The organism is Aeromonas enteropelogenes (assembly GCF_000819845.1).
In the GTDB taxonomy this organism is placed as follows: domain Bacteria; phylum Pseudomonadota; class Gammaproteobacteria; order Enterobacterales; family Aeromonadaceae; genus Aeromonas; species Aeromonas enteropelogenes.
The window spans coordinates 115,344-173,014 of sequence record NZ_CDCG01000011.1; the positions used below are offsets into that span (position 1 = coordinate 115,344).

General features: G+C 61.3%; 46 protein-coding genes and 1 tRNA gene (2 of these 47 cut by a window edge). 21 read left to right on the forward strand and 26 right to left on the reverse strand.

Translation table 11 applies throughout. The features are described from left to right. On the forward strand, positions 1 to 8 hold the final stretch of the coding sequence (locus BN1123_RS03980) for an MFS transporter (RefSeq protein WP_042025479.1). 1,141 nt of this gene lie to the left of the window's left edge; only the last 8 of its 1,149 coding nucleotides appear in the window; the start codon falls outside the window, past its left edge; its stop codon occupies positions 6 to 8. A gap of 130 nt (positions 9 to 138) precedes the next feature. On the opposite strand, the gene BN1123_RS03985 is transcribed toward BN1123_RS03980, so the two are convergent. The 3 genes from BN1123_RS03985 to dinG form a co-directional block, all read right to left on the reverse strand. Continuing rightward, on the reverse strand, positions 139 to 1,035 hold the full coding sequence (locus tag BN1123_RS03985) for a histone deacetylase family protein (protein WP_042025480.1): 897 nt from the start codon (positions 1,033 to 1,035) through the stop codon (positions 139 to 141). A 99-nt stretch (positions 1,036 to 1,134) separates the two neighbouring features. After that, positions 1,135 to 1,794, reverse strand: coding sequence for a YccT family protein (locus BN1123_RS03990; protein ID WP_042025481.1), 660 nt, complete (start codon positions 1,792 to 1,794; stop codon positions 1,135 to 1,137). A 154-nt stretch (positions 1,795 to 1,948) separates the two neighbouring features. Next, positions 1,949 to 4,021: an ATP-dependent DNA helicase DinG gene (gene dinG, locus BN1123_RS03995; RefSeq protein ID WP_042025482.1), complete on the reverse strand. Its 2,073-nt coding sequence runs from the start codon at positions 4,019 to 4,021 to the stop codon at positions 1,949 to 1,951. Between the two features lie 396 nt (positions 4,022 to 4,417). Between dinG and BN1123_RS04000 the strand changes: the two genes are divergently transcribed. Continuing rightward, positions 4,418 to 5,542: a porin gene (locus BN1123_RS04000; RefSeq protein ID WP_042025483.1), complete on the forward strand. Its 1,125-nt coding sequence runs from the start codon at positions 4,418 to 4,420 to the stop codon at positions 5,540 to 5,542. A 496-nt stretch (positions 5,543 to 6,038) separates the two neighbouring features. Here BN1123_RS04000 and tyrA read toward each other — a convergent pair whose 3' ends face one another. From tyrA to hinT, 12 genes are all read right to left on the reverse strand, one after another. Beyond that, complete coding sequence (tyrA, locus tag BN1123_RS04005; RefSeq protein WP_042025484.1) at positions 6,039 to 7,178, reverse strand: bifunctional chorismate mutase/prephenate dehydrogenase; 1,140 nt, start codon at positions 7,176 to 7,178, stop codon at positions 6,039 to 6,041. 70 nt (positions 7,179 to 7,248) lie between these two features. Next, entirely contained in the window at positions 7,249 to 8,322 is a 1,074-nt protein-coding gene (locus tag BN1123_RS04010; RefSeq protein WP_042025485.1) for a 3-deoxy-7-phosphoheptulonate synthase, read from the reverse strand. 370 nt (positions 8,323 to 8,692) lie between these two features. Next, positions 8,693 to 10,012, reverse strand: a complete 1,320-nt coding sequence (gene glgC, locus BN1123_RS04015) for a glucose-1-phosphate adenylyltransferase (protein ID WP_042025486.1) — start codon at positions 10,010 to 10,012, stop codon at positions 8,693 to 8,695. Between the two features lie 222 nt (positions 10,013 to 10,234). Next, complete coding sequence (gene secF / locus BN1123_RS04020; RefSeq protein WP_197064443.1) at positions 10,235 to 11,149, reverse strand: protein translocase subunit SecF; 915 nt, start codon at positions 11,147 to 11,149, stop codon at positions 10,235 to 10,237. Positions 11,150 to 11,268: 119 nt separating this feature from the next. Further along, entirely contained in the window at positions 11,269 to 13,038 is a 1,770-nt protein-coding gene (gene secD, locus BN1123_RS04025; RefSeq protein ID WP_412149484.1) for a protein translocase subunit SecD, read from the reverse strand. Between the two features lie 189 nt (positions 13,039 to 13,227). Next, positions 13,228 to 13,647, reverse strand: a complete 420-nt coding sequence (locus BN1123_RS04030; protein WP_042025489.1) for a hypothetical protein — start codon at positions 13,645 to 13,647, stop codon at positions 13,228 to 13,230. A gap of 94 nt (positions 13,648 to 13,741) precedes the next feature. Continuing rightward, on the reverse strand, positions 13,742 to 14,599 hold the full coding sequence (locus BN1123_RS04035; protein WP_042025490.1) for a DUF6279 family lipoprotein: 858 nt from the start codon (positions 14,597 to 14,599) through the stop codon (positions 13,742 to 13,744). 3 nt (positions 14,600 to 14,602) lie between these two features. Next, positions 14,603 to 15,433 carry a phosphotransferase gene (locus tag BN1123_RS04040; protein WP_042025491.1) on the reverse strand — a complete coding sequence of 277 codons (831 nt, stop codon included), beginning with the start codon at positions 15,431 to 15,433 and terminating at the stop codon, positions 14,603 to 14,605. Continuing rightward, complete coding sequence (gene lpoB / locus BN1123_RS04045; RefSeq protein ID WP_026456430.1) at positions 15,423 to 16,019, reverse strand: penicillin-binding protein activator LpoB; 597 nt, start codon at positions 16,017 to 16,019, stop codon at positions 15,423 to 15,425. Before lpoB ends, BN1123_RS04040 begins: the two co-directional genes overlap by 11 nt. After that, positions 16,019 to 16,417 carry a YcfL family putative periplasmic lipoprotein gene (locus BN1123_RS04050; protein ID WP_042025492.1) on the reverse strand — a complete coding sequence of 133 codons (399 nt, stop codon included), beginning with the start codon at positions 16,415 to 16,417 and terminating at the stop codon, positions 16,019 to 16,021. The genes lpoB and BN1123_RS04050 overlap by 1 nt, the downstream gene beginning before the upstream one ends. A gap of 68 nt (positions 16,418 to 16,485) precedes the next feature. Beyond that, positions 16,486 to 17,928 (reverse strand): COG3014 family protein, encoded by a 1,443-nt coding sequence (locus BN1123_RS04055; RefSeq protein ID WP_197064449.1) that lies wholly within the window; start codon positions 17,926 to 17,928, stop codon positions 16,486 to 16,488. Continuing rightward, a complete protein-coding gene (gene hinT / locus BN1123_RS04060) occupies positions 17,928 to 18,278 on the reverse strand; it encodes a purine nucleoside phosphoramidase (protein WP_026456433.1) in 351 nt (116 codons plus the stop codon). Before hinT ends, BN1123_RS04055 begins: the two co-directional genes overlap by 1 nt. A 248-nt stretch (positions 18,279 to 18,526) precedes the next feature. On the opposite strand from hinT, the gene BN1123_RS04065 reads away from it, so the two are divergent. Next, positions 18,527 to 20,539, forward strand: a complete 2,013-nt coding sequence (locus tag BN1123_RS04065; protein WP_042025494.1) for a methyl-accepting chemotaxis protein — start codon at positions 18,527 to 18,529, stop codon at positions 20,537 to 20,539. Positions 20,540 to 20,686: 147 nt separating this feature from the next. Further along, positions 20,687 to 21,319 (forward strand): LysE family translocator, encoded by a 633-nt coding sequence (locus BN1123_RS04070; protein WP_042025496.1) that lies wholly within the window; start codon positions 20,687 to 20,689, stop codon positions 21,317 to 21,319. Between the two features lie 67 nt (positions 21,320 to 21,386). Here BN1123_RS04070 and BN1123_RS04075 read toward each other — a convergent pair whose 3' ends face one another. Next, positions 21,387 to 22,262 carry a 6-carboxytetrahydropterin synthase gene (locus BN1123_RS04075; RefSeq protein WP_042025497.1) on the reverse strand — a complete coding sequence of 292 codons (876 nt, stop codon included), beginning with the start codon at positions 22,260 to 22,262 and terminating at the stop codon, positions 21,387 to 21,389. Positions 22,263 to 22,341: 79 nt separating this feature from the next. On the opposite strand from BN1123_RS04075, the gene BN1123_RS04080 reads away from it, so the two are divergent. The 4 genes from BN1123_RS04080 (at position 22,342) to BN1123_RS04095 (ending at position 26,055) form a co-directional block, all read left to right on the forward strand. Continuing rightward, positions 22,342 to 23,685, forward strand: coding sequence for a dihydroorotase (locus BN1123_RS04080; RefSeq protein ID WP_042025498.1), 1,344 nt, complete (start codon positions 22,342 to 22,344; stop codon positions 23,683 to 23,685). A 206-nt stretch (positions 23,686 to 23,891) separates the two neighbouring features. Next, a tRNA-Pro gene (locus BN1123_RS04085) sits at positions 23,892 to 23,968 on the forward strand. A gap of 151 nt (positions 23,969 to 24,119) precedes the next feature. Beyond that, positions 24,120 to 24,590, forward strand: a complete 471-nt coding sequence (locus BN1123_RS04090) for a CC0125/CC1285 family lipoprotein (protein WP_042025499.1) — start codon at positions 24,120 to 24,122, stop codon at positions 24,588 to 24,590. A 205-nt stretch (positions 24,591 to 24,795) separates the two neighbouring features. Beyond that, a complete protein-coding gene (locus tag BN1123_RS04095; RefSeq protein ID WP_042025500.1) occupies positions 24,796 to 26,055 on the forward strand; it encodes a dicarboxylate/amino acid:cation symporter in 1,260 nt (419 codons plus the stop codon). Positions 26,056 to 26,146: 91 nt separating this feature from the next. Here the strand turns inward: BN1123_RS04095 and BN1123_RS04100 are convergent, their stop codons facing one another. Then, entirely contained in the window at positions 26,147 to 26,602 is a 456-nt protein-coding gene (locus BN1123_RS04100) for a winged helix-turn-helix transcriptional regulator (protein WP_082037457.1), read from the reverse strand. 143 nt (positions 26,603 to 26,745) lie between these two features. Between BN1123_RS04100 and BN1123_RS04105 the strand changes: the two genes are divergently transcribed. Continuing rightward, on the forward strand, positions 26,746 to 27,300 hold the full coding sequence (locus tag BN1123_RS04105) for a flavodoxin family protein (protein WP_042025501.1): 555 nt from the start codon (positions 26,746 to 26,748) through the stop codon (positions 27,298 to 27,300). 56 nt (positions 27,301 to 27,356) lie between these two features. On the opposite strand, the gene BN1123_RS04110 is transcribed toward BN1123_RS04105, so the two are convergent. Next, on the reverse strand, positions 27,357 to 27,959 hold the full coding sequence (locus tag BN1123_RS04110) for a DUF924 family protein (RefSeq protein ID WP_042025502.1): 603 nt from the start codon (positions 27,957 to 27,959) through the stop codon (positions 27,357 to 27,359). Between the two features lie 112 nt (positions 27,960 to 28,071). Between BN1123_RS04110 and BN1123_RS04115 the strand changes: the two genes are divergently transcribed. Then, positions 28,072 to 28,986 carry a DUF808 domain-containing protein gene (locus BN1123_RS04115; RefSeq protein WP_042025503.1) on the forward strand — a complete coding sequence of 305 codons (915 nt, stop codon included), beginning with the start codon at positions 28,072 to 28,074 and terminating at the stop codon, positions 28,984 to 28,986. Between the two features lie 96 nt (positions 28,987 to 29,082). Beyond that, complete coding sequence (locus BN1123_RS04120; protein ID WP_042025504.1) at positions 29,083 to 30,891, forward strand: M3 family oligoendopeptidase; 1,809 nt, start codon at positions 29,083 to 29,085, stop codon at positions 30,889 to 30,891. 57 nt (positions 30,892 to 30,948) lie between these two features. Here the strand turns inward: BN1123_RS04120 and BN1123_RS04125 are convergent, their stop codons facing one another. Next, a complete protein-coding gene (locus BN1123_RS04125; protein ID WP_042025505.1) occupies positions 30,949 to 32,355 on the reverse strand; it encodes a nucleobase:cation symporter-2 family protein in 1,407 nt (468 codons plus the stop codon). Positions 32,356 to 32,839: 484 nt separating this feature from the next. Here BN1123_RS04125 and ycfP point away from each other — a divergent pair, with 484 nt between their 5' ends. From ycfP to BN1123_RS04140, 3 genes are all read left to right on the forward strand, one after another. Next, a complete protein-coding gene (gene ycfP, locus BN1123_RS04130) occupies positions 32,840 to 33,379 on the forward strand; it encodes an alpha/beta hydrolase YcfP (protein ID WP_026457291.1) in 540 nt (179 codons plus the stop codon). A 74-nt stretch (positions 33,380 to 33,453) separates the two neighbouring features. After that, a complete protein-coding gene (locus BN1123_RS04135) occupies positions 33,454 to 34,746 on the forward strand; it encodes an NAD(P)/FAD-dependent oxidoreductase (protein ID WP_042025506.1) in 1,293 nt (430 codons plus the stop codon). Positions 34,747 to 34,810: 64 nt separating this feature from the next. Then, positions 34,811 to 35,458: a hypothetical protein gene (locus tag BN1123_RS04140; protein ID WP_052449240.1), complete on the forward strand. Its 648-nt coding sequence runs from the start codon at positions 34,811 to 34,813 to the stop codon at positions 35,456 to 35,458. A gap of 248 nt (positions 35,459 to 35,706) precedes the next feature. Here BN1123_RS04140 and BN1123_RS04145 read toward each other — a convergent pair whose 3' ends face one another. The 4 genes from BN1123_RS04145 to BN1123_RS04160 form a co-directional block, all read right to left on the reverse strand. Next, positions 35,707 to 36,897, reverse strand: coding sequence for an OmpP1/FadL family transporter (locus BN1123_RS04145; protein ID WP_042025507.1), 1,191 nt, complete (start codon positions 36,895 to 36,897; stop codon positions 35,707 to 35,709). Positions 36,898 to 37,013: 116 nt separating this feature from the next. Beyond that, the gene (locus tag BN1123_RS04150) at positions 37,014 to 37,655 is read right to left on the reverse strand and encodes an energy-coupling factor ABC transporter permease (RefSeq protein WP_042025555.1); all 642 of its coding nucleotides are present in this window, start codon (positions 37,653 to 37,655) and stop codon (positions 37,014 to 37,016) included. Between the two features lie 91 nt (positions 37,656 to 37,746). Further along, entirely contained in the window at positions 37,747 to 38,544 is a 798-nt protein-coding gene (gene pflA / locus BN1123_RS04155; protein ID WP_026458147.1) for a pyruvate formate lyase 1-activating protein, read from the reverse strand. Between the two features lie 65 nt (positions 38,545 to 38,609). Further along, entirely contained in the window at positions 38,610 to 41,546 is a 2,937-nt protein-coding gene (locus BN1123_RS04160; RefSeq protein ID WP_042025509.1) for a sensor domain-containing phosphodiesterase, read from the reverse strand. Between the two features lie 135 nt (positions 41,547 to 41,681). On the opposite strand from BN1123_RS04160, the gene BN1123_RS04165 reads away from it, so the two are divergent. The 4 genes from BN1123_RS04165 (at position 41,682) to pbpC (ending at position 51,678) form a co-directional block, all read left to right on the forward strand. Then, positions 41,682 to 43,370, forward strand: a complete 1,689-nt coding sequence (locus BN1123_RS04165; protein WP_042025556.1) for an FAD-dependent oxidoreductase — start codon at positions 41,682 to 41,684, stop codon at positions 43,368 to 43,370. A 204-nt stretch (positions 43,371 to 43,574) separates the two neighbouring features. Continuing rightward, positions 43,575 to 44,234 (forward strand): DedA family protein, encoded by a 660-nt coding sequence (locus BN1123_RS04170; RefSeq protein ID WP_042025510.1) that lies wholly within the window; start codon positions 43,575 to 43,577, stop codon positions 44,232 to 44,234. Between the two features lie 213 nt (positions 44,235 to 44,447). Further along, positions 44,448 to 49,268 (forward strand): alpha-2-macroglobulin family protein, encoded by a 4,821-nt coding sequence (locus BN1123_RS04175; protein ID WP_412149485.1) that lies wholly within the window; start codon positions 44,448 to 44,450, stop codon positions 49,266 to 49,268. Positions 49,269 to 49,278: 10 nt separating this feature from the next. Then, positions 49,279 to 51,678, forward strand: a complete 2,400-nt coding sequence (gene pbpC / locus BN1123_RS04180; protein ID WP_042025558.1) for a penicillin-binding protein 1C — start codon at positions 49,279 to 49,281, stop codon at positions 51,676 to 51,678. A gap of 16 nt (positions 51,679 to 51,694) precedes the next feature. On the opposite strand, the gene BN1123_RS04185 is transcribed toward pbpC, so the two are convergent. Beyond that, positions 51,695 to 52,654, reverse strand: coding sequence for a hypothetical protein (locus tag BN1123_RS04185; RefSeq protein WP_042025512.1), 960 nt, complete (start codon positions 52,652 to 52,654; stop codon positions 51,695 to 51,697). Positions 52,655 to 52,831: 177 nt separating this feature from the next. Between BN1123_RS04185 and thiI the strand changes: the two genes are divergently transcribed. Continuing rightward, complete coding sequence (gene thiI / locus BN1123_RS04190; protein WP_042025513.1) at positions 52,832 to 54,280, forward strand: tRNA uracil 4-sulfurtransferase ThiI; 1,449 nt, start codon at positions 52,832 to 52,834, stop codon at positions 54,278 to 54,280. 74 nt (positions 54,281 to 54,354) lie between these two features. Here the strand turns inward: thiI and BN1123_RS04195 are convergent, their stop codons facing one another. Both BN1123_RS04195 and BN1123_RS04200 read right to left on the reverse strand, forming a co-directional pair. Then, positions 54,355 to 54,747 (reverse strand): hypothetical protein, encoded by a 393-nt coding sequence (locus BN1123_RS04195; RefSeq protein WP_042025514.1) that lies wholly within the window; start codon positions 54,745 to 54,747, stop codon positions 54,355 to 54,357. 93 nt (positions 54,748 to 54,840) lie between these two features. Further along, a complete protein-coding gene (locus BN1123_RS04200) occupies positions 54,841 to 55,476 on the reverse strand; it encodes a trimeric intracellular cation channel family protein (RefSeq protein ID WP_042025559.1) in 636 nt (211 codons plus the stop codon). A 411-nt stretch (positions 55,477 to 55,887) separates the two neighbouring features. Between BN1123_RS04200 and BN1123_RS04205 the strand changes: the two genes are divergently transcribed. Together BN1123_RS04205 and BN1123_RS04215 are read left to right on the forward strand one after the other, a co-directional pair. Continuing rightward, entirely contained in the window at positions 55,888 to 56,751 is an 864-nt protein-coding gene (locus BN1123_RS04205; RefSeq protein WP_042025515.1) for a flagellin N-terminal helical domain-containing protein, read from the forward strand. A 765-nt stretch (positions 56,752 to 57,516) separates the two neighbouring features. Continuing rightward, positions 57,517 to 57,671: the 5' portion of a flagellin N-terminal helical domain-containing protein gene (locus BN1123_RS04215; RefSeq protein ID WP_042025518.1), read on the forward strand. Its footprint extends 703 nt past the window's final position; the window shows 155 of its 858 coding nt (coding positions 1-155); it begins with the start codon at positions 57,517 to 57,519; its stop codon lies off the right edge, out of view.

Consider the following 57,671-nt stretch of genomic DNA (forward strand, 5'->3'; position numbering starts at 1 on the left):
ACGCCTGAACTGTGGTCGGCGGCAGAGGGCTCCATCCTCGCTTCCCGATAGGGGGCTGGATGGCACGCATATAGAGCAGAGGCGGCCAAGGGGCCGCCTTGTTGTTGTCTGCAACGGTGGCCAGGCAGAGCTCAACGGCTAGCCGTAGCGTTTGTTCGCCTCTTCAAACAAGGACATATGCAGCGGGATTAGCTGTTGCCAGTCACGGCGGTAGCCGCCGCCCGGTACGGCGGCAATGGGCAGCCCGTGCCGTTGTGCGCAGTCAAAGACCATGGCATCGCGCTGGCGCACCCCCTCATCACTTAATGCGAGATAGCCGAGTTCGTCGGCATGATGCACGTCTACGCCGGCCTGATAGAGGATGAGATCGGGGGCATAAAGCCGCAACGCCAGATTGAGCGCCTCTGCCAGCGTGGTGAGGTAGGCATCGTCCTCCATGCCGCTTGGCAGGGGGAAATCCATGTGGGAGGCGGGTTTGTGGCGGGGAAAGTTGTGCTCCCCGTGCAGGGAGAGGGTGATGATGTCGCGCCGACCCGTACAGAGTGCCGCGCTGCCATCCCCCTGATGCACGTCAAGATCGATGATCAGCACCTGTTCACAGCGCCCCTCGTCCAGGCAGGATTGTGCGGCGATCACCAGATCGTTGAACAGGCAAAAGCCGCTGCCATGGTCATGGTGGGCGTGATGATAGCCACCGGAGATCTGCAGCCCGCAGCCTTGTGCCAGCGCATGGTGACTGGCGGCTATGGTGGCGCCGACCGAATGCCGGGTGCGTTCAATCAGCATGGGTGACCAGGGGAAACCGAGCTGGCGGATGGCGCGAGCATCCAGTTGGCCGGCCAGGGCGGCCGCCACATAATCCTTGTCATGGATGCGACAGATCTGCGCGGTGCTTGCCGCAGGTGCCCGGACAAGAGGATAACCCTCCGAGGTGAGTCGCTCGAACAGACCCTGGTATTTGGCCAGGGGGAAGCGGTGTCGCTCGGGCAGCGCCAGGGCGGAGTAGAAAGGGTGGTAGAAGATCTGCAGTGACATAAGGTCGATGGGGTGGATGCAGTTATCTGAAATTGTGCCATGAAAAAGGGGAGCCAGGCTCCCCTTGTCGCTGCTCCATCATAGAGATCGACAGATTGATTATTGCTGCTGGATAACCCAGATCTGGAAGGCTTTGCGGGTCTCCGCATCGGCCTTGTTGTACCAGTTTTGCAGCTGGGTCAGGGCTTCCGGGTTGCTCATGGCCTTGCTCGGTGCCACCTGTAGCGGTGCGCTGTTGGCGGCCATCACGGCGGCAGTGGAGACAGCTACCGTTTTGGGTTGGTTGAATGCCTTGCCCATGTTGATCAGCTCTTGCTGATAGTCGCGGGTCAGCTGGAAGCCTTCCACTTTCGGCATCACAAACTGCTCGCTGGCAACGACTTGACCACTGGCCTTGTCTTTCAGCACCACCTTCTGATCCTTGGTGAACTGCTTGGCTTCGGTTTCGTTGCGGGGCTTCTTGTAATCCAGCACCAGCTGCTGGTTGTCGGCGGCGGTAAAGTTGATCACCAGCGGCTCGGCGGTGACCAGTTTGATATCACTACGGCTGGAGTAGTTGCCTTCAAAGGCGATCACCAGTTGGTGCTTGCCAGCAGAGAGCGGGAAGCTGTTGGTCTTGTCGAGCAGCTTGGGATTGATGGACTGGCCATCGATCAGTTGAACCACGTAGGGGTTGGTGACTTCCAATTGGGCATCGGCCAGGGCACTACCTGCCCATAACAGACCAGCCAGCGCTGGCACCAGAACAGTCAGTTTCATCTCATCTCCTTGAACAGTCAGGCGTTTGCCCACTGAAAACAGGGGCTCATTCTTGCAGGTTTGACCCATGGCGGCAATTGCTCTTTCAACTGCACGTTATAGTGAGGGGCATTCGTCCCGTTACCCGCTTTTTTGTCAACAATCGAGGCTTGGTCTACTCGATGCGTCGCTTGAACGGAGGGAGGGCATCCAGCAGCCCCTTGCCATAACGCTTGGTCAGCAGGCGACGATCAAGGATGGTGACCCGCCCCCGATCCGCCTCCTTGCGGATCAGACGACCACAGGCCTGGATCAGTTTGCGAGAGGCTTCAGGCACCGTCAGCTGCAGGAAGGGGTTGCCTCCCCGCTGTTCGACCCACTCGGCCGTGGCCTCTTCCACAGGTGAATTTGGGACCGCGAAGGGGAGCTTGGTGATCACCAGGTTGGTGAGGTAGTGGCCCGGCAGATCCAGCCCTTCCGAGAAGCTGCCGGTGCCAAATAGTATGCTGGCTTGTCCCCCGTCGCACTTTTGCCTGTGCAGGGTGAGCAGGGCGTGGCGGGAGGCTTCTCCTTGTACCAGCAGTGACAGCCCCTTGGCCCGCAGACCCTGCGCCACTTCATTCATTTGTCGGTAGGAAGAGAAGAGCACCAGGCTTGCCTCCTTGCCTGCCAGCAAGCGTGGCAAGGTATCGATCAACTCCTGGGTAAAGGCCGGGGAGTTGGGCTCGTGGGCCATCTTTGGCAAATAGAGCTCGGCTTTCTGGTAATCAAACGGGGAGCGCAGGCGCAGATAGCGGGTACCGTCATGCTCCTTGAGCCCCACCTGATGGCGAAAATAGCTGAAGGAGGAGAGGGCGGTGAGGGTAGCAGAGACCAGCACGGCTCCCAGGCATTTGGACCAGAGCCACTCCTCCAGCAGGTAGCCTACCTCGATGGGGGAGGCATGCAGCCAGATATCGCCATCCTCGCTCCTGGCCATCCAGCGGGCGAGGGGAGTCTTGCCTGTTGGCGTATGGCGGCTAAGCATCTCCCACAGGGCGCAAAAGTTTTCCAGCCGCTGCAGGTGAAAACCACTCTCGGCCAACAGAGGTTCGGCCTCCTTGCGGCGGATCTCGCCATCCTTCAGAGCCTCGCCAATGGCGCCCTGCAGCCGATCCAGTGCCCGCAGCGCCTTCTTGCTCGACTCCTTCAGATTCTCCGCCAGCATGGGCAGAGGATCCGGCAAGATGCCGTCACTGAAGCGGTAATGGGGCTCGCTGCCAAATAACCGATCGTTGGCAGCCAGCCACTGCTCGACGGCTTTCAAGTCGGGCTGGATGGAGGCGAGGGCATCCTGCAACTTCAGTTGCGGGTCGAGCAGACTCTCCTTGTTCAGGGTTCGCCCCAGCTTGCCGGCGCTTTGCACCAGTTTTTCCAGCCAGCGGCGTGAACCCTTCACGCTGGCACTGGCGGCGCCGTGATCCCGGGCGATGGTGGGCAAATGATGGGCCTCATCCAGCACATAGATACACTCGTCTGGGGGCGGCAATATGATGCCGCCCCCCATGGTGAGGTCGGAAAGCAGCAAGGCGTGGTTGACCACCAGCACGTCAGCCGCATCCATGTCGTTGCGGGCACGATGAAAGGGGCAGTGTTGATGGTGACTGAGCGCCTTGTTGCAGGTATGGCGGTCGGCGGCAATGCGATCCCAGCAGGGATCCGGGATAGGATCGGGCCAGTTGTCCCTGTCTCCGTCCCATTTGCCATGGGTATAGGCCTGCCACAGGGCCTGGTAGCGATCCTTGTCTGCATCCGACGGTTTGTGCTTGCTGAGCGCGGTGAAGTCGAATTCGAAGTTGGCCATCTCGCTGCCACTCGCCGCCTGCTCCAGCAGATGTTCGCAGCAGTAGCGCTGGCGTCCCTTGACCAACATGAAACGAAACGGCAGTTCGCTATGTTGATGGTAAAAAGGGAGGTCCTTGTGGATCAACTGTTCCTGCAAGGCCACGGTGGCGGTAGAGATCACCAGTTTTTTCTGGGTCAGACGGGCCACCGGGATAGCACCCTGGGCATAGGAAAGAGATTTGCCGATACCGGTACCCGCCTCGGCCACCAGAATACGGCGTTGCTTGTCATACTCTCCGGTCAGGGTCTTGGCGATTTCCGCCACCAGGAAATTCTGCTCCTTGCGGGGCATGAAACCGGGTAATCCATCGGCAATCTGGCGATAGGTATGGCGAATGGTCGCTTTGAGGCGAGTTGACAACATAAGGAAGAGGCCAGTCAGGAAATCAATCGAAGAGGTAGGATACCTGTAACGCACTGTCGGGGTCGAGATAGAGGCCATGATCACGGCTTTTTCGTGCAGATCAGACCACGTTGGTGGTTTATCAGGCAGTTAAACGACATAGCCTGTGAAACAAGCTATTCGAGGCCAAAAATACAGCAAAATGGGTTGCAAACGTTTTCTTTTCGTAGGCGGGCAATATGGGACTTGGCTCACATTTTTCCCTCGGTGACCATGATTTCCATAAAAAGTTCCAAGTTTTTTCATTGCGGTTCAGAAATCTGGGTGCTAGTCTCGGCGCCATAGTGATGCAAAGTACATCGCTAACACAGGGAATAACAACGACTTAGTGTTTAATTACAGTAGGCATTGGAAACTATGAAAAAGACAATTCTGGCTATTGCCATTCCGGCTCTGTTTGCGTCTGCAGCTAACGCTGCCGTTGTGTATGACAAAGATGGCGTAACTTTTGATGTGTATGGTCGTGTTCAGGCCAACTACTACGGCGATCATAACAAGTCTGTAGCTGCAACTGACGGCTCCTGGGGTTTCAACAAGGACACTGGTGCTGCTGAGTATACCCCTGGTGCTGATGCTCATTATGCAGATGTAGATGGTGAGCTGGTTGGTTCTTCCCGTCTGGGTTGGTCCGGTAAGATTGCTCTGAACGACACCTGGTCTGGTATTGCCAAGACCGAGTGGCAAGTCTCTGCTGAAAACTCTGACAACAAGTTCAACTCCCGCCACATTTATGTCGGCTTCGACGGTACTCAGTACGGTAAGATCATCTTCGGTCAGACCGATACCGCGTTCTACGATGTACTGGAACCGACCGATATCTTCAACGAGTGGGGCGATGCCGGTAACTTCTATGACGGTCGTCAAGAAGGCCAGATCATCTACTCCAACAGCTTCGGTGGCTTCAAAGGCAAGCTGTCTTATCAGACCAACGATGATAAAGCTGTTCAGGTTACCGACGTAGGTCAAGGTATCAAAGAGAAAGCTGTATACGGTGACAACGTTAAGCGTAACTATGGTTATGCTGCTGCTGCCAGCTACGACTTCGACTTCGGCCTGGGCTTCAACGCCGGTTATGCCTACTCCGATCTGGAAAACTCCGTGACCAGCACCACTGGTGACAAGAAAGAGTGGGCTCTGGGTGCACACTACGCCATCAATGGCTTCTACTTCGCTGGTGTTTATACCCAAGGCGACCTGAGCTATGACACCACCACCGGTGGTGACAAAGACAAGGGCCGTGGCTACGAGCTGGCTGCTTCTTACAACGTAGATGCCTGGACCTTCCTGGCTGGTTACAACTTCAAAGAAGGCAAAGCTAACTCCGGCGCTGCTGACTCTCGCTACGAGGATATGGTTGACGAAACCCTGCTGGGTGTTCAGTACGCCTTCACTCCGAAGCTGAAAGCTTACACCGAGTACAAGATCCAGGGTATCAACGACCTGGACGACGAGTGGACTGTTGCTCTGCAGTACAACTTCTAAGTTGTATTTGCATGAAGTCCTAGCTTGAGTCTCTGACTTGACGCTTAAATGGCCAGACTGATCAGTCTGGCCATTTTCATTTCTACTATCCCGATACGGTCCAGAGCCCTTCTGATTCCTGTCCCTGATTACCTCACCACTTATTCCGATATGCCCCTGGATGTTTTCTAAGGTGGCTTCCGTTACTCTGTCAGCTACAGCTTCTGTTTACACCAGCATGGGTAACTCTCACAGCCAATAACGAGACTCTTTAGTGGTCAACTAAATCCTGACAAGCTGAAGGCCTCTTTCGCGTGATGGAACAGGATAAGGAGACAACGGGCTAGGTTACAGATATTGGGGTCAGGCAGCAGGAGGAGAGGCCTGGTAAACAGGATTGGGAATACGGACAAGTTCTTACCAGGAAGAGGGGCTGCTGGGATTACTGGGCGGGAGCAATAAAAGAGGGAAGGCTCTGCCTTCCCTCTTTTTATGTATGCAAGATGACAAACCGGGCTTAGCCGTGGTGACGACGGTCGTTGGCCTGGGCCAGCAGGGTGCGGCTTTCCCTCAGGAACTGCTGCGCATGTTCGCCGAAGAAGCCGGATACCTGGCTGAAGGCATCGATAAAGCCGGCCCTGTCCCCTTGCTCCAGCAACCCCAGCACCTCGCCGAAGTTCTGGTAGTAGCGGCGGATCATCGCGAGGTTCTGCGGTGACGACAAAATGATGTCGGCATAGAGGTGCGGATCCTGGGCAAACAGCCGTCCCACCATGGCCAGCTCCAGCCGGTATATGGGGGAGCTTAAATGCAGCAAACGGTCGATGTTGGCCTGCTCGCGGGAGAGGTGCCAGCCATAGGCGAAGGTGGCAAAGTGGCGCAGCGCCTGGATGAGGGTCATGGCCTCGTCGTGGGCTTTGGCCTCTACCTGCTGCAACCGAGCTCCCCAGATGGTCATCTGATCCAGCAGCCACTGGCTGGCGGCAGCGTCGCGCCCCTGACAGCAGACGATCACCTGCTTGGCGAGGCTCGCCACATCCGGCCCGAACATGGGGTGTAGTCCCAGCACAGGCCCCTTGTGCACCGCCAGCATGTGTTCAAGCGGCTCCTCCTTCACGCTGGTGACATCCACCAGCAGGCAGCGGGCGGGCAGGTTGCCGAGCCGGTCGATGATCTGGCAGGTGATGTCGATGGGCACCGCCACCATCACCAGCCCCGTATCGGCGAGGATTTCGTCAGCCCGTGGCCAGTCTTCCTGCTCGAGGGTCTCGACCCGATAGCCAGAGAGGCTGAACAGATTGCCGAACAGACGGCCAAGCTGGCCTTGACCGCCGATGATGACCACCTTGCCAAGGTCCGGCTTCATGCACTTGAAGTGGTGCTCTTTGTCGCTGGCGGATTCCAGAATATAGGATTCGCGCATCACCCGGCGCAGCACGTCTTCGATGAGATCGCCGGGCACCCCCAGTGCCTCGGCCTCGGCGCGGCGGCGAGCCAGCATGCTCGCCTCCCGATCCGGCGCGTAGATGGGCAGGCCGTGGCGGCTCTTCACCTCACCCACTTCTCCCACCAGGGCGAGACGGGCAGCCAGCAGATCGATCAGCTGTTTGTCCACCGCATCTATCTTGTCCCTGAGGGCATTCAACTCTTCAGCCATATCCGGTCCCTGTCGGCGCCGCTGGCTGCGACGCCCTGTGATTCAAGAGGTTACAACAAGATACCACGACTCAAGAGGCGGTTCTGCCTTTGAGTGGCGCCGCCAGCTGGCTGTGGCAACGGGCCAGCAGATCGGCCGTGGTGTCCCAGTCGATGCAGGCATCGGTGATGGAGACGCCGTAACGCATCTCGCACTTGGGCTGTTCGCTCGACTGGTTGCCTTCGAACAGGTTGGATTCGAGCATGATGCCGATGATGGAGCGGTTGCCCTCCTGGATCTGGTGGATGACGTTGTCGGCCACCTTGGGCTGCAGACGATGATCCTTGCTGGAGTTGCCGTGGCTGCAATCCACCACCAGGCCGGGCAGCAGGCCCGCTTTTTCCAGCGCCTCTTCCGCCAGCGACACATTGACCGAATCGTAGTTGGGGTGCTTGCCGCCGCGCAGGATCACGTGGCCATCCGGGTTGCCCTGGGTCTGCAGCAGCGCGACCTGGCCCTGCTGGTTGATCCCCATGAAGGCGTGGGGGCTGGAGGCCGCCTGCAGGGCATTGATGGCGGTGCCCAGGTTGCCGTCGGTGCCGTTCTTGAAGCCGACCGGCATGGAGAGGCCGGAGGCCATCTCCCTGTGGGTCTGGGATTCTGTGGTGCGGGCACCGATAGCCGACCAGGAGAAGAGCTCCGCCAGGTATTGCGGGCTGATGGGGTCGAGGGCCTCGGTCGCGAGCGGCAGCTCCAGCTCGGCGAGCCAGCAGAGCAGCTCGCGGGCCCGGTGCAGCCCCAGCTCCACGTCGAAGGTGCCGTCCAGATTCGGGTCGTTGATAAAGCCCTTCCAGCCCACCGTAGTGCGCGGCTTCTCAAAGTAGACCCGCATGACAATGTAGAGAGAGTCCTGATAGGCATCATGGAGCGCCTTGAGCCGGGTGGCGTACTCCTTGGCGGCGTCCATGTCGTGGATGGAGCAGGGGCCGCAGATCACCAGCAGACGGTGATCGCGACGGTGGATGATGTCGGCGATGGTGTTGCGGGCACCTTGCACGAAGGCCAGCGCACGCTCGGAGATGGGCAGTTTCTCCTTGAGCTGGGCCGGGGTGATCATCACTTGCTCGGACTGGATATGGATGTTGTTCAGGGGATCTCGATGCATGGCGGCTTCTCTCTACTGGGTGTCGCATATTGATTCTGGATCCGGGTTGCCACTGGGTGATGCGTCATCGCATCGTCAGCAAACCAAGAGAGAGGTGTGAATATTTAATTACACTGTCCACTTCTTGTTACGGATTGCTGCCCACCATAGCAAGGAATGGCAAACAAGCAAGTGAAAAGCGCGCTTTTACGCTACAAAAGTATCTAAGTAAAAATCAGATAGCGTTAAATGGAATGAAAAAGAGAGAGAAAGGGTAGGATGAATATAGTTTTGTAAACTTATGATTACGACTGATGTTCTGACCTGATTGTCAGGCAGAGAAACGGGGGGCAAAGGCCCCCCGTCACAAGCCAGATCTGTTAACCCCTGCTTATACCGTCACGGTCACCTTGGTGGCGCCAGCGACCCGCTGGCTGCGCGCCAGCGCGTCCAGCATCTCCTTGGTCACCAGCACAATCCCTTGCGGCGAGCGATAGAAGCGGCGGGCGTCTTCATCGGCATTCTCACCGATCACCATGCCTTGCGGCAGCTTGCACCCCTTGTCGACCACCACCCGGCGCAGACGGCAACCCGAGCCAATCTCGACGCCTGGGAAGATCACCGTCTGATCCAGGGTGCAGAAGGAGTCGATCCGCACATTGGTGAACAGCACCGAACTCACGATAAAGGAGCCACTGACGATGGTGCCGCCGGCAAACATGGAGTTGATGGCCATGCCGTGCTGGCCGTTTCTGTCCTGCACGAACTTGGCGGGGGGCGTCATGTTTTGGCTGGTCCAGATGGGCCACTCCTGATCGTAGATATCCAGCTCCGGGGTGACGGAGGCGAGATCCATGTTGGCTTCCCAGAAGGAATCCAGGGTGCCCACGTCGCGCCAGTAGGGGCGCTTTTGCGGGCAGCAGCCGACGCAGGACATGCCAAACGGGTGGGCATAGGCGGTGCCCTCCTCAACGACCCGCGGGATCACGTCCATGCCGAAGTCGTGGTGGGAGTGTTCGTTGGCGATGTCCTCTTCCAGCAGTTGGTAGAGATAGTCGGCGTCGAAGATATAGATCCCCATGGACGCCAGCGCCGTGTCGGGCTTGCCCGGCATGGCTGGCGGGTTGAGGGGTTTTTCCACGAAGGCGTTGATCTTGCGATCTTCATCGATGGCCATTACCCCGAAGGCGCTGGCCTCGCTGCGGGGTACCTCGATGCAGGCCACCGTGACCTTGGCGCCCTGATTGACGTGATCGAGCAGCATGGCGGCGTAATCCATCTTGTAGATGTGATCCCCGGCCAGCACCACCACATATTTGGGGGCGTGATCACGGATGATGTCCAGATTCTGGTAGACCGCATCCGCGGTGCCGCGATACCAGTGCACCTCGTCTACCCGTTGCTGGGCGGGCAGCAGATCGATGAATTCATTCATCTGGTAGCGTAAAAAGGACCAGCCGGATTGCAGGTGGCGCAACAGGCTGTGGGACTTGTACTGGGTCACCACGCCAACCCGGCGAATGCCGGAGTTGATGCAGTTGGACAACACGAAATCGATGATGCGGAATTTGCCGCCAAAATGGACTGCCGGTTTTGCCCGGTTATCGGTCAACTGCTTGAGGCGACTGCCCCGCCCTCCTGCGAGCACCAACGCCATGGTCTCGTTCAGCAACTGTCTGGATCTTGCAGTATTGGCAGGTTGTAACAACATCTTCTATCCCTTTGTGGCTAACTTATCCTGATAATGCCTCTTTTGAGGCCCAATGAAAGTGCTTTCAATCACAGAACATTCGTCGTGACGATTATTAAGTGACTTTGTTGTCAGTAATGTGATGTGCCGAGGGGGTAATCAGACTTTCAAGAGTCAGACGGGATGGCAAAGGGAAGGGGGAAAGAAGGATGGCCCCTGCCAGCGGTGGCAGGGGCGCTGGGGTTATGCCTCCTGAGGCAGAGGCTCCGCCTGTTTCTGATACGCCTGGGGTGTCAGTCCCAGCAGCTCCTGCACCGTCGATGCGACCGTGATGGAGGAGATGGTTCCTACTAGGATGCCGATAAACAAGATGAAGGAGAAGCCGTAGAGGGCATCCCCCCCGAACAGCAGCAGGGCGCCCACGGTGAAGAGGGTGGTGCCCGAGGTGATCATGGTGCGGCTGAAGGTGGCCTTGATGGCGACATCGGAACACTCATGAATGTTCATCCTGGTGCGGGAGCTCAGCAGATCCCGCAGCCGATCCGAGATGACGATGCTGTCGTTCAGCGAATAACCGATCACCGCCATCAAGCCCGCGATCACATTGAGATCAAACTCGATGTTGCACAGCGCCAGCAGCCCAAGCGCGACGATGGCATCGTGCACCACCGAGAGCAGGATGCCGATGGCTTGACGCCACTCGAAGCGAAACGCCAGATAGGCCGACATGGCCACCGAGGCTACCAGCACCGCCAGCATCCCTTGCTGGAATAGCTCGGCCCCCACCTGCGGGCCAACGATGGTGGTGCGCAAGAGCTCGACCGGCATGCCGAGTTGTTCCCCCAGCAGGGCGGCGAGCTCGGGGGCGGCCCAGGGCAGCTCGTGGGGCGGCAGCTTGATGAGCCATTCCCCCGGCACGCCCGCTGAGCTCAGTTCCAGCGCGCCGGCCAGCGGGGAGGTCAGCATGGCGTTGAGCTCATGGGCCTCTTTCAGGGTCTGGATGTGAAACTCCAGCAAGATCCCGCCGGTAAAATCGAGCCCGAGGGTGAGGCCGTTCACCAGCAGGATGGCGATGCTGGCCAGGGTCAGCAGGATGGAAGACCACAGACCGATGTAGCGCCAACGGGTCAGGCCCATGGCAACAATCATTCTCAACATGTTGTTTCTCCTGGCCACCGAAGTGGCCTTGCTCGCGCAGGCGGACCTGCGCGAGATAAAAAGGGTGGCCGGCCTTGGTGCCGGCTGGTTGCGAAACTACTTGAGAGGGCGCTGGCCCATCAGACCCTGAGGGTGTGCTCGCGGCTGCGTCCCCACAGGGGATTGATGATGGCGCGGGTGCCCCAGATCCCGGTGATCATGCTGGAGACGAGCCCCAGGATGAGGGTGATGGAGAAGCCCTGCAGCGGTCCGGAGCCGATGGAGTAGAGCACCACGGCGCAGATCAGGGTGGTGATGTTGGCGTCGAAGATGGTGCGAAATGCCGAGCGATAGCCGAAATCGATGGCATTGGCGAGGCTGCCACCTTCACGCAGCCTATCCCTGATCCGCTCGAAGATGAGCACATGGGTATCCACCGCCATGCCCACGGTCAGCACCAGGCCGGCGATCCCCGGCAACGTCAGTACGGCGCCCGGCAGTACCGCCAGCATGCCGACCTGCATCAACAGGTTGCCGATCAGCGCCGTGATGGCCACCCAGCCGAACTTGCGATACCAGGCCATCATGAACAGCATCATGCCCGCCATGCCAAAAGCCAGGGCGGTGAAGCCCGCCTCGATGTTCTGCATGCCGAGGGTCGGGCCTATGCTGCGCTCTTCCAGGATCTTGAGCGGCGCGGTGAGGGCACCGGCGCGCAGCAGCATGGCCAGCTCTTGTGCCTCGGGCATGCTGGCAAGGCCTGTGATGCGGAACTGGTTGCCAAGGGCCGTCTGGATGGTGGCGACGTTGATCACTTCGCTGTGGGCTCTCAGGTGCCCCTGGGCATTGGTCTTGTACTCGGTGAAGACGGTGGCCATCGCCTTGCCCACGTGCTGGCGGCTGAACTGGTTCATCTTGCTGCCCCCCAGGGTGTCGAGCACGATATTGACCTGGGGCTGACCCATCTCTCCCATGCTGGCGCGGGCGTCGACGATATGCTCGCCGGTCAGCACCGGCTTGCGTGCCATGGGGATGGCCTGCCCGTGGCGATCGGACATATAGAAGTGGCTGTCAGCCTTGGTCTCGTAGAAAGCCAGGGAGGCGGTGGCCCCGATCACCTCTTTGGCCTGCTTGGGATTGTGCACCCCGGGCAGCTCGATGCGGATGCCCTCCTGCCCCTGGCGCTGGACCGTGGCCTCGACGATGCCGAGCTCGTTGATCCGTTTTTTCAGGATCGACAGGTTCTGGGTCACGGCGTTGTTGACCAGCAGGGTGCGCTCGGCCTCGCTCAACACCAGGCGCAGCTCGTTGTCGCTGCGGGTGAGTTGCCACTGCCCCTGCAGGGTACCGGCACTCTCCTTGACGATGGTGAGCCAGGGGGCCTGCTCGGCCGCCTCCGGCAGGGTCACGATCACGGTGCCCTGCTCGCTTCGCATCACGTTGGCGCCGCGCAGATGGGCATCACGAAAGCGGCTGCGCAGGGAGTCCACCAGATTGTTGGTCTGGGCGTCGATGACGAAATTGACGTCGACCCCGATCAGCAGCTGGGAGCCACCGCGCAAGTCCAGTCCGAGCTTGATGGGGGTGGCGCCGAGCCGGCTGATCCAGCCGGGAGCGTTGGAGTGAAACTCCAGGGTCAGGGCGGCGCTGTCGACTCCCTGCTGCTCCAGCAACTGCTTGGCTCTTTGCTGTTCTTGCTGGGTGGCAAACACCAGCTCGACCTTGTCTTGCTGCTGCACCGTCTTGACCGGCGCGATCCGGTTTTCAGCCAGCAGCTGATGTTGACTGACGGTCAAGGCCGCTTGTCCGTGCAGGCCGAGGGAGGGTTGCTCACCGAAGAAGGTGGGCAGGGAGTAAAAGGTAAAGGTGAACAGCATCAGCAGCAGCAGTGCGTACTGCCACCTGCTCATGCGGTTGAGAATGGCGCTGTGATGTTTTCTCATGGCAAATCGCCTCTGTCAGGAGAAGGCGCGCGGGCCGGCCCTTGGGGCAGGCAAGGCGCTAAAAAATAGAGATGCGAACAGGGCTGGATGACACCTGGGTGCAACCCGTCAAAGGGGAGGAGAAGCGCGAAAAAGAGATGTGCCAACCCCTCGGGGTCAGGCGGTCAGATAGCTCTGGCTGAAGCGGTATTGTAGATGCTGACGCTGCAGGCGGTGCCGGTGAATGGCACCGAAAAAGTCCCGAAAACTCTGTCTGTGATAGAGCAGGATGACAGGCGTCAGCCAGCCGAGCAGCAACAGCAGGATGGCCTCGGCAGACCAGCTGTGCACCAGCTCATAGACAAGGGTTCTGGGTTGAGTGTCATTGCGCTGGGATTGCTCGAGGCGCAGCAGATGATTCTGATGGGACGCGACAAACTTGATGATGCCGTCGTCGCTGTCGCTTGCCTGGGAGAGGGTATGGGTTTGCGTCGCCGCAGGCAGGCGTAGCCCTTCCACCTGGACGATGGAACAAAGCAGGGTGAAGGAGATGACCAGGGTCATCAGCACCAGTTTGACTTTGTCGATGGGACGCAAACGATCAATTCCAGAGAAACGAGAGGGGCAAGCTATCACAGGAGGCGGGATCGGACAAGCCGGCACAGACCTGCCGTGCCGGCTTGGGAGTGAATCAACTGCCGGTCATCTGCGAAAAATCGCGGGCATATCCCTTGAGCAGGCTGTAGAGGTGGGCCCGTTGCGAGATGTCCAGTGACTGGCTCATGGCGCTCAGCCACTTGATGGTGCGTTGGCGCGATTGCTCGGTGTAGCCGGTGAAGCGGCCATCCATCAGGCCATCCCCCTGAGCCAGCAGATCGGTCAGCTCCCGGGTAAAATCCGGGCTCTGGCGCTGTTTCATCAACCGATCCAGCTCCAGGGTCCAGGAGGTCTGAAACTCGATCCAGGGGGGCATCAGCTCGTACTGCCACTCGGCCCACTGGGCCACCAGTGGTGCCTGGGCCGGTTTTACCTCGCCAATCCAGAACTCGAGCCGCTTGTTCATCTTGTCGCGAAACTCCGCCAGCATCTGCTCCTTCGGCTTATCGGAAAATTCCTGTTGCCGCTCCTGCTGGCGCTTGACCCTGTCTTGCATGAAGCGGGTCACCTGCTCGTCGGTCAGGGTGCGCGCAAGCCGCACCGCCCGAGGGATGGTGTCCTCGAGGGTGCGGGTCAGGCTCCCCTGCACCGCATCGAGATTGGTCTCGATTTGTGCCGGGGTCATGGGGCTGGCCACCGCTTTTGCCAGCACATCGAGATCCCGGGCATAGCGGGGCAGCTCGTGTTGCCGGTGCCAGGCCATCAGCCCCTTCACCTCGCGGCTGAGCAGGCTCTTTTGCGAGGAGGAGAGGGCAAAATAGTCATCCAGTTGCCAGATGATGGCGGTGTCGAGCCAGTAGTAGATGATCCGGGTGGAGCAGCCCACCAGCATCAGCGTCAGCAGCAACAGACCCCAGGTTTTCGGTTGGTACCAGCGCACCTTGTTTGTCATCGGTTACTCCAGTCGTTGCCGATTGAGATCAATCAGCCCGTGATAATCGGGATGGTCTTGCTGTTCGGCCATCAGCAGTGCCCACAGGAGGGCGATGTAATCAGCCCAGGGCAGGAACGCTTCGCCGTGAAAGGAAAACCGCTGCTCCCGGGGCTGGTCGCGCAGATAGTGCTCCTCCAGCGCCTCCCGCTCCTGTGGCAGCCAGCCGTGGGTGCGCTGGATGCTGGCGACCTCGAAGCCCGGATGGCCCGCGGCCCCATACTCCCAGTCGATGACCCAGGGCCTTGCTCCCAACAAGTTAGCCGGATTGAGATCATGGTGGCAAGGCAGCCAGCAATCATCCGGCTCGCGGCTGGCGAGCAGGGCGCGCTCCAGCGCCGGCAGCCAGGACGGGATCCGCGCCAGTCTGGCGCGATAGCCGGCCGCATGGGCCCGTACCGCCATCACCACGGAGGGCAGGGGAAGGCGGTGCAGGGTGCGCAGGGTATCGGCCAGGCGCTTCGGCTGCTCGGCCCGCGGCGGCGGGGCGTCGGCCCAGTTCGGCTCGTCACACCAGTCGAGCAGCATCAGGCCGGTGGCGGGATCGCTGTGATGGCAGGGCAGGGCGATCCCCTCGGCCATGGCCCCCCGATAGAGCTGCCACTCGGTGGCCCGGTCGATGCCAAGCCGTACCGGATCCGGGTGCCCCAGGCGCAGAAAGTAACTGCGCCCCGAGGGGAGGCGCAGTCGATAGTTGCAGTTAGTCAGGCCTGCCCCGAGCGGCGTCAGCTCCGCCTCTGCCCAGGGGGCGGGCAGGCGGCGTCGCAGGGCTGCCAGGTGCGGATCACCAGCCAAAGGTGGACTTCTTCGCCTGTTTGCGGATCTCCTTCTGATCGGCCCACAGCAGCTCGCCGCTTTGCAGATCCAGCAGGTTCATGGTCATCTGGTAGTAGACGTCCTTCACCTTGCCGTTGTCCTTGACGATGCTGGCGAGGTTGCCATAGACCATGTAGCGGGCACCGGTCTGCTGGCCGATACGCACCATGGTGGCGGGATCCACCATGCCGCTACTCTGCTGATATTCGAGCTGCTGTTTGATGGCGGCCACCTTGCTCATGTCGACGAAGCGGAACTTTCCGGCACGCAGCAGCTTGGTGCGGATGGTGTCGGTGATGGCCTCGGTATCGATATGCTCGGAGGTCTTGTTGCGGATGGAATCCATGTACATCACCGGGCGTCCCCCCGCGGTGATCTCGCTGGTGGCGGGCGAGGCCAGCAGGGAATCCGCCATCTTGTCGGCGATGGCCTGCAGATCGGTGGAGCCGTAATCGACGGTGACCGTCTCGGTTTCGGTCGGATCTCCATAGCTGACGGTGGTGCTGGAGCAGCCGCCCAGGAGCAGGGCGCCGGTCAATATCAGCAGGGCATGATTCATTTTCATTAGTAGGATTCCTCAATCACTTCGCGTACATAGAGTCGGTAGCCTCGGGCGGCCGGACTCGGCGCCAGGGCGGACAGGGTGCGGCTCTGATAGCCGTGCAGCTTGAGTGGGGTCCAGCCGCGGCCATCGCTGGCCACCTCCTGACCCGCCTCGTCATACCAATAGAAGAGGTATTGCAGACGGTTGTCGCTGCGCTGGGTGCTGGTGGCCGCCACATTGACCTGCAGCAGGCCGTTTTGCTCGCGCCGGCTCAGCTCGGTCAGGGTGACGTTGACGTTTTGATGCTGCTCCGCCACCGCTGCGGCGCCCGCCGCACCATAGAGCGCAATGCCGGAGGTATTGGTGGCACAGCCCGTCAGCAGTAGCGCGAGCCCCAGGGCCAGTGTGCATCTTTTCATCTTGCTCTCCTTGCCGGCAGGCCGGGGGCCGCGCCGGTGGTTGTTCATGATTTGTCGGCCGAACCTGCTCACAGGGGCATCACCCGGGTGGTCAGTCCCGCGCCGAGGCGCTGCACCCATACCAGGGTGGTGCGTCCGCCGTGAATGGTGAGGGGCAGCTGGCGCGTGGCGCTGCCGGCCCCCAGGACAAGCTGTACCTCACCGGCGGGCAACATGCCCTGCCAGCTGGAGGCCTGGGCGGGCAGAGTGAGCCAGCTGCGGGTATCGGCCCGCTCCGAAAGGGTGTTGAAGATCCCCACCAGCAGGTTGCCCACATCGCCCCCCTCCTTGGCGGCGGTGCGCCGCAGCTGCTCCTTGGTTACCAGACGCAGGGCCTGGCGGGTCAGCATGCCAGGCAATCGTTCCTGCAGATCCTTGGCCGCCAGCGCTTCGAGCCGCACCAGCTCACTGGTCTGCTCGACCCGCTTGCCGATGGTGACGGTCAGCGGCCCGGTGTCGCTCGTCCGGTTGTCGTAATAGGGTACCGCCACGGTGAAGGTGCGAAAATCACCGCCGGAGGTGGAGATGGGCAGCGGCAGAAACAACTCGCGCCGCGCCGGGATCAGCCCATCTTCAAACAGCACCACCAGCTGGCCCTGTTTTTTGGCAATGGAGGGGGTTAACGGCGGGGCCTTGCGACCGATCTTCTTCTCGGTCTCGCGGATCTCGTCCGCGGCCCCCCGCAGGCGAGCGAGGCGCAGCAGGGCATCCTGCAGGCTGCGGTTGTCAGGCGCAATCTGGTAGCCGCGCTGATAGTCGACCCAGGCGTCGTTGAGATCCCCAGCCGCCTCGTAGAGCACCCCGGAGAAATAGAAGGTGTAGGCGTTCTGAAAGCCGTTTTTCACCCGGCCGATGAGTCGGTCGAGATCCGGTGCCCGCGATACCAGCTGGCGCATCTCTCCTTCAGTGGCGGTATCAGCCTCGGCCTCTTCGCTCTTTTGCTTTGCCTTGCGAACCTCGTCAGCCCGCCGTTTGAGGGCACGCTCCTGTACCTGATTGGCGCGGCGCACCTCCACCAGAGCCCCCTCGGCATCCCCCCGTTGCAGGTAACCGAGCGCCAGATAGTGGTGCAGCATGGTGCGCTCGTAATCGGGGGCGCGATAGGCCATCGACTGATCGTTGGTGAGCAGGCTGCCTACCTGAGCCAGACCGTGGCTCAGCCGGTACTCGGCCTGGTTGTCTTCCCAGACGAGCTGGCTGTCGGCGGCGGCAAAGGCCTGCTTGCTGCCGGCATCCTGGCCGGCCAGCCAGGCGATGCGCCCCTGCTCGAGCCTGTCCAGCACATAGGTGTCGTCTCCCACCGTGGAGTCGCGCACCTCGGGCAGGGCCTCGGCGGCGTGCCCCAGCAGCAGCTGGTTGCGCAGCGGTACCATCTGATCGGAGTAGGAGACGAACATGTCCTGCCAGTGGGAGGCACAGCCTCCCAGCAGGGAGCTGGCCAGCAACAGGCCAGCCAGTTGAAGGCGAGGTATCACAGGCTGAGCAGGGGTCCCAGCGGCTGGCCACCGACCAGATGCATGTGGATGTGATAGACCTCCTGCCCACCGTGGCGGTTGCAGTTCATGATGAGGCGGTAGCCATCCTCGGCGATCCCGGCCTCGCTGGCCAGCTTGCGGGCCACGGTGAACATCCGGCCCAGCGCCAGTTCGTGTTCGGCTTCCACATCGTTGACGGTGGGGATCAGCACGTTGGGGATGATCAGGATATGGGTCTTGGCCTTGGGCTGGATGTCGCGAAACGCGGTCACCAGTTCGTCCTGATAGAGGATGTCAGCGGGGATCTCTTTGCGAATGATTTTGCTGAAAATGGTTTCTTGCGCCATTGCTAACTCCCTTATATGAAAAAGAAAATTGAAATTGAGCCCTGATTGACCCCTGGATGGGGCAGCGTCGCACGCCAAGTGTGACACAAGCCGACATTTGACACAGCTGATGTCCCATTCCCTTCAGTTATTGTTAAAAATACCGATAGCCAGAGGGACGTCATGGCACTACCCGGGCGGGTGGCTGCAGGGTATCAAAGGGACGGGGTACTCAGGCAAGGGACTTTTGCATATACAGCGGGACAATAATGAAACAAACCATGTCAGATCTCTCCATCTTGCAGCGAGTCTATCTTGGATTCGCCATTCTGGTGGCCGTGATGGTGGCCAGCTCACTGCTTACTTTTCGCAGCCAGGGGGCCCTTGGGGATGCCTTGGATCAGGTGACCCAGCAGTCGATGCCGCTGGTGATCGCCAGCTCCCAGACCCAGATCAGCTTGCTCAGTGCCAACAAGTGGCTCACCGACGTGCTGACCGAGCAGGATAGCAAGCTGATCCCGGCCGAAGTGACCGAGTTGCAGCAGGCCAAGGCCCAGGTCGACAAGACCCTGGCCACCCTCAAGCAGCAGGCGGCCAGCCATCCCGAGTTGCAGGAACAGATGGCCGCGCTGGAGCAGCTGGCCGGCGACTATCTGAAACTGACCGACACCCTGCCCGCCGAGCATGAGGCGCTGCTGGCCCGGTTGCACAAGGTCAATCTGGCCAAGGGGCAATTTCAGGTCAGTCTGCCCCAGTTCAAGAAGAACCTGGGGGACATGATGGTCAGCATCGATGACAGCTTCATCAAGATGCTCTCCGAGACCCTGACCACCAAGCTCTCCGCCATCGAGCTCTCCACCATGGATGCCCTCAACCAGAGCATCCCGGCCCCCATCGAGGGGGCGCTCAAGCGCAACAAGATGCAGATCGAGGGGTTCAACAGCACCATCAAGGATCTGCAAAATGAGTTGGCGAATTTCGACAATGACATGGGCCACTATGTCCACGGTTTCGTGCGCGACACCACCGGCAGCGATGGGGTGCTCGCCCAGTACCTGACCCTGATGCGCGAGCAGGAGCGGATGCGCAGCCAGAGCAGGCAGGCCAGCGCCCTCATCGTCGAGATCCAGGGCAAGCTGGAGCAGATCACCGCCCAGAGCCAGCAACTGATGAACCGCAGCATCCTGGCCTCCGAGCAGGTGCAGCGTCAGAGCTCCCTCACCCAGGGGGCCAGCATAGGGGTCGCCATCCTGATCGCCATCCTGGTGGCCTACACCCTGGGCAAGGCCATTCGCCGTCCCCTCAAGGAGTTGCTGCGGGTGCTCAATGAGGTGACCGGGGGCGACATGACCCAGCGCATCGGCTTTCGCAGCAACAACGAATTCGGCCAGCTCGGCAAGCAGGTCAACCTGCTGATCGAACAGATGGGGGAGGTGCTGACCCAGCTCTCCCAGGCCTCGGCCCAGCTCAATGACGCCGCTCACGGCAACCGTCACACCACAGAGTCAGTGCGGGCGGATCTGGAAAAACAGCGCCAGGAGACCGCCTCGGTCGCCGCCGCCATGACCCAGATGGAGGCCTCGGTGCGGGAGGTGGCCCAGGCTGCCAACCAGACCCTGGAGCGGGTGATGGACGTGGAGAAAGCCTCCGAAACCGGTCGCAAGGTGATGGCTGGCAACATCACCACCACCCATCAGCTGGCGGGCAAGTTGCAGCAGACCGGCAAGGTGATCGGCGATGTGAACGCCATGAGCGGCCAGATTGGCAACATCCTCGACGTCATCCGCGGCATTGCCGAGCAGACCAACCTGCTGGCCCTCAACGCCGCTATCGAGGCGGCCCGGGCCGGCGAGCAGGGGCGCGGTTTTGCGGTGGTGGCCGACGAGGTGCGCAGCCTGGCCGGGCGCACCGCCCAGTCCACCAGCGAGATCCAGACCATGATCGAGAACCTGCAGCAGGGGGTCGCCAAGGCGGTGGCCGTGATGCAGGAGTGCTCCCGCGAGATGGACAGCTGCATGGATCAGAGTTCCCACGCCAACAACGCGATGGAGGAGGTGCAGGGCATTGTGGTGCTGATCAGCGACATGTCGAGCCAAATAGCCTCCGCCGCCGAGCAGCAGCAGGCCACCAGTGCCGATATCGCCACCAACCTCAACCGCATCTCGGATATCTCGGATCTCAACTATCAGGGCATAGAGCGGGTCGCCGAGACCAGCCAGCAGCTCGATGCGCTGGCCGAGCAACAGGAGGAGCTGGTCAAGCGCTTCCGGCTCAGTGCCTGAATCTGGATGTTTTACATGGGGGCCTGCGGGCCCCTTTTTTATCCGGCAGTGCCAAAGGCCGATCCCGGTCACGGAAAGCCGGGTCACCGTGCGCCAGCATAGCCGGATCTGCCGCCTTTAGAGCCACTTGAACGTCAGGACGTAACCATGATCTCCCTAAGCCAGTTGCTGCTGTTTGCCGGTGCCTCCCTCCTGATGGCCCTGACGCCCGGCCCCAACATGCTCTACCTGCTGTCACGCTCCCTCTGTCAGGGGCGCGTGGCGGCCATCATGTCCTGGGGCGGCGTGGTGCTGGGATTTACCGTGCACATGCTGTGCGCCGCCATCGGCCTCACGGCGCTCTTCATGGCGATCCCCATGGGTTACGAGCTGCTCAAGGTGGCCGGTGCCCTCTATCTGCTCTGGATCGCCTGGCAGGGGATCAAGCCTGGCTCCCGCTCCCCGTTCGAACCGGCGCCGCTGGTGGCGCACTCCCCGGGGCGACTGTTTCTGATGGGGCTGCTGACCAGCGTGCTCAACCCCAAGGTCGCGATCTTCTATCTGTCGGTGTTGCCCCAGTTCATCTCGCCGGATGCGGGCACGGTACTGGGCCAGAGCCTGCAGCTCGGCACAGTGCAAATTCTTATCAGCGCGGCCGTCAACCTCTCGGTGGCCTTGTCCGCCGCCCGTCTTAGCGGCTGGTTTGCCCGCCATCGCCTCTGGCTGGCGGTGCAGCGCTATTTGATGGCCACAGTACTGGGGCTGCTGGCGGTTCGCCTGCTGGCTCAGGGGCGTAGCTAGGCTGACGGGCAGAAACAGCAAGGCTCCCCGCAGGGAGCCTTTTTTATCAGGTTGAGTAGCGCCGGGATCAGGCGTAGGCGATGGCGCCCTTGCCAACCCCTTCATAGGCGACAATCTTCACGAACTTGTCACCCACCGCTTTTTTCACTTCCCGGGCGATGTAGTGGGCCAGCAGCTCGACCGTGGTGTCGGTGTCGATCATCTCCACCTCGGCGGACGGGATGGCCAGTTGGAACAGCCCCTGGGGCGCCACATATTTGAAACCGGCGTGGTGATCCCCCAGCAACACGTTGGCGCGAGCGCTCAGGGTCAGCTCGGTGAGGGCGACCCTGTCCTCTTCGGTGCCCAGATAAATATCGGCCCAGCGCTCGGCCCAGTTCTGCTCGAGCTCTTCATCCCGCTCGCCATCCACGTGGATCTCGATGGGGGAGCGGTGGCCGTGGGCGATGCGCTGACAGTTACCGTCGTGTTTCTTCAGGCCATGGCTGTAGTGGTAGAAGGCCCCCTCGATCTGCTCCTGGCGCAGGGTCAGGGAGAGATCCTTGATGTTGCCGGGCAGCCGCTTGGCCAGCACCGCCAGCAGGTAGCGGGTGACGGACTCCTTGTCCACCTGGGGCGCCGGGATGAAGGCAAAGCCCTGGGTAGGGCAGCGCAGGTGGATGGAGCGCCCCTGGCGCAGCAGGTCGACGGTACTCTCGTCCCCCTCCAGATGTTCGACATGGATCAGGGCGCATTCGGTCGGCACCAGCAGCTTGTGATCCACCTCTTCGTCGATGATCGACTTGATGAGCTTTTTCACCCGGCCAAAGTCCAGCAGCATGCTCATTTCGTTGAGCTCGCCACTCATCTCGATATCCACCAGCCAGCTTTCCCCTACCATGCCGCGGCGTTCGCACAGGTAGCTGGAGTCGATCACGGTCAAATCTCTTACAAATAACTTCATCAGTCAGGCCTTGCTATAGCGAAAGGGCAGTTTGCGATATTATGACCCGCGATTATCGGCAAAGGAACTGGAACCCCCCATGAACAAACTGCTTATCAAGAATGCCACCCTGGTCAACGAAGGCCGCATCTATGCATCCGACGTGTTGATCGAGGGGGAAAGGATTGCCCGCATCGCCCCGCAGATCGAGGCTCCCGACGCGCTGGTCATCGATGCCGCGGGCCGTCACCTCATCCCGGGAATGATCGATGATCAGGTCCACTTCCGGGAGCCGGGGCTGACCCACAAGGGGACCATCGCCAGCGAATCCCGGGCAGCCGTCGCCGGTGGCACCACCAGTTTCATGGAAATGCCCAACGTCAATCCCCAGACCACCACCCTCGAAGCCCTCGAAGCCAAATACCAGATAGCCGCCAACGCCTCCGTTGCCAACTACAGCTTCTACCTCGGCGCCACCAATGACAACCTGAGCGAAATCAAGCGCCTCGATCCCAGGCAGTCCTGCGGGGTCAAGGTGTTTATGGGTTCCTCCACCGGCAACATGCTGGTGGACAACCAGGAGACCCTGGCGGCGATTTTCCGCGAGAGTCCGGTGATGATCGTCACCCACTGCGAAGACACCCCGACCATCGCCCAGGCCGAAGAGGCGGCGCGGGCCAAGTGGGGCGAAAATGTGCCGATGGGTGAGCATGGTCGCATTCGCAGCGACGAGGCGTGCTACAAGTCCTCCAGCATGGCGGTGGCGCTGGCGAAAAAATATGGCGCCAAACTGCACGTGCTGCACCTCACCACCGCCAAGGAGCTGTCGCTCTTTACCGCCAGCCACGACCTGAGCGAGCTGAAAGACAAGAACATCACCGCCGAGGTGTGTGTTCACCACCTCTTCTTCAACGACGCCGATTACGAGACCCTGGGCAGCCAGATCAAGTGCAACCCGGCGGTGAAGAGCGCCGCGGATCAGCGGGCCCTGCTCGATGCGGTGCGCAACGACGTGCTGGACATCATCGCCACCGACCATGCTCCCCACACCTGGGAAGAGAAGCAGAACAGCTACTTCAAGGCGCCGTCCGGTATTCCCCTGGTGCAGCACTCCCTGCTGGCGCTGCTGGAGCTCTACCACAACGGTGTCTTCACCCTGGAAACCATCGTCAAGAAGACTTCCCACGCAGTGGCCGAGCGCTTCCAGGTGCAGGATCGCGGCTATATCCGCGAGGGTTACTTCGCCGATCTGGTGCTGCTGGATCTGGGCAAGCCCTACGTGGTCAACGATGACAACATCCTCTACCACTGCGGCTGGTCACCGTTCAACGGCTATCGCTTCCACAGCACGGTGGAGATGACCTTGGTGAATGGCCAAATAGCTTGGCAAAACGGCCAGGTCAGCGATCAGGTGCTGGGCAAGCGGCTGACCTTCAACCGCTGAGCTGGTTGATGAGGGGACGCGAGCAAGGCAATGGTAGGATCTATTGGCCTTTGAGCCCTGCAAGCGGGCAGATAATGGGCTGATGGCGGCGCTTTGAGCGCAGATTGCTCGCAAAGCAGGCGAACGCATCGTTGTGGCGGTTTCTTTGTTGACAGGGGGGGAGCATCTCCATAAACTCAGCCCCCGTCAGCTCAGACTGACTTCGTCGGCGTGTAGCGCAGCCAGGTAGCGCACTGTCATGGGGTGTCAGGGGTCGGAGGTTCAAATCCTCTCACGCCGACCATCATTCCCCGAATAAAGGCCTTGTCTTGTGACAAGGCCTTTTTCTTTTTCCGGTATTCCCCTTGCTGGCCTCGCGCTCGGTGATTGTCTCGCTCGCCGGCCTGTGCTCTAGTAACGGCGTCTTTCCATCAGCCTTGTGCCGGAGGCCTCTCTTGTCTGCATCCATCCTCGCCCCTGTCCGGTGGCTGTTGCTGGCGACGCTGCTGCTCGGCGGCTGCGCCACCTCCTATCACAGTGAAAAATCCTTCTGGAACGGACAGACCGGTTTTTCCCAGACCCGGCTTGGCCCCACCACCTGGCAGTTGGAGTTTGTCGGCAACGATCTGGTGGACAGGGAGACGGCTCGCAAGTACGTGCTCAAGCGGGCAGGGGAGATGGCGCTGGCCGAAGGCTATCGGTGGTTGCGGGTGGATGAGCTGACGATCAGCCGGGACGCCATCCGGGTGACCCCCTCGCGCCCCGTCTTCGGCTTCGACGAGGATGAGCCGGATCCCTTTCTCGATGAGATGCATGTCCAGCACACCACCTCGGCCCTGCTGGTGTTTACCCTCGACAATGAGGCGACGGGCAAAAACAGTCTATCGGCTAAATATCTCGCAAACATAGAAATAAACAGCGATTAATATGATGGTTCGGCAAGATGTAGATAATATACACCTGGCAGTAGCATAAAATTCCGGAGCCAGACTCTGGATTTACCCCTCGCTTTTAGGCATGCTCCCAGCATACCGACTATCCGGAGTCAACGGGTCGGATCACAAAAACGGACTTTAGTGGCACCCACTGCCACTGATGAAGGCTTGTATCACTCTCTATCGAGAAACCCCCATGAAAATGAATAAGCTGACGGTCGCCATCCTCATTTCGATGATGTTTGGCATCCTCACCGGTCAGGGTTATCGTCTGTTTGCCGCCGATCAGGCGGCGGATTTCGCCAGCAACATCACGATTCTTACCGATATCTTCCTGCGACTGATCAAGATGATCATCGCCCCCCTGGTCTTCAGCACCCTGGTGGTCGGCATCGCCAAGATGGGCGATACCCGCACCGTGGGCCGCATCGGTGCCAAGACCCTGGGCTGGTTCATGCTGGCCTCCCTGATGTCCCTGAGCCTGGGGCTGGTGATGGTGACTCTGTTGCAACCGGGCGTCGGCCTCTCCCTCTCCCTGCCCGATGACACCGCCAGCTCCGGCATTGCGGTGGGCGCCATCACCCTGAAAGACTTTGTCACCCACGCCATTCCCAAGAGCGTGGTGGAAGCCATGGCCACCAACGAGATCCTGCAGATCGTGGTGTTCTCCCTCTTCTTCGGGCTGGCCGCTGCCGCCCTCGGGGATCTGGCCAAGCCGGTGGTCGTGCTGATGGCCAGCGCGGCGGAGATCATGCTGAAGGTCACCGGCTACGTGATGAACTTCGCGCCGTTTGCCGTGTTCGGTGCCATCTCCGCCATGGTGGCCAAGGAGGGGCTCGGCATCCTGCTGACCTACGGCAGCTTCATGGCCCAGTTCTATCTGGCCCTGGGCTGTCTCTGGTTGCTGCTGGTCGCCATGGGCAGCCTGTTCCTGCGCGAGCGGGTGCTCAAGCTGCTGGCCATGATCCGCGAACCCATCCTGCTGGCATTTTCCACCGCGAGCTCCGAGGCGGCCTATCCCAAGACTCTGGATCGGCTGGAAAAATTCGGATGTGACAAGCGCATCGCCAGCTTCGTGCTGCCCATGGGTTACTCCTTCAACCTGGATGGCTCCATGATGTACTGCACCTTCGCGGTGATGTTCATCGCCCAGGCCTATGGCATCGAGCTCTCCATGGCCCAGCAGATCACCATGCTGCTGCTGCTGATGGTCACCTCCAAGGGGATGGCCGGGGTGCCGCGCGCCTCCCTGGTGGTGATTGCCGCCACCCTGAACCAGTTCCATATTCCCGAAGCCGGCGTCTTGCTGCTGCTGGGGATCGACCACTTCCTCGACATGGGGCGCTCTGCCACCAACGTGTTGGGCAACGCCATCGCCGCGAGCGTGGTAGCCAAGACCGAGGACAGTCTGGGCGAGACAGTGGTGCAAGGGGAAAGCGAACCCGTCAAGGTGTGAGTCTGCTCCAGGCAGATCGCTGGCGTTGGCCCCTGGCCCAATAAAAAATCCCCGTCATGACGGGGATTTTTTATTGGCGCCTGGCCGACCGTCAGTCGCCGTTCTTGTTATTCCCGGGATTGGCGGGTTTGTTGAGCGGGGAGAGGAAGCGCAGGGGCGGCCGGGCGCGCTCCTCTTCCTCGGCTGCCTGGGTTTCGTCGAAACGCAGCTGGGCCGCCAGCAGGGTTTCGACATGCTGCTGGGCCCACTGGGAGACCTGCTCTATGGTGTCGGCGTAAGAGCGACCGAGCTCGGTGAGGCGGTACTCGACTCGCACCGGCATCGAGGGGTAAACCTCCCGCGCCACCAGGCCGTCTCGCTCGAGCAGCTTGAGCTTTTGCGACAGCACCTTCTGGGAGATGCCATCAACCTCCCGCTTGATCTCGTTGAAGCGCAGGGTCGGTTGCTGGCGCAGCAGGCCGATGATGAGCAGTACCCAGCGCTCGGCCAGCCGGTCGAAGAAGAGGCGGGCAGGGCAGTGGCGGGAGTAGACGTTGTAATCGGACATGGTTTCCTCCGGGTAACCAGGGCACCTTGGCGCCACTCATTGGCGACCAGGTTTCTTAAAGATACCATCTTCCTTGATGACGGCTCCATCCCGGGGCCGCCTTTTTCTGCAGCATGCAGTTCGCACTCGCAAGGAGAGAGCAGATGGCCAAGACAGTCGTGGTCTATTTTTCCGGTTATGGGCACACCCGCCGTGTGGCCGAAGAGGTGGCGCTGGGCGCCGGCGCCGAGTCAGTCGTCATCGATGAGCAGGGGGAGATCTCTGCTGAAGCGTTCGCCGCGCTGGACGCTGCCGATGCCATCATCTTCGGCGCCCCAACCTACATGGGCGGCGTGCCCTGGCAGTTCAAGAAGTTCGCCGACGCCAGTTCCAAGGCCTGGTTTACCCACGCCTGGCAGGACAAGGTATTTGGTGGCTTTACCGTCAGCGCCAGCCTCAACGGTGACAAGCAGGTGACCCTCATCTACCTGCAGACCCTGGCCTCCCAGCATGGCGGTATCTGGGTCAGTCTGGGGCAGTTGCCCTCCAACACTCAGGCGGCCACCCGGGCCGATCTCAACAGCCTGGGAGGTTCGGTGGGGTTGCTGGCTCAGGGCCCGTCGGACGCTGGAGCCGACGCGATCCCGAGCGGGGATCTGGAGAGCGCCCGGCTCTACGGCGCCCGGGTGGCGTCGGTGGCGGCGCGCCTGCGCGGCTAGAGCATCGGAACATGACAACGCCAGGGGATTCCCTGGCGTTTTTTATGAAGTGAGGGTTAGAAACCGGAACCGGGTTGTTGCAGGAAGGCGGCTTCGTCTTCGCTATCGGGGCGGCCCAGGATGGCATTGCGGTGAGGGAAGCGGCCGAAGCGCTCGATGATCAGCTGATGGCGGCGGGCAAAGTCGGCAAAGCCGGCGAAGGTGGTGAGGGCGGACCCTGCCGCCTGCTCCGTTGCCAGGGCATCGAACAGTGCCACGCTGCGGGCCTGCAGCTCACGGGATTCCGCATGCTCGAGCGGCAGATAGAAAAAGACCCGGGCCAGCGGCGAGAGGGCCCGATCCGCCCCCTGTGCCAATCCCTGCAAACAGAACTCTCGGGCCTTGGCATCCTGGGCGAAGGCAGCCGGAGTGCCGCGATGGATATTGCGCGGCAACTGGTCGAGCAGCAGGATCAGCGCCAGCCGCCCGGCGGGAACTTCGGCCCAGTCGCCGAGTCGGCCGTTGGCTGCGGCCTCAGCCAGTTCGCCGAAGCGGCTGGCCAGCATGCTATCCGTCGCCGTGTCTTTGCCCCACCAGAGCGGGGCTTGCCGTTTGGCCCGGGCCGCATCGTCGGCATCATCGCCAAACCAGAGATCGAGCAGGGGCTGCCAGGGTTGCATAAAGACTCCTTGTATCAGGGGGATAAGGCTCAAAAGGGGCGACGTGCTTGCTGCCGACGGCGCCGCTTATCGTTACACTGTGACATCTTTTGCCCGAAATGAGGAATTCCTGATGGCCGGAACCAGTTTGTTGGCCCTGCTCGATGATATTGCCAGCGTGCTCGATGATGTTGCCCTGATGACCAAGGTGGCAGCCAAGAAGACCGCCGGGGTGCTGGGGGACGATCTCGCCCTCAATGCCGAGCAGGTCTCCGGGGTGCGGGCCGAGCGGGAGCTGCCGGTGGTGTGGGCGGTGGCCAAGGGATCGCTTCGCAACAAGCTTATCCTGGTGCCTGCCGCCATCGCCATCAGTGCCCTGGTGCCCTGGCTTATCACCCCCTTGTTGATGCTGGGGGGCGCCTATCTCTGTTTCGAGGGGGCCGAGAAGCTGGTCCACAAGTTTCTGCCCCACGAAGAGGCACATGCCACGCAGGACGAGCCCATCCCCGATGATCTGGCCGCCTTCGAGCAGCAGAAGGTGAAGGGGGCCATTCGCACCGACTTCATTCTGTCGGCCGAGATCATCGTCATCGCCCTCGGCACCGTACAGGGGGCGAGTCTGGCCCTGCAGCTCTCGGTGGTGGCGGGGATCGCCCTGTTGATGACGGTGGGGGTCTACGGCCTGGTGGGGCTTATCGTCAAGCTCGACGACATCGGTCTGCATCTGCTGCAAAAGCCCGATGGCAGCGCCCTGCGCCGTAGCGTGGGGCAGGGGCTGCTGGTAACGGCCCCCCGCCTGATGCACCTGCTGGCGCTGGTCGGTACCATCGCCATGTTTATGGTGGGGGGCGGCATCCTGATGCACGGCCTGCCCTTTGCCCATCATCTGACCGAAGGCACGGCCGCGGCCGTCGCCACCCTGCCTGCCTTGGGCGCCGTGCTCTCTGCCCTGATCCCGACCCTGCTCAATGCCCTTGCCGGCGTGGTGGTGGGCCTGGTGCTGGTGGTGGTGATGACCCAGGTGGGCAAGCTCAAGCCGGCCAAATAAGGACGCTGTTGTTGCGCGTCACGTTTCACGGGCGGCCCCTGCGCCGCCCTCTTGTTTCGCGGGCCTGGCCCGCCAGATTTTGATGGCATCTTCTTTATGCAGCAAACACCTTACCCCCAGCAGTGGGACAACCGACACATCTATCCCGCCCTCGACTGCCCCGAGCTTGAGGCGGACATGGCGCAGGCCCGCACCAGCCTTGACCAGCTGACCACCTTTATCGGCACCCTGGAGCAGGTGAAAGGGCAGCCCGATGCCCAGCAGGATTTCTTGCGGGAGGTGCGCCTGCGCGCCCGGCGCATCCGCAATATCGGCTGGAACGTCGCCATTCTGGCGGCCTGTCGGGGCAGCCAGGATGCCCGGGATGTGCTCGCCAAGCAGCTGGCCTCCCGCGCCCGCGCCCTCAACGCCGACTTGTTCAAGACCCTGGCACCAGTGGAAGACCTGATGCTGGCGCTGCCGGAGGCGCAGTTTACCCTGCTGATGCAGGATCCCCTGCTCGGGGAGGAGGCGTACCGGTTGCGCCACGAGCGCCTTTTGCAGGATCAGCGCCTGCCGGTGGCGGCGGAGCAGCTGGTGATCGGCTTGGGCACCGACGGCTTGCACGCCTGGGGCAACCTCTACAACGATCTGGTGGGCAAGATCCGGCTGGTGATCGACGGCCGCGAGATGGGGCTGGCCGAGGCGAGCAACCTGCTCTCGAGCCCGGTGCGAGCCCTGCGCCGGGAGGCCTTCGATGCCATCAGCGCTGGTTGGAAAGGGGAGGAGGAGACGGTGGCCGCCATCCTCAACGCCCTCAATGGCTGGCGCCTGGAGCTCTCGCGCCAGCGTGGCAATGCGCGCCGGCTCGATGCGCTGGATCTCTCCTGTCACCAGAGCCATATCGAGCGCGCCACCCTGGATACGCTTATGGCGCAGACCTATCTCGCCCGCGGGCTGGGGCAGCGGGCGCTGGGGCTGATGGCCCGTCGTCTTGGCATTGAGGATATGGGGGCCGAGGATCTGTTCGCCCCACCGCCGGCCGCCAGCAGCCGCGAGATCCCGTTCGAGGAGGCGATCGCCATCATCGCCGAGGCGTTCGCCCGCTTCGACCCCGAGATGGGAGACTTTGCCCGTATGATGGCGGAGAAGGGGTGGATTGATGCCGCCCCAACCCCAAACCGGCGCACCGGGGCCTACTGCACCAAGTTTGCCGATCCGGTGGAGCCGCGGGTTTTCGTCACCTACGCCGGCACCATGGACAACGTCATCACCCTCGCCCACGAGCTCGGCCACGCCTGGCACAACTGGCTCATCCGCGATCTGCCCATGAGCCAGCGCGGCTACCCCATGACGCTCGCCGAAACTGCCTCCATCTTCGCCGAGACCCTGGTGCGTCGCGCTCTGCTTGAGCAGGCACAGAGCCCGGAGGAGCAGCTGGCTATCGCCTGGGCCGAGGCCGATGGTGCCGCCACCTTCCTGGTCAATATCCCGGCCCGCTTTGACTTCGAGCGCGCCCTGGTGGCCGCGCGCGAGCAGGGTTATGTGCCGGCCGGGCAGCTCAAGGCGATGACAGACGAGGCCTGGGGCCGCTGGTATGAGGGGAGCCTGTGCCGCTATCACCCCATGTTCTGGGCGGCCAAGGCGCACTTCTCCATCGCGGGCCTGGGTTTTTACAATTACCCCTATCTGTTTGGCTATCTGTTCAGCCTCGGGGTTTATCAGCAGCTGATGAGCCGCCAGGGGGCGGGAGAAACGAATGTGGCCGAGGCGTACCGCGCCCTGCTGCGGGACACCGGCCGCATGAGTGCCGAAGAGCTGGTGGCCAAGCACCTGGGGCAGGATATTCGCGAGCCCGCCTTCTGGCAGGGGAGCCTGGCCCTGGTGGCGGCGGCGGTGGATCGCTTCGAGCAGCTGGCGGTGTAACCGCCAGGCATAAGAGGTAAAAAGCCCCGGACAGCATGGCTGTCCGGGGCTTTTTTGTCAGGAGTGCTCTTGTCGGGGCTTGATGGGCCCCACCAGCAGGGGGCGGGTCTGGTGGCTGGTATCGGGCTGATAGCCGTTGAAGAAGAGGTTGAGCAGCACAGAGCTGATGGTGGCCAAGAGGATGCCGCTATGAAACAGCGGCTGCAGGACGGCGGGGAAGTGCTGGAAGAAGTGGCCCGAGACGGTGGGGATCATGCCGACCCCTAAACTGATGGCGACGATGTAGAGGTTGTGGCGGTTGCTGTTGTAGTCGGCCCGCGCCAGGATGCGGATGCCGGTGGCCAGCACCATGCCGAACATGACGATGCCGGCACCCCCCAGCACGAAGGGGGGAATGGAGGCGACCAGCACCGACATCTTGGGAATGAGGCCGAAGGCGAGCAGGATCCCCCCCGACATGACGCAGACCCAGCGGCTCGATACCCCGGTCACGCTCACCAGCCCGATGTTCTGGGAAAACGAGGTGTGGGGGAAGCTGTTGAAGATGCCGCCTATGATGGTGCCTATGCCATCCACCCTCAACCCGCGCACTATGTCGCCGCGACTGGCCGAGTGACCGACGATGTCGCCGAGAGCCAGAAACATCCCCATCGACTCGATGAAGGTAATGAGCATGATCACCGTCAGGGTAGCGATAGAGATGGGGTCGAAGGTGGGCCAGCCGAAGGCGAACGGCACTATGGGGGCAAACCAGGCCGCGTCATTGAGACCGTCCAGGCTCACCTCGCCCATGGCGATGGCCACCCCGAAGCCAAACAGGATGCCGAGCAGTACCGAGATGTTGCTGAAAAATCCCTTGGTGAAGCGGGTCACCAGCAAGATGAAGGCGAGCACCAGAAAGCTGGTGCCGATGTAGCGCAGGCTGCCGTACTCGGGATTGCCCTTGCCCCCGGCCATCCAGTCGATCCCCACCTGCATGATGCTGATCCCGATGGAGGTGATGACCACCCCGGTCACAACGGTGGGAAAAAGCGGCATCAGACGGCCGATGAGGGGCACCAATAAGGTTGAAAGGATCCCCGCGGCTATGGTGGCGCCGAAGATGCCGGTCAGCCCCAGATCCGGGTTGGCGCCGATGGCCAGCATGGGCATCACGGCGGCAAAGGTGACCGACATGATGACCGGCAGGCGGATCCCGGCAAAACGCCCGATGCCGAGGCACTGGAGCAGGGTGACGATGCCGCAGCAGAAGAGATCCGAACTGATGAGATAGGAGATCTGCTCCTTGGGCAGCCCCAGACTACCACCGATGACCAGCGGCACCGCCACGGCGCCGGCATACATCACCAGCACGTGTTGCAGGCCCAGGGTGAAGAGCTGACCCGGCGGTAGCATGCGCTCTACCTCATCGACCGGGCGCTGGCGTTGCCCCGCTTGGGGGGAGGGGGGATTGGTCTCGTTCATGAACACATCACTCCTTGCAACCCGGGCGACAGGCACGGGCAAGATAGTGAAAGCCGAAGCTTCCGGTCATTGCGATCGTCTCTGGACAGGGCCCTTTTTCATCGACACAGGGGATGAGGGGGCCGCGCAGTCGTGGCCAGAGGGAGTGCACAAAGCGTGCTCGCTTGGTTATCAAGAGGCGCAGGGCAGGGGGAAAGAGGGCCGTTTTGCGGAGCGGGTCACATCCTGGCGACCAGGATGCCGGGTTGGCGCTGTTTCCAGGTCGGGCGGCGATCTCAGATTGGTAGCCGGGTTATCATTATTCGGCCGCGCCCTCTCAGTTTGATAGAGAATGTGTGCCAGCCGCGCCATCACTGGGGTCGTGACCCCTGCCAGCGGGGGCATCTGGCGTGATCCAAAGCAAGAAAGCAGGATGTTTTGGTGGCGCATGAGGCTAGCGCGGGGTAGTTTCGATAGAACTGACACAGATCTTGAGGTCTTATCCATGATCATCTATCTGCATGGCTTTGATGCCACCAGCCCCGGCAATCATGAGAAAGTGCTGCAGTTGCAGTTTATTGATGATGATGTGCGTTTCGTCCACTACAGCACGGTTCACCCCCGTCACGACATGAGCCATCTGCTCAAGGAAGTGAAGAAGCAGCTCGACATGAGCTCGGACCCAAAGCCCCTCATCTGCGGGGTAGGGCTCGGTGGCTACTGGAGCGAGCGTATCGGCTTTTTGTGCGGCATTCGTCAGGTGATCTTCAACCCCAATCTGCACCCGGAAGAGAACATGCAGGGCAAGATCGACCGGCCGGAGGAGTACGAGGACATAGGCACTAAATGTGTAACTGAATTTCGTAAGAAAAATTCAGGAAACTGCCTGTGCATCCTTTCCGTTGCGGATGAAGTGCGAGATAATCGGGACACTGAGCGTGAATTGAAGAACTATTACGACATCGTATGGGATGAGCGCGAGACCCATAAATTCAAGAACATCTCGCACCATCTGCAACGGATGAAGGCTTTCAAAGAAGCCTGATCCGGTACGTCGACCGATTTCGTTTTAGGGAGCCGAAGGCTCCCTTTCGTTTTGAGGAACCGAGGAAAACCATCATGATGAATATTGTCGTTGTAGGCGGCGGCGCTGGGGGCCTGGAGCTGGCCACCAGTCTGGGCCGCAAGCTGGGCAAGAAGAACAAGGCCAGGATCACCCTGGTGGATCGCAACCGTACCCACCTGTGGAAACCCCTGCTGCACGAAGTGGCCACCGGCTCCATGGACGCGGGCATCGATGCCCTGAGCTACCAGTCCCACGCCAAGAACCACGGTTTCGACTTCCAGCTTGGCACCCTGACCGATATCAAGCGTGAAGAAAAGCGCATCGTACTGGCGCCCATCCACGACGAAAATGGCGAAGTGGTAGTCCATGAGCGCGAGCTGCCCTACGACTACCTGGTGATGGCCATCGGCTCCGTCTCCAACGATTTCAATACCAAGGGCATCAAGGATCACTGTATCTTCCTGGACAGCCCCTCCCAGGCGCACCGTTTCCACAACAGCATGATGAACCGCTTCCTGCAGTTCGCCACCGAATACCAGCCGGGCGACAAGGTGAAGATCGCCATCGTGGGTGGCGGCGCTACTGGCGTCGAGCTCTCTGCCGAGCTCTACAACGCGGTGGAGCAGCTCTACGCCTACGGCTTCAAGAACCTCACCACCGACAGCCTCAAGGTCACTCTGGTGGAAGCGGGCCCCCGCATCCTGCCGGCCCTGCCGGAGCGCATCAGTGGTGCCGCCCATCAGGAGCTGGTCAAGCTGGGCGTGGACGTGCGCACCGCCACCATGATCACCGAGGCGACCAGCGATGGTCTGCACACCAAGGATGGCGAGCTCATTGAAGCAGACCTCATGGTGTGGGCGGCCGGCATCAAGGCGCCGGATTTCATGAAGGATATCGCTGGTCTTGAGACCAACCGCATCAACCAGCTGGTGGTGAAAGAGACCCTGCAGACCACCCGTGACGAGAATATCTTTGTCATCGGTGACTGCGCCGCCTGTCCGCAGCCGGATGGCAAGTTCGTGCCGCCGCGCGCCCAGTCTGCCCACCAGATGGCGACCCAGGCGTTCAAGAACATCCTGGCCAAGATGAATGGCGGCGAGCTCAAGCCCTACCTCTACCACGACCACGGCTCTCTGGTGTCGCTGAGCCGCTTCTCCACCGTGGGCAGCCTGATGGGCAACCTGATGCGTGGCTCCATGATGGTGGAGGGCTACATCGCCCGTCTGGTTTACATCTCCCTCTACCGGATGCACCAGATTGCCCTGCACGGCTACATCAAAACCGGTCTCATCATGCTGGTGGGCCGCATCAACCGGGTACTGCGCCCGACCCTGAAGCTGCACTGACAGCGACCAGGACCCGGCGTCTGCCGGGTCCTACCCATCTTGTAACCATCGACGAGGCACGATCATGAATACGACCTCTTGCCAAAACATCCCTTTTCTCGGCCTGACCGGCCCCCTGAGCATCCTGCTGCGCGCCGCCTGCGACGTGTTGTTTCTCCTGGTTCTGACCCTGGTGCCGGCCGTGACGGTTGTGCTCGATCTGCACTGGTTGCACAACGGGGTCGGGGAGGACTCCATCACCGAGCTGCTGCAGGAGGGAGTGCTCTTCTCCATCGTCATCGGCCTGTACTGGAAAGGGCGGTCCATACCGGCGGTACGCGCCTTTCTCTGGTTGCTCGCCGGTTTCTTTGGTTGCCTGCTGATCCGCGAACTTGACGTCTACTTCGACAGGGTGTGGCACGGCTTCTGGCTATATCCGGCCCTGCTGTTGGCCAGCCTGACCCTGGTGCATACCTGGCGTCACGGGCGTGACACCCTACTAAGCGGTGGTGTTCAGTTTGTCCGGCACAGAAGCGCGCTGTTCACGCTCTTTGGGCTGCTGCTGGTCGCCGTCTTCAGCCGCGTGTTTGGCAGCGGCTCCCTCATCTGGAACGATCTGCTGGGCATGGACAGTGGCTTCGATTTCAAAACCGCGCTGCAGGAGGGGATCGAGCTGCTGGGATATAACTATGTCGCCTACGGGATCCTCACCCAGGGTGGTTACATGCGCTGAGGCGCACTCCCTGCCAATCTGCGGTCAGCCTTATCTTCTGGCCGCATGCTTCTCTACTCCTTTCTTGACGCCCGGTTTGGTCGATAACGCCGGGCAATGCCTCTTCGACCGCACCGCTCTGCCATCTTGTTCATGTTGATTGGAACGATGAGCCGGGCTTGTGGCGGGGCCAGCGAAAGAAGCCGGCCCCGGCGTACATGGCGGGTGACAAGAGAAAGGGGCTTCTTGCCCCTCGATCGTGCCTCTTGTCAGAACTGCTTGCTGTAGTTGACTGCGAAGAAATAGAAGCTGGGGTTGTCGTAGCTGCCTGATAGGTAGTCCGCCTGGACGTTGGCGCTCTCCTGATCGATGTACTCCATGGCGGCCCCTATGCTCTCCCTGGGATTGAGGGCATATCTGGCCCCGAACCCGATCCGGACGGCGGCGCCGCTCGGAATGGTCAGGGAGGTCTTGTCCTGATCCTTGTAAACGCTGCTGTCATAGGCCAGCCCGCCATTAAGCACCCACTGGGGTGTCAGGGTGTGCTGCAGCCCCACGGCCACGTGATAGGTATCCTGGAAGAGCCCCTTGTTCCCCTTGCTGACGCCGACGATGCTCACGTCGTTGCCGTTGTAGCGGCTCCAGTCCTGCCAGCCCAGATTGCCCATCAGGGCCCAGTCGGGAGCGAGTTCGTGGTAGCCGCTCAGCATCAGCTGCTGCGGGCTGTTGACCATGCCGGAGATGGGCAGCTGGGCCGAGATCCCGGGCATGTTGGGCCTTTGCAGGGTGATCTGGGTCTGGACGTCAAAGTGATACTTGATTTCGCTGCTGTAGCCGAGGCCAAAGCGGGTCGCCGGGGTGAGCTCATAGAGCACGCCAACCTTGCCATTGATGGCCCAGTCGCTGTCGTCGAGCTTGCTCTCGCCGTGGTCTGTCTCGCGCTTGAGGGCGAACAGTCCGTAGTTGAGACCCACTGCCGCTCCGAGGGACCAGTGCTCGTCGATCCGGTAGGCGACGGAGGGTTGCATCGTCAGCGCCATCAGTGTGGCCTCCTTCACCAGCTGTTGCCCGGCCCAACCGCCAAAGTCGAGCCCCAGGCCGAAGTTACCGTAGGTGGCGAAGCCCAGGGTCCAGCGGTCGTCGATCTGCTGGCTGTAGTAGAGGGAGGCAGAGGGAAACCAGCCCACCACGGTATCGACATCTTGCTGGGAAGCGTCCGCCAGATCGTAGGGCACGTCCCCGTAGAGCGCCTGGCCACCCATGGTGAGATGGCGCCCCTGCAGGCGGCTGAGGCCAGCCGGATTCATGAACTGCACCGTGGCATCCTGTGCCCGCGCGGCCATGCCTGCCGAGGCGAGGCCGACATCATCCGTGCCCGTTTCATAGAGGTAGAGGCCGCCAGCCTGGCTGGTGGCGGTGAACAGCAGACACAGGGACCACAGCGAGTCGAGTCGTTTCATACAAGTTCCTTTTTCATGCAACGTTGAGCCGGGTAGTGAGCACGGGTGATCCGGACAGGCATCGATGGCGCTGTCTCCATTTATATAGGGTTCTGTTTGGGCTGGCGAGAGTAGACTCAGCGCCCCAGATAGGTACGGTCGAAAAAGGTGTTGACCCAGTGGGGGCGATAGATGGCCAGCACCGTCATCGCCATGCCGTTGAGCAGGGCCTCCGGAAACAGCAGGAGTGGCCAGATGGAAAGATAGTCGGCACTGATGGTATGCCAGGGATAGGTGCCGCTCACTCCCATCAACAAAGCGCTGGCTACCACCTTGACCGAGATGGTGACGGCGCCGCCGAGAAAGGCCGCGACGAAGAGATAGACGAACAGATGGCGGGGCAGCCAGGCCCAGCTCGCCAGAAACAGCAGCCAGCTGGTGGCCACCGGCAAGCCGATGCCGATGAGGGCCTGCCAGCCAAAATCCGCCAGGTTGGTGACGCCGAAATAACCGAGCACCAGCAGGGTCAGACAAGGTGCGAGCAGGGCCAACCGCCAGCCCAGCAGCAGGGTGAGGGTGGTGAGGCCGAGAAAGTGGACCTCCAGCCCCTCGTGCAGGCCGGCGCGCAAATACCAGAGCGGGATCAGGGCGATGGCGCTGCCCAGCAGCAGATGCTGGTAAAGGGGATTGTCATGGAGGGTTTGCCACAGAGGGCGGCGCAGGCTGAACACCAATAGCAACAGCCAGATCAGCAGGGCGGCGAGTTGTCCTTCACTCATGGGGGCGTCCATTGCCTGGAGAAGTTGCCGGGCAGCGCACTCCCTGCCGCCCGGGCCTGAAGCAGGCTGATGATCCAGCCTGCCGTTGGCATCAATATTTCACGTTGGGGTGATACTTGCCGATGATGGCCTTGACCCTGTCCATGGTCTCCTTGCTGGGGGGCTTGATACCGCTCAGCTCGTAAGGATCTCCCAGCACGTCCCACTTGTGTTTGCCGAGTTCGTGGTAGGGCAGCAGCTCCACCTTCTCGACGCTCTCGCCCAGCTCGGCAATGAACTTGCCCAGCTCATCGGCGCTCTCGTCGTCGTCGCTCCAGGTGGGGACGACGACGTAGCGGATCCACATGGTCTTGCCCCTGGCGGCCAGGTGACGGGCAAACTCCAGGGTGTATTTATTGCTGACGTGGGTCAGGGGAATGTGTTTCTCGTCATTGATCTGCTTGATATCGAGCAGCACCAGATCGGTCTGGTCGAGCAGGGCATCGACCTGGTCGTCGAGATGGCGGACGAAGCCGTTGGTGTCGAGGCAGGTGTGAATGCCCTTCTCCTTGCAGGCGGTGAAGAGCTCGGTGATGAAGGCCGGTTGCAGCATGGCCTCGCCGCCCGATGCGGTCACACCGCCGCCGGAGGCATTCATGAAGTGGCGGTAGCTGGTGATGTCCTGCATCAACTCCGGCACTGTCACCTCACGGCCACCCTGGGTATCCCAGGTGTCCCGGTTGTGGCAGTACTTGCAGCGCATCAGGCACCCTTGCATGAATACGATAAAGCGGATTCCCGGACCATCGACAGTGCCGCAGGTTTCAACGGAATGGATCCGGCCAATGACCCCCTGGGGCTTGGCTTGTTCGCTGATTTCGACGGCAGGGATCCGGTTAGTGACAGACATAGGCAACTCCAACGATTCGCGCAGGCCGTTATTTTATTACATAAATCCTTATTGTTCCTACACCTTTAGTCTGCCGGATGGCCGCCGAGCAGTTGTTCGAGTGCCCTGACGGGGAGCGGACGACAAGTGAGGAAGCCCTGGTAGTGCTGGCAACCAAGCTCCTTGAGAATGGCCAGCTGGGCCTCATCCTCGACCCCTTCCGCCGTCACGGTGAAACGGAACACCTGGGCCAGATCCAGGATCGCCTTGACGATGGCCTTGTCCTGCTCGCTGTGCACCAGGGTCTGGATGAAGCTTCTGTCGAGCTTCACCTCGTCGGCGGGCAGGTCGCGCAGATAGGCCAGGGACGAGTAGCCGGTGCCAAAGTCGTCGATGGAGAGCAGGATACCGAGCTCCTTCAACTGGTGCATCCGGGCAATGCTCTCGCGGCGGTTTTCCAGCACCACGGATTCGGTCACCTCCAGCAACAGGCGGGAGGGGGGGACGCCGGTATCGCGCAGTATGTACTCCACCTGCTGCACGAAGCCCTGGGTGTGGAACTGGCGGGCGCTGACGTTGACCGAGAGGTGAGGGATCTGGAGCCCCTGGTTGAGCCAGAAGCTGTATTGGGCGCAGGCGGTTTTCATCACCCAGTAGCCGATCTCCAGGATGAGGCTGGTCTCCTCGGCGATGGGGATGAACTCCCCCGGCGGCACCATGGTGCCATCGCTGCGCTGCCAGCGCAGCAGGGCCTCGATGCCGGAGAGGCTGCCGTTGTCGACCCGGTACTGGGGCTGGTAGTGCAGCAGCAGCTCATGGTGGCGCAGGGCATCGCGCAGCTGGTTGGTCAGGGTCAGGCGGTTTTTCTCCTGCTGGGCCATCGCCTCGCTGAAGAAAACGTAGCTGCCCTGGCCGGTACGCTTGGCCATGTGGGTGGCGGTATCGGCCTGCTGCATCAGGGTCAGGTGATCCATGCCGTTGCTGGTAAAGAGGCTGATCCCCACAGAGGCGCTGCAGTGCAGCTTGTGATCGCCGATGTCGAACGGGGTACGAAACAGCCCCATCAACTCGCGGGCGAAGTGTTCCGCCAGGATCTTGGCGGTGACCTCTCCTTGCCCCAGCTGGGTAAACAGCAGGGCGAATTCGTCTCCGGAGATGCGGGCCTGGATCAGGTTGTCCTGGGGCAACTCCCGAAAACGGCGCACCACCGCCTGCAGTAGCTGATCGCCGCAGGCGTGGCCGAGGGAGTCGTTGATCGACTTGAAGTTATCGAGATCCACCAGCAAGAGGGCACCCCACTGGCCGCTGGATTCACCCAGGGTGCGCTGCAGCGCATCGTTGAGACTGCGGCGATTGTAGAGACCACTCAGATCGTCGTAGTAGGCGAGCTGCTCGATATGTCTGGCAGCCTCCTTCTCCTGGGTGATGTCGTAGAAGCTGCAGATGAAGTGGCTGATCTCCCCCTGTCCATCCTTGACGCCGCTCACCATCAGGCGCACCGGAAAGAGGTGGCCATCCTTGTGCAGGCACTGCTCTTCGCCGAGCCAAAACTCCTGTTCGGTGACCGCACGCCGCACCACCTCTTTGAGATCGTCCCCATAGTAGGTGGGGCGCAGCTGGCGAATGGAGTGACCAATCACCTCCACCTCGCTAAAGCCGGTGATCCGGCTGAAGGAGAGATTGACCTTGAGCACGATGCCATGGTGATCCATCACCACCAGGCCGTCATGGGTATTGAAGGCCACTTCGGCCAGGCGCAGCGCATCGTCGGCGGCGAGTCGGCGCAGCTCGATGGCGGCCCGCTCGTGCTGGCTGCTCAGCTGATCGAGCAGGGGCTCGGGATCGACCAGCGGCGCATCGAGCAGCAGGGAGAGGTGACCCATGATGGTGCCGTCGGCCCCGTGCAGGGGGATGCCGACATAGGCGTTGGCATTGGTGGCCAGCAGCTTGGTGGCATTGGGATAGCGCAGGGGAAGATCTTCCACATAAAGGGCCTGACCGTGCTCAAAGAGCTCCCTGCCCGGCCCCGGATCCATCTGGATGGGCTTGAGGGTGGAGAAGGTTTGCTCATGAAAGACGCAGCGGGGGATGATCCAGAGCTCCTGGCCGCGGGGCTGGTACTCACCGATGAGGCCGATACGGGCCCCGCTGATGGTCATGGCCCACTGCACCAGGGTCTTGCAATAGTCGATGCCGGTCAGCCGGTGCAGCTCGGCGGGCAAGGTTGGCTCGTCGTCATGGGATTCGTCTCCTGGCTGCCAGTGGCCAAGCAGCTGGGCGCTGTGGCGCACCAGTTGCAGCATCTCGTCGCTGATGGGGGTCGGCTCCAGGTATTCGAGGCTGAGGACACCAAACAGCTTGTCCTGCTCAAGCAGGGCGCAATCGAGGCGTGAGCGGACGCCGGCGCTGGTCAGATAGAGGTGCTGGCTCAGCATCGGCTGGTGGGCTGCTTCGGAAAAACTCAAGGATTTGCGGGTGCGCAGGGCGCGAATGTAGCGACTGTCACCCCGGATCGGATAGAGGCTCTCTACCCCCAGGGTAAACACCGGGCTGAGCTGTTCACCCCCCAGCTCGCCATTGGCCTGGTAGTGCCAGAGAATGAGTCGATCGGCCCCCAATGTCTCTTTCAGCGTCTCCAGCAGCGGCGCATACTGTTGCTGGCTTGCCATCTGGCTCAGCCGCGGCAGTTGCAGGGCAAGATCGGCCACCGGAAGCTGGCGCTGATGCTGCAGGCAGATCAGCCAGAAGTCATTTTGTTCATGGGCGATGGCGATGTGCCACTGCTGCTCGGCAAAGCGCAGGGAGATCTTGCCCCCCTGGCCATTGGCCAGCAGCTGTTCGATGGGGTGGCGCAGGGCGTCGGGAAGCTGGGCTGGCCAGGGGGCTCTGGGCTCATCGAGCCAATAGAGCGGTGTCTGCATCACGTCGGTCAGTGCGACCAGCCGTTGGCTGTGCATATCCAGACGAAAAAAGAGCGGCGTCTGGCGGGGAGAAGAGATCTGACTGAGTGCGGTAGACGACATGAACAAACAACATCCTGTTAAGCAACCGTCGGGCTTGCAAGAATACTGCAAAATCGAGGGAAACAAAATTTCATTGAACTCTAAATTAGAAAAAGCTAATTTATTGGCCATTAACGTCCATGAGGAGTCATGCTGATGAAAAGGATCCTGATTATTGGTGGTGTAGCGGGGGGCGCATCGGCGGCCGCCAGGGCCCGTCGCCTGAGCGAGGATGCGGAGATCGTGATGTTCGAGCGAGGCGAATTCGTCAGCTTCGCCAACTGCGGTCTGCCCTATCACATCGGGGGGGATATCCCTCATCGGGATGCCCTGTTGCTGCAGACTCCCCAGAGTTTCAAGCGCCGTTTCAACGTAGATGTGCGTGTCTTCCACGACGTTATCGAGATAGACAAGGCCGGCAAGACCCTGCTGGTGCGCAATCTGCAAACCGGTGAAGAGCAGCGCGAACCCTATGACGTGCTGCTGCTAAGCCCGGGGGCTGCCCCCATTCGTCCGCCTTTCCCGGGCATCGACAGCCCCCACGTCCACACCCTGCGCAATATTCCGGACATGGATCGTATCCTGGCCGCCCTTGAGCACGATCAGCCACGCCACGTCACCGTGGTGGGGGGCGGTTTCATCGGCCTGGAGATGATGGAAGCCTTGCACCAGCGCAAGCTGGAGGTCACCCTGCTGGAGCTCTCCGATCAGGTGATGGCGCCGGTCGATAAAGAGATGGCCAATATGCTCCACGCCCGCATTCGCGAGGAGGGGATCGATCTGCGTCTGCGCACCGGCCTCTCCGCCATCGAGAGCCTGGATGTACTGGCGGAAAAAACCGCCGCCGTGGCCACCGAACAACGGGGTGGATTGCGCCTGACCCTGAGCGATGGCACCCATCTCGATACCGGTCTGCTGATCCTGGCCATCGGCGTCAAACCCGAGACCCTGCTCGCCGCCAAGGCGGGGCTGGAGCTGGGCCCGCGCGGCGGCATCAAGGTGGATGCCGGCATGCGCACCTCGGATCCCTTCATCTACGCGGTGGGGGATGCGGTGGAGGAGACCGACTTCGTGACCGGTGAGTCCGTGCTGATCCCGCTGGCAGGCCCTGCCAACCGTCAGGGCCGGATTGCCGCCGACAACATGCTGGGGCGCAGCGAGACCTACAAGAAGACCCAGGGGACCGCCATCTGCAAGCTGTTCGATCTGGCGGTGGCGAGCACAGGTCTCAACGAGAAGCGGCTGGTGCAGCTGGGTCTGCCGTTCGAGAAGGCCTATGTCCATCCGGGCAGTCACGCCGGCTACTACCCGGGAGCCCATCCGGTCAGCCTCAAGCTGCTGTTTGCCCCGGATGGCAAGATCTACGGCGCCCAGGCTATCGGCAAGGATGGCGTCGACAAACGCATCGATGTGCTGGCGGTCGCCCAGCGTGCCGGGCTCACCGTGTTCGACCTGCAGGATCTGGAGCTCACCTATGCGCCGCCGTTTGGCTCGGCCAAGGATGTGATCAACATGGCGGGGTTCGTGGCGAGCAACCATCTGAAAGGGGATACCACCCTCTGCCACGTGGCCGAGGTGCAGGCCCGTCAGCCACACCAGCTGGTGTTGGATGTGCGCAATACCCCCGAGCTCGACAAGCTGGGCCGCATCCCGGGGGCGATGCATATCCCCCTCGACGAGTTGCGCGGCCGCCTCGCGGAGCTGCCCAAGGACAAGGAACTGCTGATCAGTTGTCAGGTGGGGCTGCGCGGCCATGTGGCCTGCCGCCTGCTGAGCCAGCACGGCTTCAAGGTGAAGAACCTTTCCGGCGGCTTCAAGACCTGGCAGATGGCCACCGCCGACTGATTACTTTCTGTGCCTGTTTGCCCCTCTCCCTTGTGCGCGCAAGATGAGGGGCTTTTTATACCCGTCATTCAGTCCCCTCATCCGGCCTGCAACAGATAGACACACTTTTTTTGCTGACATTGTGAAAAATTAACGTGTTGTTCAGGGGCGTGCGGCTATAACGCGAGCCTTGTACACGAGAAACAGTGTGGTAGGGAGTGTGACATGCTGGATATGCTGATCGCCATTTGGCATCAGGACTTTGATGCACTGATTCAGATGCAGGCCGTGCCTATGCTGATCGGCTGCCTGATGCTGGTGCTGCTGCTGGAATCCGCCTTCGTCTTTCTGCCCCTGCCGGGAGACAGCCTGGTGCTGCTGGCCGGTGGCCTGGTCGGGATGGGAGTCTTTGGCCCCGAAGTCACCCTCGGTTATCTGCCGCTGGCGGCGGGGATTGGCTCCGTGCTCGCCTATCTGCAAGGACGGGCGCTGCAGCGCACTCGCTTCATGGACCATATCGAACGAATGCTGCCCGCCGAGAGTTTGCCAAGGGCAACCAACCTGTTGAAACGATATGGTTTTCTGGCCATGTTCTCGTCCCGCTTCATCCCGTTCGTGCGGGTGCTGACTCCCATGCTGATGGGGATTGGCCGCCTGAGCGTGCTGCGCATGTGCATCGCCAGCTTCGCCAGCGCCTTTCTGTGGGCGCTTTGCCTGAGCCTGGTGGGCAAGCTGGCGATGAAAACCTCCTTCTTCGCCCATCACAGCGAGCTGCTGACTCGCCTGCTGCTGATCGCCTCCCTGGTGCTCTTCCTCGCTGCCGTCATGGCCATTCTCTTTCGCTGGTTCAAGGGGGGAGCGAAGAGGGAGACGACCCACGAGTAACGGATAATCTTGACTCCCGCTGGTGGCGTGCGGCGGTTGTCTGCCAAGGGATCGCCGCGTCGGTAATGGGCTTTGTGTCGAGGGGGCGGGATGCCTTATCCTGTTCCCTGTCACGCTGCCATGGCAGCGCTTTACCCCGGGATGGATCCTATGCGCCTCTTTACCCTTCGCCCTGTTTTCCACCACGCCGTCCGTTCACCCTCTTTCCCCTTTATGCGCCGCGCAGCGGCCCTGCTGTTGGCGGGGATCACCGGTCTGCTGTTGGCCGGCTGCGGTCCGGACAAGCCCGCGACTACGGCAGAGGCTCCCGCAGCGCAACAAGAGATTGGGGCGCCGGACGCCGTGGTGCAAGCCAATGCCCGTCAATATCGGGATGCACCGGCGCTGGCGCTGGTTTTCTCCGGTCCGCTCACCCCCAGCGCAAGCTGGCAGCGCTGGCTTGCGGTGAGCGAGGGGGGCAAGCAAGTGCAGGGGGAGTGGATCCTGGCCGATGATGGCCGCACCCTCTATTTCCCGAACGTGCAGCCCGACAAGCGTTACGAGGTGACCCTCAAGGCTGGGCTGGGCCCGTCTCCCCAGAGCTGGATCCTCAAGACCCGGCCACTGGAAGCGGGGGCCTCCTTTACCGCCAGCGGTATGGTGTTGCCGCTGCGCGACGAGCTGCGCCTGCCCATCAGCGCGGTCAACGTAGACGAGGTCAATATCGACTTCTTTCGGGTCGATGCCGCCTATCTGCCGCGCTTTCTGGTCGAGTACAGACCCGGTTCCGGCATGGGCAACTGGGAGCTCGAACAGATCACCAAGCGGGCCAAACGGGTGTTCAGCGGTCGCTATGCGCTGGAGCTGGATCCCAACCGTCGCGAAACCCGCCTCATCAATGTGAAAGAGCCCCAGCTGGCCGAGGCCGGCGTCTATTTTGCGGTGATGTCCCCCCTTGGCAACTACGACTGGCGCAAGGAGACCACCTATTTCGCGGTGAGCGACATGGGGCTCAGTGCCCGTCGCTATCGGGATCGGCTGGAGGTGTTTGTCAGTTCGCTGGCAACGGCCGACCCACTCAAGGATGTGCAACTCTCTCTGCTCGACGAGAAGGGCAACCGGCTGCAGGTGCACGCCACCGACAATCGCGGTCATCGCCGGTTCGATCAGGTGCAGGGAGCCCGCTTGCTGCTGGCGGAGCAGGGCAAGCATCTGGCAGTGCTGCGTCTCGATGGTGCGGCGCTTGACCTCTCCACCTTCGATCTTGGAACCCAACCCTGGCAGGCCCAGCAGTTGTATCTGTTCAGCGGGCGCGATCTCTATCGTCCCGGTGAGCGGCTTGACAGCGAGATCCTGCTCAAAGGGCAGGATGGCCAGCTGCTGCCGGGGATGGCGGTGGAGCTGGAAGTGAAACAGCCGGACGGCCAGCTGCTCGAACAAAAACGGCTGCTGCCGGACAACCTGGGCGCCGCCCACTACGGCCTGCGTCTGCCGATGGATGCGCCGCTCGGGCGCTGGACCATCAACCTCAAGACCGCCGCTGGCAGTCGCTTCGAGTGGCCTTTTCTGGTGGAGGAATTTCTGCCTGAACGGTTGAAACTGCAGCTTGGCAAGGGGCCGGATGGTGAAGTCACGGATCTGGACGCCGCCCTCACCCTGCCGCTCAGGGGGGATTACCTCTACGGCGCGCCAGCGAGTGCCACCAGGGCGAAGGCGGAGGTGAAGATAAGCCGCGCCACCATGCCCTTTACCCGGTGGCAGGAGTTCACCCTGGGAGACGTGCTGCTCGGCGAGCAGGCCAAGGCGCTCGATCCCGTCAATCTCACTCTCAATGAGCAGGGACAGGGGACCGTTTCGCTGGCAGATGAACTCGACGGCGTGCGTGCCCTTGGCCCGCTGGAGGTGGCCTATCGGGTGTCGCTCTCCGAGCCTGGCGGCCGCGCCGTCAATCGCAGCCGCACCCAGTATGGCTGGCCCGAGGGGAGCCAGTGGCCGGCGCTCAAGGCCGATTTTGTGGCTGATCGGGTGGAGGGAGGCAGGCCGCTGCCGTTCCAGATCCTCAACCTCGATAAACAAGGGCAACCGGTGGCGGGTGAGGTGAAGGTGCGTCTCATCAACGAATACCGCGACTACTACTGGCACTATGCCGATGGGGAGGGGTGGAAGTACGAGTTCAACAGCCAGCCCTATCTGGAACAGGAGCAGACCCTGCAGCTTGACGGCAAGGGGCCGACGTCTCTCAGTCTGACGTTGGCGGCGGGCTGGTATCGCCTCGAGGTGGAAAATAGCCAGGGCCATCAATCCAGTCTGCGGCTGGAGATCGGCAGCTACGCCTGGGGCGGTGGTGGCGAGCAGGCGCGGCCCGACAAGATCGCCATCACCCTCGACAAGCGCGCCTATCAGGCCGGTGACAAGGCAAAAGTGACTCTGGTGGCGCCGCGCCCGGGCAAGGGGTTGCTGCTGGTGGAGGATGGTGACGGTCTGCGCTGGTGGCAGCGTATCGAGCTAAAAGCCGAAGGTAGTGAAAAAGAGGGGCGTGGCGAGTTCGAGATCCCCGTCAGTCCCGAGTGGCAGCGTCATGATTTGCATATCTCGGCCCAGATCGCCGCACCGGATAGCGACTCCAAACCGGCCAGCAGCCAGCAAGGGCAGAGCCTGCGCTCGGTCGGGCTGGTGCCGCTGACCCTGGACAGGGAGTCCCGCCGCCTGCCGCTCACCCTGAGTGCGCCGGACAAGGCGGTACCGCTAACCCGTCTTGAGGTGACCGCTACCTCGACCCCGAATAGCCAGGGGCGGGTGGTGCTGGCGGCGGTGGATCGGGGCGTGCTCAACATCAGCGACTATCGCCCCCTCGATCCGTTCGAGCTCTTCTTCGGTCGCAAGCGCTTCGCCCAAGATTTGTTCGACAACTACGGGCAAGTGATCCCGCCGCAGGATGGCAAGCTGGCCCGCCTCAACTATGGGGGCGACCGGGCGCCGCTGAAAAAGGGCGGCGCGCTGGAGAGCCGGGTCGAGATCGCCGCGCTCTGGAGCGGCGAGGTGAGTTTTGACGAGCAGGGCATGGCGCTGATCCCGCTCGAACTGCCCAATTTCAACGGCGAGCTGGCGCTGATGGCGCTGGCCTGGAACGAGCAGCAGGTGGGGCAGGCAGAGCGCGCCGTCAAGGTGGTGGCGCCGCTGGTGGCCGAGATAGGCTGGCCGCGCTTTGGCGCGAGAGGCGATGAGACCCGCGCCTTGGTGCAACTGCGCAACATGAGCGGCGAGGATCAGACCCTCTCCCTTGATTGGACCCTGAATGGTGGGCTTAAGGCGAACGGCAATCTGCCCAGCACCCTTTCCCTTAAAAATGGCGAGGAGCAGTGGCTGACCCTGCCGCTCACGGTGACCGGAGCGAGCGGGGTAGCGCGTTTGCAACTCGCCGCCAGCGGCAAGGATATCGCGATAAGCCGCGATTGGTCGCTGCCACTGCGCTCTCCCTGGCCGGCCCAGACTCGCCAGCGCTACCAGATGCTGGCCCCCGGCCAGCAGATGAGTTTTGCGCCAGACGAGCTGGCCGGGCTGGATGGCGCCAATTTGCAGGGGCTGCTCAGCCTCTCCGGTACGCCCCCCTGGGATCCGGCCGCCCAGTGGCAGGCGCTGGCCGATTATCCTTACGCCTGTCTGGAGCAGACCCTGTCGCGCGCCTGGCCCTATCTGCTCACTACGGCAGAGGAGCGCAAGAGCTGGTCTAAAGGTTTGCCCAAGGCCGACAAACCGCTGAGCGAGGCGGAGCTGCAGCGCGCCTTGCTCCAGCGTTTGCAGCGGTTGCAACTGCCAAGCGGCGGCTTTGGCCTCTGGGACGGCCGCTCCGACGAGGAGCAGTGGCTCACCACCTATGCCGCCGACTACCTGCTGGCTCGCCAGGAGGTCGGCGATGCTGTGCCGGAGGCCATGTTGAGCCAGGCCCTCAAGCGCCTGCAGAGCTACCTCACCGACAGCCAGTACTGGGAGCGCTGGAGCAGTGCCCCCGAGCACAGCCGCTTGGCCTATCAGGCTTATAGCGCCTATGTGCTGGCGCGGGTGGGCAAGGCGCCGCTCGCTACCCTGCGGCTTATCTGGGAGCAGCAGGCGGATCACGCCCGCTCCGGTCTGCCGCTGTTGCACCTCTCGCTGGCCTTCTCGGCCATGGGGGATGAACAGAATGCTGCCAGAGCCCTCGACCGGGCACTGACCACCGAGCGTGCTGACGGCTATCTGGGGGATTATGGCTCTGCGCTGCGCGACCAGGCCCTTGAGCTCTCCCTGCTGCGCCGGCACAAGCTGGCGGAAGATCGCTGGTCAGCCCTCAGTGCCCAGGTGGCCGATACCCTGGCCCATCGTCAGTGGCTCAGCACTCAGGAGCGGCTCGCCCTGCTACGACTCGCCCGCTTCGACCCGGCCGTCGACTGGCAGGCTAGGGTAACTTCCTCGCTTGGCAGTGGATCCCTGAGCGGTTCGGCTCCGCTGCAGCGGGGTGCCCCAGAGGCGCTGGCGGCGAGTACCGTCACCAACGAGGGCAAGGGATCTCTCTATGTGCAGCGCACCCTGATTGGCTACCCCGAGCAGGCTCCTGCCCGGTTGAGTCAGGGGATAAGCGTGACCCGCAGCTGGTTCAATGCCGATGGCCAGCGTTTCGATCCGGCCAAGGTGAAGGTGGGCGATCTGGTGGTGGTGCGACTCAACGTCAGCAGTGAATCGGCGGTGCCCGATGCCCTGCTGGTGGAGATGGTGCCCGCTGGCTTCGAGCTGGAGAACCCGGCCCTTGGCAACAGCATCAAGCTGGAAGAGCTCTCCATCGAGGGGAAACCGGCGTGGCAGAGCGAGTGGAACGACTACCTCAAGCATCAGGAGTTTCGCGACGACCGCTACACGGCAGCGCTGGATCTGAGCGAGGGGAGCAACCAGCAGCTGGTCTACCTGATGCGGGCGGTGACGCCGGGTCGCTATCAGGTGCCGCCGACCCAGGTGGAGGATATGTACCGCCCCGAGCTCAGGGCCGTGGGTGAGGATATCCACGAGGTAACTATCTCTGAGTAGCTGGCGCTTGATGGGTCGCAGACGCTCTCTGGGCAACGACCCCTCCCTTGAGCGGGTTCGCCCGCTCACTTTCTGGCAGCGTGGCTGGCTGAAATTGGGTCGCAGTGGTCGCGCCTGTCGGCGCTGGCTTGGCTGTCTGCCGCGCTGGCTGCGCTACTCGGGGCTGGGGGCTATTGTCCTGCTCCTGTCGCTGCTGGCGCTGGATCGGATCTTCCCGCCGCCGCCACTCGACCCTGCCTATGCACGAGTGGTGCTCGACATGAAGGGGAGGCCGCTGCGCGCCTTTGCCGATACCAGCGGGGTATGGCGCTATCCGGTGACTTTGGATCAGGTCTCCCCCCGTTATATCGAGGCGCTGCTGGGCTACGAGGATCGCTATTTCTGGCGCCATCCCGGGGTCAATCCGGTGGCCATGGTGCGCGGGGTCTGGTTGTGGCTGCGCCACGGGCGGGCGGTATCGGGAGGCTCGACCCTCACCATGCAGGTGGCCCGCTTGCTCGAACCCTATCACAGGAGCGTGCCCGGCAAGCTGCGCCAGATGGCGCGGGCGCTGCAGCTGGAGTGGCACTACGACAAGCGCACCCTGCTCACCGTCTACCTCAACCGGGCGCCCTTTGGTGGCAATCTGGAAGGCGTCCAGGCGGCGAGCTTTGCCTATCTTGGCAAGAGCGCCGCCAAGCTCACCCATGCCGAGGCGGCCCTGCTGGCTGTGCTGCCCCAGGCCCCCAGCCGTTATCGGCCGGACAGGCATCCCGAGCGGGCCCGCGCCGCCCGTGACAAGGTGATGCTACGGCTGGTCAGGCAGGGCGCCTGGCCCGAGGCCGTGTGGCGGGAGGGACGCATCGAACCTGTGCTGGCCCGCGCCCGTTTCACCCCGATGGAGGCGCCGCTGTTTGCCCGCCTCGCCGCCGCCAGTCAGCCGGGGGCCTTGGTGCACACCACCATAGATGGCGATCTGCAGCGTTGGCTGGAGGGGCGGGTAGAGAGCTATATCCGCCGCTTCCCCGAGCAGACTTCCGCCGCGCTGCTGCTCGTCGACAACCGGACCATGGCGGTGCGTGCCTATGTAGGCAGCGCCGAGTATGGCAATTTGCGCCGCCACGGTTATCTGGACATGGTGCAGGCGATCCGCTCCCCCGGCTCCACCCTCAAGCCCTTCATCTATGGCCTGGCGCTGGATGAGGGACTGGTTCATTCGGCCTCTCTGCTCTCCGATGCGCCAAGGCTTGGGGCTGACTATCGCCCCGCCAACTTCACCGGCGCCTTTCAGGGGCCGGTGACCCTGACTCGGGCCCTGCAGCAATCCCTCAACGTACCGGCGGTGCAGGTGCTGGAGGCACTTGGGGCCGACAAGCTGGTCAGTCGGCTCGACAATGCCGGGGTGAGGCTGGCGCTCTCGGACAAACCCAACCCGGCCATTGCGCTCGGGGCGGCGGGGATCCGGCTCGAGCAGCTGGTGGCGCTCTACAGCGCGCTGACCCGGCAGGGGCAGGTGGCGATGCCGGTCTGGCTGGCAGATCAGCAGGCAGTGTCGCGCCCCTTGCTGAGCCCGGGGGCCGCCTGGATCATCTGGCAGATCCTGAGCGCTCAGGGGCGGGCGGATCAGCCCTTTGCCAGCGAGGCGACCGGTCGGGTCAACCGGCTGGCCTGGAAGACCGGTACCAGCTATGGCTATCGCGACAGCTGGGCGCTGGGGGTCTCCGGTCGCTGGACCCTGGGGGTCTGGCTCGGGCGCCCTGACGGCACCCCCATGCCCGGTTTCTACGGCCAGAGCGCGGCGGTGCCGCTGCTGCTCTCGGTTTACTCGCGGCTCGGTGACGACAGTCCCTTGCCGGTGCAGCCCAACACGGTGAGCGAGGCCGAGATTTGCTGGCCGCTGGGGCGGCGGGCGAGCACTACCCTGCCGGAGACCTGCCTGCAACGACAGAGTGCCTGGCTGCTGGAGGAGCGGGATCCCCCCACCTTGCCCGATCCGCTGGACTGGCCTTCGCCGCTGCGTCAGGTTGCGCTGACCGATCAGGGGAAACCCACCATGCCCCGTTGCCGCGAGGCCGCAGGCTCAGGCTGGCGGGCGCTCTGGCCGCTCTCGCTGGAGCCCTGGCGGGCTTTTGGCGAGCGGCGGCAAGCAGTGTTGGCAGGCGGCTGTGCGGGAGAGGCGGCGCGAACCGAGTTGCAGGCGCCCATCCGCATCCTGGCACTGGGGGAGGGGAACCTTATCCGCAGCGAACGTTACCGCTTGCAGCCCAGGGTGCTGGGTGGGGTGGGTAAACCGTTCTGGTTTCTCAACGGTCAGCGGCTGCGCTGGGACGGGGATCAGGTGCTGAGCAAGGCGGGCCGTTACCAGCTGGTGGTGGTGGACGAGGCGGGCAACAGCGATCGCATCGAATTTCGCCTGGAAAATCCCTCCTGATCGGGAGGGAGTACGCTCAGGATTTGACCTGCCCCAGGCGGGTGAAGAAGTGCTGGCTCTTGCGCTGGTGGAAGTGGCTCTTCTTGATGGAGTGAAACACCAGATTGCTGCCTGGGTGGCTCGCCTTGAGGCGGTGGATCATCGCCATGGCGGGTAGACTGGTGCTGATCATGGTGGTGAGGGGCAGGCTTCGGGTTTGTGGCCCCAGCAGTTGGTTGAGTGCCTGCTGGGCCTGCTCGAATCGCGTCAGTGCTGCGGGTTCCGGGTATCCGCTGCCGAGCATGGCGAGCAAGCCGTCGAGGGCCTGATGAAACTCGGCCAGCTGCTGGCGAAAACCGCTGCGCCCACGCAGGGCGATGAGCTCCGCAAACGGGATCTCGTTCAAGTGAGTGGGCACTTGCAACGGGATCTCCAGATGGAAGCAATCCTGGCCGCCCCGGTTGTGGTAGCGGGATTCGAGCAGGTGGAGCAGCCGGTCCAGATAGTCGTGATCGGTGATGAGGACCCCCTCATTGGCGAGTGCCCACTCACGGGCGAGCCGCATGGAGAGCAGGTTGGCAAAGCGTCGCGCCATCCTGATCCCTCCCTCGTCCCGGCTGGCAAAGCCTTTGTCGAGGCAAAAACCGTGCAAGCGCTCCAGGCCTGCCTGGGCCGGGCAGAAGCAGTCGTGATTGGCGCTTTGACGCCAGCGTGCGATGAGCTCCTTGTTGCCAAACACCTTGTGGCGGACAAAATCGGGGGTGATAAGGCCGCCGAGCTGACTCTCCAGCTGGGGGGTGATGGCGGCAAAGAAGGCGGGTTCCGGCCGCTCTGCCAGCAGATCCGTCTCTGTTTCGAGGGTCTCCAGCAGGGCGGTCAGGCCACTTTTCTCGCTGACGGTGAAGACGAAGGCGAGCCGCTCCAGATAGAGCAGGGCAAACTTGAGCCAGAGCTCGTCACGTACCTCCATGCCGGGGTAGTAGATATAGGTCTTCATCGGATCAATCTGTTGTCGGGATCTTGCCAGGGCGCAGGGTCGGGAATATACGCAAAATCGCCGCCGTGCGGCAAACATTGCGTGGTGGTCTGTGAGCAAACGCTCATCCAGTAGGCGCTGGACACAAAGTTCTGATATAATTCGCGCCCTTAAATCAAGGTCACCCGAGTCATTACCATGAAGTTCATTATCAAGCTGTTCCCGGAAATCACCATCAAGAGCAAGTCGGTTCGCCAGCGTTTCATCAAGATCCTGCAGGGCAACATCCGCAACGTCCTGCGACGCTTCGACGACGACGCCCGGGTGCGCATGGACTGGGACAAGCTGATCGTGAGCTCGCGCAATGACCAGTTCCGCGACCAGGCCATAGAGGCACTCGCCTGCATTCCCGGCATCCAGTCCTTCCTCGAGGTGCAGGCCAGCAAGTTCACCGATTTGCACGACATCTTCGAGCAGGTCAAGGCGGTATGGGGCGACCAGCTCAAGGGCAAGACCTTCTGCGTGCGTGCCAAGCGCCACGGCAAGCACGAGTTCTCCTCTCTTGAAATTGAACGCTATGTAGGTGGTGGCCTGAACCAGCACTGCGAGAGCAACGGCGTGCGCCTGAAGAACCCGGATGTGAAGATCAACCTCGAGATCGATGGTGAGGAGCTGTTCATCGTCAGCGCCATCCATCAGGGCTTGAGTGGCATGCCCATCGCCACCCAGGAGGACGTGTTGAGCCTCATCTCCGGCGGTTTTGACTCGGGCGTCGCCTCCTTCCAGTTCATCAAGCGCGGCTGCCGCGTGCACTACTGCTTCTTCAATCTGGGCGGCGCGGCCCACGAGATCGGTGTCAAGCAGGTGGCTTATCACTTGTGGAACCGCTTCGGCTCCTCCCACCGGGTGCGCTTCACCGCGGTGGACTTCGAGCCGGTGGTGGCCGAGATCCTCGAGAAGATCGACAACGGCCAGATGGGCGTAGTGCTTAAGCGGATGATGATGCGTGCCGCCGCCAAGGTGGCCGACGAGTTCCAGATCCCGGCGTTGGTGACCGGCGAGTGTGTGGGCCAGGTCTCCAGCCAGACCCTCACCAACCTGAACGTGATCGACCGGGTGACCGACAAGGTGATCCTGCGCCCGCTGATCACCTGGGACAAGCCGGACATCATCAGCGAAGCGCGCCGCATCGGTACCCTGGAGTTTGCCGAGACCATGCCCGAGTACTGCGGCGTCATCTCCAAGAAGCCGACCGTGAAGGCGGATCTTGCCCGCATCGAAGCGGAAGAGGCCAACTTCGACTTCGCCATCCTGGACAAGGTGGTAAGCGAGGCTCGCTACCTCGACATCCGTCGCATCGGTGAGGAGACCGCCGCCGAGGTGCAGGAAGTGGAGACCACCGCCTCGACCGGTGACAACGAGGTGATCCTAGATATCCGCTCCATGGATGAACACGAAGAGAAGCCGCTGCTGGTGGAAGGGCGCGAGGTGCAGCATATTCCCTTCTTCAAGCTGGCTACCGCCTTTGGCGACTTGCCGAAAGAGAAGACCTACCTGCTTTACTGCGATCGCGGCGTGATGAGCAAGCTGCAGGCGCTCTACCTGAAAGAGAAGGGCTTTGACAACGTCAAGGTGTACCGTCCGTAACGGTTAAGTGACTCTTAATAAAAAAATCCGGCCAATGAGCCGGATTTTTTTATTGCACATCGTGACGGCCGCCCTCAGGGACAGGGAACCGGGGTGAAGGTGGTTTGACCTTGACAGCGCCAGCCCATTTCGGCCTGACGCATCTGCCACAGGTTGTTGCTGCGATAGAGGGTCAGGATGTAGAGCATGTCGCTCTTGTTGCCATCAAGGGCAACGGAGAGCACCAGATCGTTGTCCAGCTGTCTGGCCTGGATACGGCTGGGTATGTCGTTGTGGCCGACGAAACGCAATGCTACTTCACGATAATCATTGACCCAGCTCTGGCGTGCACTGCTTGCCTGGCGGATCTGCTGGTTGAACTGCTGTACCGGGGTTGACGCAAGACGGCCGAACAGCACCTGCGCATCGGCTTGCGCCGTTGTCGCATAGATCAGTAACAGTGAAGTGATGAGTCCAAGTTTTTGCATAAGGGATTCCGGCTTACAACACTGGATCCTATGACAACAGAAAAGCCTGCTTGGTTCAACGAACAAGGCCGGGGGGCAAGCCCCCCGCACTTGTCATTGGCTGCGCTGCAACGAGAAGGTGGGCAGTGACAGGTGCCAGTAGATGGCGGCGACCCGCAAGCCAAAGACAGTTGTCATGCAGATGAGCATGGCTGTCACCCGATCCACGTTGGCCTCCAGCGCCAGGGTATAGAGAATGCCCCCCAGGATGCAGGCGGTGGCATAGATCTCCTTTTGCAACACCATCGGAACTTCCCGGGCCAGCACGTCCCGGATCATGCCGCCAGCGACCCCTGTCATGGTACCCATGATCACCGAGATGAGCCCGGGGGTACCGAAGTTGAGGGCCTTCTGGGCGCCGATCACGGTAAACAGGGCAAGCCCGAAGGCATCGGCTACCGGCAATACGTACCAGGGCATGCGTCTGGGTAACTTGACCATCCACATGCCTACAAGTGCCGTGACGATCACCACCCAGATATAGAGGGGATCGCGTACCCAGAATACAGGGGTGGCCCCCAGGATCATGTCGCGGATGGTGCCACCGCCGATGGCGGTGACGGCGGCCAGCACCATGACGCCGAAGCCGTCCATCCTTAGCCTCCCTGCAACCAACACTCCCGAAAACGCGAATACCGCAGTACCAAACATGTCGCTGATATAAACAATCTGCTCAACCAGTGTCTGCATGGAGAACAACTTACGTCCAGTTATTGATGGGGTCGCGATTTTAGGGGGCGCGCCGCCTCTGACCAATGGGCGTCTGCAAGAAGTGGGAGCCAGACCAAGTTTTTGTCAGCAGCGACATGGATTGTGAAGCTTGTGCGGCGGGGGAGCTGGTGTGTAAAGGGATATGATGATGCCCGTGTGAAACCAGTCCTTCTTTGTTTCATGCATTCGTTGAAGGATGGATAGCATTTTTTTCCTCAAGTAAAGAGAGAACATGCCGATAAATAGGGTAGGCGGCGCTAATGCGATGAAGCGTTAAAAAAACTGCTAAAGACATCGAAAAAGCAGCCGTTAAATAAGACGCATCAGGCAGGAAAAACAATAAAGCCTGAGTAAATAAAAGAGCAAATTTAATAGCTTAGGAGAATAGTCATGAGTATGTATGTAAATACCAACGTTTCGAGCATCAATGCTCAGCGTAACCTGCGTAATAGCAATATCAATCTGGATACCGCCTATCAGCGTCTGTCATCCGGCCTGCGTATCAACAGCGCCAAGGACGATGCCGCCGGTCTGCAGATCTCCAACCGTCTGACCTCCCAAATCAACGGTTTGAATCAGGGTAACCGTAACGCAAATGACGGCATCTCCCTGGCGCAAACCGCAGAAGGGGCGATGGAAGAGATCACCGGCATGCTGCAGCGGATGCGTACCCTGTCTCAACAATCCGCCAACGGTTCCAACAACACCGATGACCGGGTTGCCTTGCAGCAAGAGGTGAACCAGCTCTCTACCGAGATTGACCGTATCGCTGGTGATACCACCTTCGGTGGTACCAAGTTGCTCGACGGTTCATTCAACGGCACCTTCCAGGTGGGGGCAGATGCCAACCAGACCATCTCCTTCAGTCTGACCGGCTTTTCCTTCAGCATCGCCGGACTGGCCGGAGCCAATGCGGCAAACACCACTGTATTCGTGGCGGGTGCTAACGGGATTAATATCCAGACCGCATCGGCATCACAGAAAGTACTTGCGGATGTGGACAAACTCATCAAGCAGGTCGATGCCAAGCGTGCCGAGTTGGGTGCGGTACAAAACCGGATGGAATCAACCATTCGCAACCAGTCCAACATTGCGGAAAACGTCAGTGCAGCGCGAGCTCGGGTACGTGATGCAGACTTTGCGGTAGAAACTGCGAATCTGACGCAGTTCAACATCCTGCAACAAGCGGCATCAACCGTACTGGGCCAGGCGAACCAGCGACCCAATGGCGCACTGCAACTGCTGCGTGGTTAAGAATAAAAAATGAAAGGCGGTTGTTCAGGCCGCCTTTCCGGAGGACGCATCAGAGGGTGTTCGGGAAATCATGTCTCTGATAAGTCACAACACTGTAGTACACTACTAAGCTCAGCGGGGCAGTTTATAGTCTATAAACCTTCCCGCCCAATTCTCCTGAGCTAAAGCTCGTTGGCCGACCTTGATGTCGGCCTTTTTTATTTTCAACGTAACAAAGCATAACCCATGCCAGTTCTGAAATGCTTTCACCAGCGAGAAAAAGGAGTCGTACGCTTCTGCTTTATCGTGAACCGTCAAGGTTTTGAGGTGGTAGACAGATCCAGTCATCTTTTCAGGCTGTCAAATTGTTGGCTCAATGGGCGCTTGTTGCCATTGGCCCGAGTCAAAACAATGACCCTATCTTGAGTCTTTGCTTCCCTTTTCTCTGATATACATCTGTGAACATTCAGTTATTTATCTGTTTTGAACCAAAGGTAGCCGATGTGTTTGAGCTGCTCTTTGGGGGCGGATTGATCTGAGGGGGGCAATTATTTGCCGCAGGCGGCAAAAAAAAGACTAAAGCTTCGTTCTGCGTGGCCGTTAACCAAGGTAAGCAAAAGATTGGGTGTTCGGGACTCCTGGATTTTGCGGTGTGGTGGGTGATTGTCCGTTCAAACAATCCCCACTGGTCGAGAGTAGACGGGCTCGTTCAACCCTCTACTCCCGGATTGCAACAAGGCTGATGTAAGCGAGGCCTGCAGTCTGTATCGATTGGGAGATTAAATCATGGCTATGTTTATTAACACCAACGTGTCCTCGCTGAACGCTCAGCGTAACTTGATGAATACCAACAAGACACTGGACACGTCATATCAACGTTTGTCGTCCGGTCTGCGCATCAACAGCGCCAAGGATGACTCCGCCGGTCTGCAAATTTCCAA

Bases quoted from the DNA above. Each gene is read 5' to 3' on its own strand.
- secF (WP_197064443.1), bottom strand. From the start codon at position 11,149: ATGTTGAGAATGATTGTTGCCATGGGCCTGACCCGTTGGCGCTACATC.
- lpoB (WP_026456430.1), bottom strand. From the start codon at position 16,019: ATGAAAATGAATCATGCCCTGCTGATATTGACCGGCGCCCTGCTCCTG.
- BN1123_RS04050 (WP_042025492.1), bottom strand. From the start codon at position 16,417: ATGAAAAGATGCACACTGGCCCTGGGGCTCGCGCTACTGCTGACGGGC.
- BN1123_RS04140 (WP_052449240.1), top strand. From the start codon at position 34,811: ATGAATACGACCTCTTGCCAAAACATCCCTTTTCTCGGCCTGACCGGC.
- BN1123_RS04065 (WP_042025494.1), top strand. From the start codon at position 18,527: ATGAAACAAACCATGTCAGATCTCTCCATCTTGCAGCGAGTCTATCTT.
- BN1123_RS04135 (WP_042025506.1), top strand. From the start codon at position 33,454: ATGATGAATATTGTCGTTGTAGGCGGCGGCGCTGGGGGCCTGGAGCTG.
- BN1123_RS04125 (WP_042025505.1), bottom strand. From the start codon at position 32,355: ATGAACGAGACCAATCCCCCCTCCCCCCAAGCGGGGCAACGCCAGCGC.
- BN1123_RS04175 (WP_412149485.1), top strand. From the start codon at position 44,448: ATGCGCCGCGCAGCGGCCCTGCTGTTGGCGGGGATCACCGGTCTGCTG.
- BN1123_RS04195 (WP_042025514.1), bottom strand. From the start codon at position 54,747: ATGCAAAAACTTGGACTCATCACTTCACTGTTACTGATCTATGCGACA.
- BN1123_RS04150 (WP_042025555.1), bottom strand. From the start codon at position 37,655: ATGAGTGAAGGACAACTCGCCGCCCTGCTGATCTGGCTGTTGCTATTG.
- BN1123_RS04070 (WP_042025496.1), top strand. From the start codon at position 20,687: ATGATCTCCCTAAGCCAGTTGCTGCTGTTTGCCGGTGCCTCCCTCCTG.
- BN1123_RS03985 (WP_042025480.1), bottom strand. From the start codon at position 1,035: ATGTCACTGCAGATCTTCTACCACCCTTTCTACTCCGCCCTGGCGCTG.
- BN1123_RS04120 (WP_042025504.1), top strand. From the start codon at position 29,083: ATGCAGCAAACACCTTACCCCCAGCAGTGGGACAACCGACACATCTAT.
- BN1123_RS04000 (WP_042025483.1), top strand. From the start codon at position 4,418: ATGAAAAAGACAATTCTGGCTATTGCCATTCCGGCTCTGTTTGCGTCT.
- hinT (WP_026456433.1), bottom strand. From the start codon at position 18,278: ATGGCGCAAGAAACCATTTTCAGCAAAATCATTCGCAAAGAGATCCCC.
- BN1123_RS04205 (WP_042025515.1), top strand. From the start codon at position 55,888: ATGAGTATGTATGTAAATACCAACGTTTCGAGCATCAATGCTCAGCGT.
- BN1123_RS04080 (WP_042025498.1), top strand. From the start codon at position 22,342: ATGAACAAACTGCTTATCAAGAATGCCACCCTGGTCAACGAAGGCCGC.
- BN1123_RS04095 (WP_042025500.1), top strand. From the start codon at position 24,796: ATGAAAATGAATAAGCTGACGGTCGCCATCCTCATTTCGATGATGTTT.
- BN1123_RS04200 (WP_042025559.1), bottom strand. From the start codon at position 55,476: ATGCAGACACTGGTTGAGCAGATTGTTTATATCAGCGACATGTTTGGT.
- BN1123_RS04010 (WP_042025485.1), bottom strand. From the start codon at position 8,322: ATGCATCGAGATCCCCTGAACAACATCCATATCCAGTCCGAGCAAGTG.
- BN1123_RS04075 (WP_042025497.1), bottom strand. From the start codon at position 22,262: ATGAAGTTATTTGTAAGAGATTTGACCGTGATCGACTCCAGCTACCTG.
- BN1123_RS04035 (WP_042025490.1), bottom strand. From the start codon at position 14,599: ATGACAAACAAGGTGCGCTGGTACCAACCGAAAACCTGGGGTCTGTTG.
- BN1123_RS04100 (WP_082037457.1), bottom strand. From the start codon at position 26,602: ATGTCCGATTACAACGTCTACTCCCGCCACTGCCCTGCCCGCCTCTTC.
- BN1123_RS04105 (WP_042025501.1), top strand. From the start codon at position 26,746: ATGGCCAAGACAGTCGTGGTCTATTTTTCCGGTTATGGGCACACCCGC.
- pflA (WP_026458147.1), bottom strand. From the start codon at position 38,544: ATGTCTGTCACTAACCGGATCCCTGCCGTCGAAATCAGCGAACAAGCC.
- BN1123_RS04185 (WP_042025512.1), bottom strand. From the start codon at position 52,654: ATGAAGACCTATATCTACTACCCCGGCATGGAGGTACGTGACGAGCTC.
- BN1123_RS04110 (WP_042025502.1), bottom strand. From the start codon at position 27,959: ATGCAACCCTGGCAGCCCCTGCTCGATCTCTGGTTTGGCGATGATGCC.
- pbpC (WP_042025558.1), top strand. From the start codon at position 49,279: ATGGGTCGCAGACGCTCTCTGGGCAACGACCCCTCCCTTGAGCGGGTT.
- tyrA (WP_042025484.1), bottom strand. From the start codon at position 7,178: ATGGCTGAAGAGTTGAATGCCCTCAGGGACAAGATAGATGCGGTGGAC.
- secD (WP_412149484.1), bottom strand. From the start codon at position 13,038: ATGAGCAGGTGGCAGTACGCACTGCTGCTGCTGATGCTGTTCACCTTT.
- BN1123_RS04165 (WP_042025556.1), top strand. From the start codon at position 41,682: ATGAAAAGGATCCTGATTATTGGTGGTGTAGCGGGGGGCGCATCGGCG.
- BN1123_RS04160 (WP_042025509.1), bottom strand. From the start codon at position 41,546: ATGTCGTCTACCGCACTCAGTCAGATCTCTTCTCCCCGCCAGACGCCG.
- BN1123_RS04170 (WP_042025510.1), top strand. From the start codon at position 43,575: ATGCTGGATATGCTGATCGCCATTTGGCATCAGGACTTTGATGCACTG.
- glgC (WP_042025486.1), bottom strand. From the start codon at position 10,012: ATGTTGTTACAACCTGCCAATACTGCAAGATCCAGACAGTTGCTGAAC.
- ycfP (WP_026457291.1), top strand. From the start codon at position 32,840: ATGATCATCTATCTGCATGGCTTTGATGCCACCAGCCCCGGCAATCAT.
- BN1123_RS04145 (WP_042025507.1), bottom strand. From the start codon at position 36,897: ATGAAACGACTCGACTCGCTGTGGTCCCTGTGTCTGCTGTTCACCGCC.
- thiI (WP_042025513.1), top strand. From the start codon at position 52,832: ATGAAGTTCATTATCAAGCTGTTCCCGGAAATCACCATCAAGAGCAAG.
- dinG (WP_042025482.1), bottom strand. From the start codon at position 4,021: ATGTTGTCAACTCGCCTCAAAGCGACCATTCGCCATACCTATCGCCAG.
- BN1123_RS03990 (WP_042025481.1), bottom strand. From the start codon at position 1,794: ATGAAACTGACTGTTCTGGTGCCAGCGCTGGCTGGTCTGTTATGGGCA.
- BN1123_RS04115 (WP_042025503.1), top strand. From the start codon at position 28,072: ATGGCCGGAACCAGTTTGTTGGCCCTGCTCGATGATATTGCCAGCGTG.